Genomic DNA, 50256 nt, shown 5'->3' with positions numbered 1-50256 from the left:
GGGAATTTAAAAACAAAAACGGCACTGGATAAAATCTCAGTGCCGTTTCCTAACTACTTGATGCTGCTTGGAATTCTTTGGGGTGGCTGATGGGACTCGAACCCACGACGACAGGAATCACAATCCTGGACTCTACCAACTGAGCTACAGCCACCACTGTTACTGCTTTTTGTTCTTCGCTGCTTTTGTGTTTCAGCAGCGAAGAACAAGATTATACGAACACTTTTGAATCTTGCAAAGCTTTTTTTTCAAAAACTTCTTCGGCCTCGTTCAGATACGCGCGCGCCTCGTCGAACACGGCCAGATCGGCACGCGCAAGCTTCTTGTTGTCGGACAGCACGCGACGCCAGCCGCGTGCGCCGGGCATGCCGCGATACAGGCCGAGCACGTGCCGCACGATCGCGCCGAGATAGGTTCCGCGCTTCAGTTCGGCCGCACAGTATTCGATCAGCTTCGCCTCGGCCTCTTCGCGCGTCGGCGCCGCTGCGGTCGATCCGTAGAAGCGCGCATCGACCTCCGCAAGCACGTACGGGTTGTGATACGCCTCGCGGCCGAGCATCACGCCGTCGACATGTTCGAGATGCTGCGCGACCTCGTCGAGCGTCGTGATACCGCCGTTGATGACGATCTCGAGCGACGGAAAATCGCGCTTCAACTGATACGCATAGTCGTACTTGAGCGGCGGGATCTCGCGATTCTCCTTCGGCGACAGCCCCTTCAGAATCGCATTGCGCGCATGCACGACGAACGTTTCGCAACCCGCCTCGGCCACCGTGCCGACGAAGTCGCGCACGAACGCGTAGTCCTCGACCGCGTCGACCCCGATCCGGTGCTTGACCGTGACCGGCACCGACACCGCATCGCGCATCGCCTTCACGCAGTCGGCGACGAGCTGCGGCTCGTTCATCAGGCACGCGCCGAACGCGCCGCGCTGCACGCGCTCGGACGGGCATCCGCAATTCAGGTTGATTTCGTCGTAGCCCCACTGCTCGCCGAGCTTCGCGGCGCGCGCGAGATCGTCGCGCTCGCTGCCACCCAGCTGCAGCGCGACCGGCGATTCGTTCGGCGTGAACGCGAGATGCCGCTGGGCATCGCCGAACAGCAGCGCGCCCGTCGTAATCATCTCCGTATACAGCCAAGTGTCGCGCGTCAGCGTACGGTGGAACGACCGGCAATGGCGGTCGGTCCAGTCGAGCATGGGCGCGACGGATACGCGGCGGGGAGGAAGCGAGGACGGTACGGACATGGATTTCGGGCAACAGGCCGGACGGCACGGAAACAACCTGACATTTTACCGCAAGACGGGCCGTACCTGCCCGGCAGGCAGGCTACCCCTCCCCCAGCTCCGCATCGACCGCCCTGCGCGCCTCGTCGAGCACGCGCTCGATCACGCGTCGTTCGGTCAGCAGGATCCCGTCGACCTTGACGAGCCGCCAGTCGATCCGCACGGCATCGCCCTGCAGCACGCGGTAGTGCGCACGTTCGCCGTCCCAGACCTGCTCGGTCTTCACCTCGATCTCGAAGCCGCGGTACGGCTCGCTGAAATCGCCGAGGTCGCTGCCTCTCGGTTCCATCGCTCGCTCCGTGGCGACGCAGCGCCAGGCCGCCCGTGCGGCCGGCGCCGTGCGCTCAATCGTATTCGTCGGATAAAAAGGATTTGCCATCGGCCGTCAGGTCGACCCGGTCGGCCGCCGCCTGATAGATCAGCCCCTCGTTCAGCAACGCGTAGACGACGTCGTCGAACGCGGCGGGAACCGGCCGGCTTTCACCGAACTGGTCGATCCACTTCAGCGCCTCAATGGCTTCGGGAGAAAGGATGGGGGTCATGCGTTGGCCTCCGGCATCGGTGTCGCTCCATCCTAGCACTTCGTCCGGACGTCGAATACCAAGGCAAACGCGCTGCACAAATGCCGGCCGGCGCCAACGGGCAGGTTGCCCGCGGCGCCGGACCGGCGCAGGACACACGGGCTCAGAGGCGTGCGATCGATACTTCAGTCGATTTCACGAGCGCGACGACTTCCGCGCCGACCTTCAGTTCGAGTTCGTCGACCGAACGGGTCGTGATCACCGACGTGACGATGCCGAACGGCGTCTCGACGTCGACCTCGGAGACCACGGATCCGCGAATGATCTCCTTGACCTTGCCCTTGAACTGGTTACGTACGTTGATTGCAGTGATGCTCATCAGGTTGATCGCTCCGAAGAAAAAGATCTCAGAACGGGCGGCAGCTGCCGCCCGGATTTAAACGGCCCAGCGGATCTGCCCGACCGGTCGAACGTTGTCTGCGTCATGCGCCGTGCCCTGGTCGGCCGCACCGGGCCCGCCGGCGAGCACGCGTTTCAGTACGCGATCCTCCAGCGCCGCAAACGCGGCCGACGCGCGGGCGCGCGGCCGGTCGAGCGGCACCGGCTGATCCAGCGCCACACGCCCCTGCTCGATGAGCAGGATGCGGTCGCCGAGCGCGACGGCCTCCTGCACGTCGTGCGTAACGAGCAGCGCGGTGAACCGATGTTCGCGCCACAACCGCTCGATCAGCGCATGCATCTCGATGCGGGTCAGCGCGTCGAGCGCGCCGAGCGGCTCGTCGAGCAACAGCAGTTGCGGCCGGTGCACGAGCGCACGTGCCAATGCGACACGCTGCCGCTGGCCGCCAGACAGTTGCGCGGGCCAGTCGTTCGCACGCTCCAGCAGGCCGACTTCATCGAGCACCGCGCGTGCCTGGTCGCGCGCGCCACGCCCGAGGCCCAGCATCACATTCTGCAGCACGGTCTTCCACGGCAGCAGGCGCGCATCCTGGTACATGATCCGCGTATCGAGCACGCCGCCGCCCTCGCCGCGCGTCTCGAGCGCGCCGCTGCTCGGCTGCTCGAGTCCTGCGACGAGACGCAGCAGCGTCGATTTCCCGCAGCCGCTGCGGCCGACGATCGCGACGAAGCTGCCGCGCGCGATGCCGAGCTCGACGTTGTCGAGCACCGTGCGTGCGCCGAAGCGCTTGCTGACATCCGACAGCGTCACCGCATCGTCGGGTGCCGGGCTTCCTGCCCGCCGCCGCGCGAGCGGAACGACGGATGCGCTGCCGTCACGTTCGAGGACCGCCGCGTCCCGCGCATCGCCGTCCGTGACGCGCGCCTGCGCCAGTTCGGCCTCGAGGTCTGCGCCGGCAAGCGGGCCGTAGGCGGCCGCCGAAGTCGTCGCATTCATGCCTTTGCTCCTGATTGATAAGCGGGGTGCCAGCGCAGCGTCACGCGCTCGAGCCATTTCGCCAGCACGTCGGCCAGCTTGCCGAGCACTGCGTACAGCAGGATGCCGACCACCACCACGTCGGTTTGCAGGAATTCACGTGCGTTCATCGTCATGTAGCCGATGCCCGACTGTGCGGAGATCGTTTCCGCGACGATCAGCATCACCCACATCAGCCCGAGCGCGAAGCGCACGCCGACGAGAATCGACGGCAGCGCACCGGGCAGGATCACGTCGCGGTATAGCGCAAAGCCGCGTACGCCGTAGCTCTTCGCCATCTCGATCAGGTTCGCGTCGACCGAGCGGATCCCGTGGTACGTGTTGATGTAGACCGGAAAGAACACCCCGAGCGCGACGAGAAACAGCTTCGCCTTCTCGTCGATGCCGAACCACAGGATCACGAGCGGAATCATCGCGAGCGCCGGGATGTTGCGGATCATCTGGATCGTCGAATCGAGCGCGACCTCGGCCGCCTTCGACAAGCCGGTCGCGAGCCCCAGCGCGAGGCCGACGCCGCCGCCGATCGCGAAACCGAACAGCGCGCGCCATGTGCTGACCTTCACGTTCGCCCACATTTCACCCGACGTCACGAGCGACCAGGCCGCACGCACGACCGCCACGGGTTCGGGCAGCACGCGGGTCGACAGCCAGCCGATGCGCGCGCCGACTTCCCATGCCGCCAGCAGCGCGAGCGGCACGAGCCACGGTGCGACGCCTCGCCATGCGCGGGCGGCCACGGCCGCGCCCGTCGTCGACGTTTTCGTTGTCATCGCAGGCCTCCTGTCACTCAGCTCTGGGCCGCTTTCGGCAGATAGCTGTTGCCGACGATCTCGCCGAACGGGCCCGACAGCGGGCCGGTCGCCTTCGCCGCGCCGCTGCCCTTGATCAGCGGGAACACGAGTTCCGCGAAACGGTACGACTCTTCCAGGTGCGGATAGCCGGACAGGATGAAGGTCTCGATGCCGAGATCCGCGTATTCGCGCATGCGCTCCGCGACCTGCTCCGGATTGCCGACGAGCGCGGTGCCCGCGCCGCCGCGCACGAGGCCGACGCCGGCCCACAGGTTCGGATACACCTCGAGCGCCTCGCGGCCGCCGCGCTTGCCGCCGTGCAGCGCGGCCATCCGGCGCTGGCCTTCGGAATCCATGTTCGCGAACGCCTTCTGCGCGCGTGCAATGGTTTCGTCGTCGAGGCGGCTGATCAGGCGCTCGGCATCGCGCCATGCTTCGTCCTCCGTCTCGCGCACGATCACGTGCAGACGAATGCCGAACTTGATCTTGCGACCGCGGGCCTCCGCGCGGGCGCGAATATCGGCGATCTTCTTCGCGACGGCCGCGGGCGGCTCGCCCCAGGTCAGGTAGGTGTCGATGTGATCGGCCGCGATCTCGTGCGCAGCCGGCGACGAACCGCCGAACCACAGCGGCGGATGCGGACGCTGCACGGGCGGATACAGCGCCTTGCCGCCCTTCGACTGCAGATGCTTGCCGATGTAGTCGAACCCGCCGTTGTCGTGCGACGCGGACAGCAGCCCGCGCCAGATGTTCAGGAAATCGTCGGTGATTGCGTAGCGCGTGTCGTGATCCGCGAACAGGCCGTCGCCTTCGAGTTCGGCGGCATCGCCCCCCGTCACGACGTTGATCAGCAAGCGGCCGCCCGACAGGCGGTCGAACGTCGCGGCCATCCGCGCCGACAACCCCGGCGACGCGATGCCGGGACGGATCGCGACCAGGAACTTCAGGCGCTGCGTCGCCGGGATGAGGCTCGATGCAACGACCCACGCATCCTCGCAGGAACGGCCGGTCGGCAGCAGCACGCCCTCGTAGCCGAGCGTATCGGCCGCAATCGCAACCTGCTTGAAGTAATCGTAATCCGCTGCGCGCGCACCTTCGGCCGTGCCGAGATAGCGGCTGTCGCCGTGCGTGGGAATAAACCAGAACACATTCATCTGCTGCTCCTGCTTGACTGTCCTTGCCGGAATTTGAAAAAGACACCGCCCTGCTCGCGTCGCGGACGCGCGGCGCATGCATGGTGTGCGTTCGAATCGGGATGGCTCGCCGGTCAGGCCGTGCAGCGGGCGAGGACGCGATTACACGGCTGTTTCTGGGAAATCAGTCTAGGGATCGGCGCAGGGCTTTGGAACGATTTTTTTGAGCTTAGGTTTTCCGCTTTCGTGATTAGCACGACGCTGGAGCGAATATCGCGGCGGGCGGGCCCTATAATGGCGCACCTATCCGAATAACTCCGCGCGGACGGCCCCGGCCGTGCGCGCCTGCGGTGCACTCATCGATGCAGAAAGTCATCCTGCCATTCCTGTCCGGCTTCCTGGCCGCCCTGTTCTTCCGCGAAGCCACGCTCGCCCTCCTTCATACGGCCGACCTGATCGCCGCAACCGGCTTCTCCACGCAGCCGTTCGCGCCGCTCGGCATTCCTGAATTTGTCGCGAATGCGCTGATCAGCGCGTGCTGCGCGATCCCGATGGCGTGGCTGCTGCGCGTCTCGCCGGAACGCGAGGCGTCGTGGATCGGCGCGCTGGTGTTCGGCGGCATCGTGCTGACGGCCGCCCGCGTGTTCGCGATCGATCCGCTGCGCGGCATCTGGCCGTCGGGCAACATGATGCCCGTGCTCGCGGCCGGCTTCGCGGCGAACGCGGTATGGGGCTTCGGCGCACTCGTGTTCATGCGCGCGTTCATGTCGGACGACGCAGGCGACGAGTAACGCGGGGCGCAAGCGCTATGCCCTTCGACCGCTGACCGGTCGACACCCATGAAAAAGGCCGCCTGCATGTGCAGGCGGCCTTTTCGTTTCCAGCTCGCGCTTCAATCAGTCCGACCGACGTCAGTCCTGCAGATTCCGCAGCGGATGCGTGTCGGGCGTCCACGGACTGTCGAACATCGCGAGCACGTCTGCACGATCGATGTCGGCGGCCGACTTGAAACGCCAGACCGGCTGGTGATCCTTGTCGACGATCAGCGCGCGCACGCCTTCGATCACGTCGCCGCGCGCGAACGTCGAGCGCGTGAGATCGAGATCGCGCCGCAGGCAATCGGCCATCGTCGCGCCGCGTGCGCGTTCGACGACTTCCAGCGACACGGCCATCGACAGCGGCGACAACTGTTCGCGCATCGCATGGGTCGCCTTCTCGCCCCATCCGTCGACGGCCCCGCAATCCTGCTCCGCGTCGAGCGACGCGAGGATCGCACCGATGTCCGGCTGCGCGAAATGCCGGTCGATCCCGGCGCGCGCGTCAGCCAGCGCCGACGTGTCGGGTGTCGGCACGACCTTGTGCGCGGCGGCCGCCTCGGCCACGCACGCGACGGCCTGTGCACCGCTGTCGATGCGCGCGTGACGCAGCGTGTCGAGCAGCGCAGGCAGCGCGGCATCGGGCAGGTAGACGTCGGCGAGCTGCGCGTACAGCGCGCCAGCCGCGTCGAGCGTCGCGCCGGTCACGGCGAGATAGCGGCCAAGCGCGCCGGGCGTGCGCGCGAGGAACCAGCTCATCCCGACGTCCGGGAACAGGCCGATACGCGTTTCCGGCATCGCCATCTTCGTCGAGTCGGTCACGACGCGCAGACCGCCCGTATGCCGCGCCGCCTGCGAAATACCCATGCCGCCGCCCATCACGACGCCGTGCATCAGCGCGATATAAGGCTTCGGATAGGTGAAGATCGTGTGGTTCAGCGTGTATTCCTCGATGAAGAACGTGTCGACCGCATCGCGGTCGCCGCGCTGCCACGCATCGTGGAAGAAGCGCACGTCGCCGCCCGCACAGAATGCACGCGGATGCGGACTGTGCACCACGACCGCGACGACCTCGGGATCGTCGCGCCACGCGTCGAGCGCCTGCTGCATCAGCCGGATCATGCCGACCGACAGCGCGTTCAGCGCCTTCGGCCGGTTCAGTTCGAGATAGCCGATGCGGTTCGCGACAGTCGCGCGTACGTCGGGCTGGGCGGATTCGGCGGCAACGGCAGCGGAAGTGGAATCGGTCATGAGGGCCATCCGGCAAATGGCAGTCGCACGCTCAGTGCGCCTGCATCTTCGAAAACAGGTTCAGCACCACGACGCCGGCGATGATCAGCCCGAGGCCGATCACGGCCGGCAGGTCCGGCACCTGGCGATAGAGCAGCATCGCGACGAGCGTGATCAGCACGATGCCGGCGCCCGACCAGACTGCATAGATGATGCCGACGGGCATCGTGCGCAACGTGAGCGACAGGCAATAGAACGCAATGCCGTAGCCGGCGACGACGAGCAACGACGGCCAGAGCCGCGTGAAGCCGTCCGCCGCGCGCAACGCGGACGTGCCGATCACTTCCGCGACGATCGCGATCGCGAGCCATGCGTAACCGGGAAGCTGCATCGCTCAGCTCCTTGCGAGGGCCAGCACGGCGTAGTCGTGACCGAGTTCGGCACACAGCGCTTCGACGACGAATTCGTGGTCCGCGCGCTGCGGCAGCCCGGACGCGGTGATCGAGCCGATCACGCCGGCGCCGGCGACAGTCAGCGGAAACGCGCCGCCGTGCGGCGCATACTCGGCGATCGGCAACCCGTGCTTGTCCGCCAGCGTCGCGCCCGCCTGCTGCATGCGCAGGCCGATGGCATACGAGCTGCGGCGGAAATGCGCGACGACGTTGCGCTTGCGGCGCACCCAGTCGGCATTGTCGGGCGTGGCGCCAGCGAGCGCCGCGTAGAACAGCGGCTGGCCGAACGTGACGATGTCGATCGCGACCGCATGGCCGCGCGACGTCGCGAGCGCATGCATCCGGTTGCCGAGCGCCCATGCGCGGGCCGGGTCGAAATGGGGAAACACAAGCGCCTGTTCCTGCGCGCCGATCGATTGAAGATCGTGAGCGATGTCCATGAATCCGTCGATACAGTAATGAGAGGCGCATCGGCGCCGATGCGATCGCGCACGGCCCCGCTGCCGCAGAGATGAAACAAACCGCTCGATTCTAGCGCACGCACCCACGCTACCGGCCCCACAAGCGGCGACAAGAAATTGTCAGAAAACGCTTGCACGCATTCGGGATAACCCATATAATTTATTTCTTCGACGGACGCGGGGTGGAGCAGTCTGGCAGCTCGTCGGGCTCATAACCCGAAGGTCGTAGGTTCAAATCCTACCCCCGCAACCAACGTCCAGATTCATGCAAAAAGCCCGGCCCAGTGCCGGGCTTTTTGTTTTTCCGTCGTGCCCCGCCCCTCTTCGCGCGCCCGCACCTTCCGCTGTCGGCGACACGCGGCCTGCACGCGCAGGCGTTCAAGAATGCCGTGCCCCGGTGATACACTCGCATCACCTCGTCCCTTCCACTCGACATGAAATTCTGCTCCGTCTGCGGTCACGAAGTCATCGCGCGCATTCCTCCGGGCGACAACCGCGAGCGCTTCGTCTGCGATCACTGCGGCACGATCCATTATCAGAATCCACGCAACGTCGTCGGTACGGTGCCGGTCTGGGGCGACCAGATCCTGCTGTGCCGCCGCGCGATCGAACCGCGCTACGGATTCTGGACGCTGCCGGCAGGCTTCATGGAAATGGGCGAGACGACAGCCGAGGCCGCCGCACGCGAAACGCTCGAGGAAGCCGGCGCGCGCGTCGAGGTGCAGAACCTGTTCACGCTGCTCAACGTGCCGCACGTGCACCAGGTCCACCTGTTCTACCTGGCGCGGCTCACCGATCCGGCGTTCGAGGCCGGCGAGGAAAGCCTCGAAGTGAAGCTGTTCGACGAAGCCGACATCCCGTGGGACGAGATCGCGTTCCCGACCGTCAGCCAGACCCTGCGATTCTTCTTCGCCGATCGCGCCGCGGGCGACTACGGCGTGCACACCGGCGATATCTTCCGCTCGCTGCGCAACGGCTGAGCCCCCGCCCCATGGTCCCCTGGCTCGGCCCGGACGATCCGTTTCCGCCCATCGAACGCGCGCTCGGCCCCGCGACCGGCGCGCCGGGGCTGCTCGCCGCGAGCGCCGACCTGCTGCCGTCGCGCCTCATCGACGCGTACCTGCGCGGCATCTTCCCCTGGTATTCGGACGGCCAGCCCGTGCTGTGGTGGAGCCCCGACCCGCGCATGATCCTCGTGCCGGCGGAATTCAAGGTGTCGCCTTCGCTGCGCAAGACGCTGAAGCGCGTGCTGCGCGAGCCGGAATGGGAAGTGCGCGTCGACTACGACTTTCCGGGCGTGATGCGCGCGTGCGCGCAGGCGCCGCGCCGCGGACAGCGCGGCACGTGGATCACGGCCGAAATCATCGACGCGTACACGTCGCTCTACCGCTCCGGCAATGCGCACAGCATCGAGACGTGGCACGACGGGCGACGCGTCGGCGGCCTGTACGGCGTGTCGTTCGGGCGGATGTTTTTCGGCGAGTCGATGTATGCGGACGCGACCGACGCATCGAAAATCGCGCTGGCCACGCTCGTCGCGCACCTTCGCGAGCAGGGGCTGGAGATGATAGACTGCCAGCAGAATACGTCGCATCTAGCGTCGCTCGGCGGCCGCGAGATCGCACGCAAGGCCTTTGTCGCTCACGTGCGCAGCGCGGTAGCCGAACCGCCAATTCCGTGGCAGTTCGACAAGCGCGTGCTCGCCGCGCTGACGGGCCGCACCGAAACGGCGGCCCCTTCCGGGATCGAGCGCTAGCGCGGCACTCCCTCCCTGCAACGAGAGCTGCCCATGACTCACCCGACTGAGCTGCCGCTTTCACCGCTTTCGGCGCTGCAATTCTATGCAACGGCGCCCTATCCGTGCAGCTATCTGGACGGCCGCGTCGCGCGCTCGCAAGTCGCGACGCCGAGCCACCTGATCAACTCCGACATCTACACCGAGCTCGTCAAGGCCGGCTTCCGGCGCTCGGGCGTCTTCACGTATCGGCCGTACTGCGACGGCTGCCGTGCCTGCGTGCCGGTGCGCGTCCCCGTCGACGCGTTCGCGCCGACGCGCACGCAGCGCCGGATGTGGAAACGGCACCGCACGCTCGTCGCGACGGTTTCGCCGCTGCACTACGACGAAGAGCACTACGCGCTCTACATGCGCTACCAGTCCGCGCGCCACGCGGGCGGCGGCATGGATCGCGACAGCCGCGACCAGTACGAGCAATTCCTGCTGCAGAGCCGGATCAACTCGCGTCTCGTCGAATTCCGCGACCTCGACGCACCGGGGGGCGAGCCCGGCAAGCTGCGCATGGTCAGCATGATCGACATCCTCGGCGACGGGCTGTCGTCCGTTTACACGTTCTTCGAGCCCGACGACCGGCACACGAGCTACGGCACCTACAACATCCTGTGGCAGATCGAACAGGCGAAGAGCCTCGGCCTGCCCTACGTGTACCTCGGCTACTGGATCCGCGAGAGCCCGAAGATGGCCTACAAGGCGAACTTCCACCCGCTCGAAGGGTTGGTCGACGGCCGCTGGAAGATACTCGATCCGGAACGGATCGACCTGCCGCCCATCGACGCGGCGCTGGCCCGCGCGCCGTTGCCGGGCGGGCACTCCGGCTCGGGCTGACGCGCGCCGCAGGGGCAACGAAGCAAAGCGCGCCCCTGCCGCGCAACTACCGGTAAAATAGCGGGTTGTCATTCATTCCGGCTGTCCGCCCTATTCCCGTGTTCAGTTCCCTCTATCCGCTGGCCCGCGCATCCCTGTTCAAGATGGATGCGGAAGACGCTCACCACCTCACGCTGCGCGCGCTCGGCGCAGCCGGCCGTACGGGCCTTGCCTGCGCGCTATCGGCCCGCGTGCCCGACGCGCCGCGCACCGTGATGGGGCTCACGTTCCGCAATCCGGTGGGCCTCGCGGCCGGCCTCGACAAGGACGGCGCGGCCATCGACGGCCTCGCGGCGCTCGGCTTCGGCTTCATCGAGGTCGGCACGGTCACGCCGCGCCCGCAGCCCGGCAACCCGCGCCCGCGGATGTTCCGCCTGCCGGAGGCCGAAGCGCTGATCAATCGGATGGGCTTCAACAACCACGGCGTCGACCAGTTCGTGAAGAACGTCCAGGCCGCCCGCTATCGCGGCATCCTCGGCCTGAACATCGGCAAGAACGCCGATACGCCGATCGAGCGCGCCGCCGAGGACTACCTGTACTGCCTCGAGCGCGTGTACCCGTTCGCGAGCTACGTGACGATCAACATTTCGTCGCCGAACACCAAGAACCTGCGCCAGCTGCAGGGCGCGGGCGAGCTCGACGCGCTGCTCGCGGCGCTGAAGGACAAGCAGCAGCGCCTCGCCGACCTGCACGGCAAGCTCGTGCCGCTCGCGCTGAAGATCGCCCCCGATCTCGACGACGAGCAGGTCAAGGAAATCGGCGACACGCTGCTGCGCCACAAGATCGAGGCGGTCATCGCCACCAACACGACACTGTCGCGCGCGGCCGTCCAGGGCCTGCCGCATGCGGACGAAGCCGGCGGCCTGTCGGGCCGCCCCGTGTTCGACGCGTCGAACGCAGTGATCCGCAAGCTGCACGCCGAAGTCGGCAGCGAAGTGCCGATCATCGGCGTCGGCGGCATTTTCTCGGGCGAGGACGCCCGCGCGAAGCTCGCGGCCGGCGCGGCGCTCGTCCAGCTTTACACCGGCTTCATCTACCGCGGCCCGGCGCTCGTGTCGGAATGCGTGAAGGCGATCGCTCGCGAGCGCACCGCGTAATATAGACATAAACAAACTATATTTAATAATTGATAGCGTTTTTGCTATCATCGGCCGACTATCAGAATCATTGACCCGGACAGGGCAAGGACACACACGATGAAATTTTCGCTGCTGAAGAAGCTGCTGGTTGCCGGCCTGATCGGCACGTCGTTCGCCGCCGCCACCGCGCATGCAGCCGACCTCCTCGACCAGGTGAAACAACGCGGCACGCTGCGGGTCGGCCTCGAAGGCACGTTCCCGCCGTTCAACTCGAAGAACCCGCAGGGCGAACTCGTCGGCTTCGACGTCGACATCGCGAAGGCCGTGGCCGCGAAGCTCGGCGTGAAGCCGGAATTCGTGACGACCGAATGGAGCGGCATCATCGCGGGCCTGCAGGCCGGCAAGTTCGACGTGATCGCCAACCAGGTCGGCATCACCGACAAGCGCAAGGAAACGCTCGACTTCTCGCCGGCGTACACGTACTCGTCCGCGCAGCTGATCCAGCGCAAGGACGACACGCGTGACTTCAAGTCGCTGGAGGACCTGAAGGGCAAGAAGCTCGGCGTCGCGCTCGGCACGAACTACATGGACATGGCGAAGTCGGTGCCCGGCATCGACGTGAAGACGTACCCGGGCGCGCCCGAGTACCTGCGCGATCTCGCGGCCGGCCGTCTCGACGCGGCGCTCAACGACCGCCTGATGCTCGCATACCTGACGAAGAATTCGCAGCTGCCGCTGCGCCCGGGCGCGAACGTCGGTTCGGCGAACCCGTCGGGCATCCCGTTCAAGAAGGGCAGCCCGAAGTTCCAGAAGGCGATCGACGACGCGATGGCGCAACTCGAAGCCGACGGCACCTTCACGAAGATCTCGGACAAGTGGTTCGGCATCGACGTGACGAAGCCGATCAAGTAAGCACGCCTGCATTTCCCGCCTGACGGCGGGCCGGAAAGGGCGGCATCCGTAATGATGCCGCCCTTTGTTTTATGCGTCCGGTTTATGATTGCGCTTTCGCGCACGCATTCGATTCGTATTCCATGTCGACAACGTCCCTGCTCGTCCAATCGCTGCCGGTGCTCGCCCAGGGCGCCGTACTGACCGTCAAGTTCGCCGTGCTGTCGATGGTGTTCGGCCTGCTTGGCGCCGTCGTACTCGCGATGATGGGCATCCGGCAAAGCGAAGCGCTCGACGGCTTCGAACGCATCTGGGTCAACGCGCTCGCGTGGCTGGCACGCGCGTACGTGAGCCTGATGCGCGGCACGCCGCTGCTCGTGCAGATCTTCGTCATCTATTACGGGCTGCCGAGCCTCGGCATCTCGCTCGACCCGACGCCCGCCGGCGTCATCGCGCTGTCCGCGAACGTCGCGGCCTACATGTCGGAAAGCATGCGCGGCGCGATCAACGGGATCGCGCGCGGCCAGTGGCTCGCCGCATACAGCCTCGGGCTGTCGTGGGGGCAGACGCTGCGCTACGTGATCGGCCCGCAGGCGCTGCGCATCGCGGTGCCGAGCCTGTCGAACAGCCTGATCAGCCTGATCAAGGACACGTCGCTCGTGTCCGTGATCACCGTGACCGAACTGCTGCGCAGCGCGCAGGAAGTGATCGCGGCCACCTACCAGCCGCTGCCGCTCTATCTCGCCGCCGCGGCCGTGTACTGGATCCTGTGCCAGATCCTCGAATGGGTGCAGCGCTGGTACGAAAAGCGCCTGTCGCTGCCGTCGCGGCACTGAGCGCACGCCATCCGCCGGGCCGCACCCGCGTGCCCGGCTCCCTCACTCCCGCTTACTCGCCCGAATAGCGCACGCCGAGCGCCGCTCGCGCGGCATCGGTCATCGCGATCATCTGCCGCGAATGGTCGTGCGTCATGATCGGGCTTTCGGTCTTGCCCGCGCGCAGCAGGTCGCAGAAATGCGCGGTCTCGTAGTTCAGCCCGCCGCCGTCGACCGGCGCGTCGAGTTCGACGGTGCGCCCGTCCGCATAGCGGATCGTCGCGCGCGACGGATTCCACCACTTCTCGTGAATCGTCACGTGACCGCCGGCCGCGGCGATCAGCGCGTCGCCGCGCCCCATCACGTCGAGCCCGCAAAAGAGCTGCGCGATCCCGCCGTTCGCATGCACGCTGTTCAGGCTCGCGAACAGGTCGACACCCGTCGCGCCGACGCGGCCGAGCGTCTGTACGTCGAGCGCCGCGCCGAGCCAGTCGACCGCGAGAAATGCCTCGTAGATCCCGATATCGAGCAGCGCACCGCCCGCGCGGTCGAGGCGATAGACGGAATGGCCGTCCGGCACCGACGACGATGCGCACCCTGCCCGCACGAGCCGGATCTCGCCGATCGGATCGTCATGCAGGTGCGCGCGCAATTGACGGTACAGCGGAAAGAACGGCGGCTTCATCGCCTCCATGAAAAGCCGCCCGGCGTCGCGCGCCGCACGCAGCACGGTGTCGAGCTGCGCCGCATTCAACGTCGCGGGCTTTTCGCACAGCACGGCCTTGCCGGCGGCAAGCGCGGCCAGCGTGTACTGCGCGTGACTGTCATGAAGCGTCGCGATGTAGACCGCGTCGATATCGCTCGCGAGGAGTGCTTCGAGGCTTGCGGCAGGCGTGCCGCCGCACGCTCCGCAAAAGGCTGCCGCTGCATCGGCGCGGCGGGCCCAGGCACCGGCGAGCGTGGCGCCCGGCACGTGTGCGAGGCTTTGCGCGAAGCGGCGCGCGATGCTGCCTGCGCCGACGATGCCGAAGCGCACCGTGCGATGGTCGTTGTCGTTCATCCTGATCGTCCGTATCGGTCGTATGACGGTGGCCGGCACGCTGCCGGCCGGCCGTCATGATAAACGGCCCGGCGGCACACGGATGAGCGACACGCGCAGCGTCAGGCACGCATGGGCACGTCGACGGAGAAATCGCGCGAGATCTCGTCGGCGCTGAAATCGATCAGCGCGAGCGAAGCGGCTTCGGCTTCGCGCGGATCGCGACGCTCGATCGCGTCGACCACACGTGCATGCGCCTTCACCACGACGTCGTGCGCACCTTCCTTCTGCACGACACGCGGATTCACGAGACGCACCGCACCCCGCACGATCGCCGCCATCTGCTGGAAGAACTGGTTGCCGCTCGCCTGGACGATCCGTGTGTGCAGCAACTCGTCCGCCGTGTCGTAGCCGGAGTCTCCCGGCTGCAGCACCTTGAACGCATCGAACGCTTCGCGGATACCCGCGATGTCGGCCGCCGTCGCACGCACCGCCGCCTGTGCGGTTGCGCGCGGTTCGATCAGCATCCGGAATTCGATGACGTCGCGCATGAACTGCGGATCGGGTTTCGCCCTGAACCGCCAACTCACCACGTCTTCGTCGATCATGCGCCAGTCGCGCATCGGCCGCACGCGCGTGCCGACTTTCGGACGCACGTCGAGCATGTCGCGCGCAAGCAACATCGACAACGCTTCCCGCATCACGGTGCGACTCACATCGAACTCTTTCGACAGCACATCCTGCGGCGGCAAGATGCCGCCGTACTTGTCCTCGACGATTCCCGAGACAAGCCCATCCATCACTTTGGCGACCAGTGACCGGTCTTTGCCCTGCTCCATGACACCTCCCCGTGCGTCGATTTGCGAACACCTGCTCCGCAGTTCCGCCGGCCCTGGTTACGACTGTTCTTATGATCTATAAGTTGATGAGTTCGAGGACATTTCGCTATCTGGTAAACACCTGACAGGGTTATCCCTCTTTTTAACGTGGTGATTTATACGGCTAAAAATAAGGCCCGGGAAGCGCATTCGCCTACCGGGCCCCTATTTCCACAAGATTTAAATATTTAGTCCATTACGACGCACGGCGCGCCATTACGGACTGCTTTCCATTTCTTTCAATTAGCCGAATAAACGATCGTTTCGACGCCGCTTTCCGTGCCGAGCAAGCACAGATTCGCGCCGCGCTCGGCGAACAGGCCGACCGTCACGACGCCCGGCCATGCGTTCACCTGCGCTTCGAAGCCCCGCGGATCGGCGATCTGCAGCCCCTTTACGTCGATGATCTCGTTGCCGTTGTCGGTGATGGTCGGCGCACCGTCCTTCGTCACGCGCAGCACGGGCACGCCGCCGAGCGCGGTCACGCGCCGGCCGATCGCCGTGCGCGCCATCGGCACGACTTCGATCGGCAGCGGGAACGCGCCGAGCACCGGCACGCGCTTGCTGGCGTCCGCGATGCAGACGAACGTGTCGGCCACCGACGCGACGATCTTCTCGCGCGTCAGCGCGCCGCCGCCGCCCTTGATCATCGCGCCGCTCGCGTCGATCTCGTCGGCGCCGTCGACGTACACCTGCAGCGAATCGACCTCGTTCAGGTCGAACACCTTGATGCCGTGCGATTTCAGGCGTTCGGTCGTGGCGACGGAGCTCGACACGGCGCCGCGATAGCGCGCCTTGACGACGGCGAGCGCGTCGATGAAGCAGTTGGCGGTCGAGCCGGTGCCGACGCCGATCACGGCGCCTTCCGGCACGTTCTGGATCACGTAGTCAGCGGCGGCCTGGCCGACGAGGCGTTTGAGTTCGTCTTGAGTCATGGAGTGGTCATGCTGCGGGATTGCGGAAAACCGCCAGTTTACCGGACTCGGATGACGGCCCGCGTTTTTCGGCATGCGGTGCGCGGCGGGTTCAGGGCGCGCCTGCCTCGGGCGCGTTGTCCACGGGTTGCGTGCCGGGAACGAACTTGTCGAGCAACGCCTGCGCGATCGCGTCGGTTTCGGCGTCCGGGTTGCCCGCATAGTCGGACGGCCGGAAATGCATCTGGAACGCTGCAAACACGCGTCGCGTGCGTGCGTCGAGCACGCCATCGGTGGCCACGTCGTAGCCGTAGCGCACGAGCTTGAGCTGCAGTTCGCGCACGTCGACCGGTGCATGCGGATCGCGACCGCCGAGCCGCGCGGCAACGGTCGCATCGTCCGGCCACGCGCCGACGCCGGCCAGGGCCAACGCATGCCACGGAAACAGCGGCCCCGGATCGATCTTGCGTTGCGGCGCGATGTCGCTGTGCCCGACCACGCGCGTCGGCGGAATCCCGTAGCGCGCGACGATGTCCTTCGACAGCCGGGTCAGTGCCGCGACCTGCTCGGGCGGATACGGCTGCCAGGTGCGGTTCTGCGGATCGAGCGGGCCGCGGTTCACGTTCTCGATGCCGATCGACACCGCGTTCAGCTCGGTCGTGCCCTGCCACGCGCTGACGCCTGCATGCCATGCTCGCTCCGATTCCGGAACGAGCTGGTAGACGACAGGCATCCCGCGCTCGATGCGAGGCCGCGGTGGTATGACGTAATGCACGCTGACCGAATCGCCCGTCAGCGTACGCAGCGATTTCGCCTCGTCGCTTTCGGTGTAATGCATCACGAGAAAGCGGATCCGCGAATCGGCACCGCGCGCGTGCAGGCTCGTGTCGGCGTAGTAGGTGCCGCGTTCGACGAGCGACGGCGACGTGCAGGCAGCCAGCAGGCACAGCACGGCGCAGGATGCACCAACGCGAAACAGGGTCATCGGTCGCGCGCTCCGGAGCGCCGCGTGCCGCATCGGATCGCGGCACGCGTCGTTCGGGGCCCGCGCAGGCCGCGCGGGACGGGCTGCATCAGCCCTTCACGCGACGCTGGCGCACGGCTTCGTACAGGCACACGCCGCTTGCGACCGACACGTTCAGGCTTTCCACGCTGCCGGCCATCGGGATGCTCATCACTTCGTCGCAGGTGTCGCGCGTGAGCCGGCGCATGCCTTCGCCTTCCGCGCCCATCACGAGCGCGACGGGGCCGTCGAGCTTCGTTTCGTAGAGCGTTGCCGACGCCTCGTCCGACGTGCCGATGACCCACACGCCGGCGTCCTTCAGCTCGCGCAGCGCGCGGGCGAGGTTCGTCACCGTGATGTACGGCACCGTATCGGCCGCGCCGCTCGCCACCTTGGCCGCGGTTGCGTTCAGGCCGACTGCACGGTCGCGCGGCGCGATCACCGCGTGCGCGCCGGCCGAATCGGCGACACGCAGGCACGCGCCGAGGTTATGCGGATCGGTGACGCCGTCGAGCACCAGCAGCAGCGCGGGGCCCTGGATGCCGTCGAGCAGCTCGGACAGGTTCTGTGCGAGCGGGATGTCCTCGACACGCGCGACGACGCCCTGGTGACGCTCGGTATGCGCGAGGCCCCACAGGCGCGTTTCGTCGGCCGCGATCAGCCGCACGCCCGCTTCTTTCGCGGCGTGCAGGAAGTCCTGCATGCGGCGGTCGCGGCGCGTCTGGTCGTACAGCACCTCCGCAACCGTCGATGCATCGTGCCGCAAACGTGCGGTCACCGCATGAAAACCGTAAAGAACCTTCAGACGTGACATGACTGGAACAACCTTCGATCAAACGTGCGGCCGCGCGACGCGCGCAGCCGCGATCCATGGAAAAGGAAAGCGCCGCGTAGCCGGCCGATGACCGGTGACGCGGCGTCTCTCGATACTGCGGGGCGGGCGCTTGCGCCGCCCCGAATGCTCAATACTTCTTGCGGGCGCGTGCCTTCTTCGCGGTCGGCTTCGCCGCCGCACCGCCGCCACTGCCTCCACTGCCGCCCTTCTTCTTCACGGCGGCACGCGCGGCGCGCGCTTCCTTCACCGCGACGCTCGGCGCGCTCGCGGCCTTCTTGCGGTGCGGCGCGGAGTCTTCCGCCTGCGGCAGCGCGCGGACGCGCGGGCCATTACGATCGACACCGCCGCCAGCGGAAGCCGGCGCGGGCGACGGACGCGGCGCCTTCACCGGCGTATCGCGCACGAGGCGGAAGTCGATCTTGCGCGCATCGAGATCGACGCGGCTCACCTGCACGCGCACGCGATCCGACAGCCGATAGCGGATGCCCGTCCGTTCACCGCGCAGCTCGTTCTTGATCTCGTCGTACTGGAAGTAGTCCGAGCCGAGTTCCGTGACGTGCACGAGCCCTTCGATGAAGAGCGTGTCGAGCTGCACGAAGATGCCGAACGACGTGACGCCGTTCACCATCCCGCCGTACTCCTCGCCGAGCTTGTCGCGCATGAAGTAGCACTTGAGCCAGGCTTCGACATCGCGCGACGCTTCGTCCGCACGGCGCTCGTTCGCCGAGCAGTGCAGGCCGAGCTCTTCCCAGATCGCCGTGTTCGGGCGCGAGCGGCCGCGCGTTTCGTCGTCGGCCTGCTGCATCGCGCGGGCGCGTGGCGACAGCGCGGTATTCAGCTCGAAACCGTCCGGCGCCTTCGGCACGTATTTCTTGCCGGACAGGATCGCGTAGATCGCGCGGTGCGTGAGCAGGTCCGGATAACGGCGGATCGGGCTCGTGAAGTGCGCGTACGCCTCGTAGGCAAGGCCGAAGTGACCGATGTTGTCCGGGCTGTAGACGGCCTGCTGCATCGAGCGCAGCAGCATCGGCTGCAGCATCTGCGCATCGGGCCGGTCGCGGATCTGCGCCATCAGCGCCGCGTAGTCGCTCGCATGCGGCTTGTCGCCGCCGCCGAGCGACAGGCCCATGCCGCGCAGGAACGCGCGCAGGTTCTCGAGCTTCTCCGGCGTCGGCCCCGCGTGTACGCGATACAGGCCCGGATGCTTGTTGCGCTTCAGGAAATCGGCCGCGCAGACGTTCGCAGCCAGCATGCATTCCTCGATCAGCTTGTGCGCATCGTTACGCTGGCGCGGCACGATCTGCTCGATCTTGCCCTGCGAGTTGCAGACGATGTAGGTCTCGGTCGTGTCGAAGTCGATCGCGCCGCGCTTCTGCCGTGCGGCGAACAGCGACTTGTAGACGCCGTACAGGTCCTGCAGGTGCGGCAGCAGGTCCGCGCGGCGCGCAGCCTCCGGCCCCTTCGTGTTCGACAGCACGGCGGCGACTTCGGTGTACGTCAGGCGCGCAGCCGAATGGATGACGGCCGGGTAGAACTGGTACGCCTTGATCTCGCCGCGCGCGGTGATCACCATGTCGCACGCGAGCACGCAGCGGTCGACCTGCGGATTCAGCGAGCACAGGCCGTTCGACAGCTTCTCCGGCAGCATCGGAATCACGCGGCGCGGGAAGTAGACCGACGTGCTGCGCTCGAGCGCGTCGGCATCGAGCCCGTTGCCCGGCTGTACGTAGTGCGACACGTCGGCGATCGCGACGATCAGCCGGTAGCCGTCACCGCGGCCGACCTTGGTCGGCTCGCAGTAGACCGCGTCGTCGAAGTCGCGCGCGTCCTCGCCGTCGATCGTCACGAGCGGCACGTCGCGCAGGTCGACGCGGAAACGCAGGTCGGTAGGCCGCACCTTGTCGGGCAGCGCGGCGGCTTCGTCGAGCGCCGGCTGGCTGAATTCGTGCGGCACGCCGTACTTGCGCACCGCGATTTCGATTTCCATGCCCGGATCGTCGATGTCGCCGAGCACCTCGACGACCCGGCCGAGCGGCTGCGAATGACGGCTCGGGAAATCGGTCAGCTCGACGACGACGACCTGCCCGACCTTCGCCTTCTTCACGTTCTGCGTGATCAGGATGTCGTGGCCGATGCGCTTGTCTTCCGGTGCGACGATCAGCGCGCCGTTCTCGTTGAGCAGGCGGCCGATCACGCGCTTGTTCGCGCGCTCGGTGACTTCGACCACATGCCCTTCCGGGCGGCCGCGGCGATCGTAGCCGACGATCCGCGCGAGCACGCGATCGTTATGCATCACCTTCTGCATTTCGCCGTTCGGCAAAAACAGGTCGTCCTGGCCGTCGTCGCGGATCACGAACCCGTAGCCGTCGCGATGCCCCTGCACGCGCCCGGCGACGAAGTTCGACGGATGGGTCAACTGATAGTGGCCGCGCTTGTCGAGGCGGATCTGGCCGTCGCGTTCCATCGCGGCGACACGCCGGAAGAACCCTTCACGCTCCTGACGCTTGATCGACAGTGCTTCGGCGATGTCGTTGGCGGCCAGCGGCGCGTCGCTCGTACGCAGCACGCCGAGAATTTCTTCACGGCTCGGAATGGGGTACGGATATTTGCTCAAGGGCTTGTCGATGGTTGTTCTCGTTGCGTTGATTGATGGTGCACGGCATCAACATAGAGGTGTCCTTCAGACAGTTCTATATTGACGGCGGCGGGTCATTCTATCACCCGCCTGTGTCACCAAATTACGGGAATGCCGCCCGCAGGCGCGGTGGAGCCCGGTTTGCGATGCATCGCAAAAAAGTGTTGACACGAAAAATTGGGGCGCTATAATTTCGCTTCTTTGCAGCAAGCAGCTACTGCAAAACGTGCCCAGGTGGCGGAATTGGTAGACGCACTAGGTTCAGGTCCTAGCGGTGGCAACATCGTGGAGGTTCGAGTCCTCTCCTGGGCACCATCTGTTTTTAAAAGGTCGGCTTCTAGCCGGCCTTTTTTCATTTCCAGCGCCAAGAAAAACGGCGCTCGGCTCACTCGCCGATGAACTTGCGCAGCAGCCTCGTCAGTTCGCCAAACTCGGCTTTCGAAAATTTCCGCAAGCGCGCGTTGAGCACCTTCAGCGCAATCTCCGGGGTCTGCACGGCAACCGCCTGCCCCGCCTCGGTCAGCGCGAGGTTCACCCCCCGCCGATCGCTCACGCTGTGCGAACGTTCGACGAACCCCTTGTCCTCCATATGCAATCAAATGCAAGCGGGGGACATCGATCGGGCGCCCTCGCCTTCTCTTATGCCCGCCAGCCGGATCGATAGCAGAATTTATCGGTTATCGTCCGCCCGCCCTGTTGGTACGTTAGCCGGCTCGCTTCAACGCAACGAACCAGACACAAGGAGCACAACCCATGACGTCGATGAACCGCCGCGCGTTCGCACGCGTGATGCTGGCCGCAGGCCTCACTGCCGCCGGCGTCCGAGCGCACGCCGAGAACACACCTGACGTGCTGCGCATCGGCTACCAGAAGTCGTCGACGCTCATCACGCTGCTCAAGACGCGCGGCGCAATCGAGCAGGCACTGGCGCCGCTCGGCTTGCGCGTGTCGTGGCATGAATTCGCGAGCGGATTGCCGCTGACCGAAGCGCTCAACGTTGGCGCCGTTGATTTCAGCGCCGACGTGGCCGATACGGTCCCGGTCTTCGCGCAAGCCGCGCATGCGCGTTTCGTGTACGTTGCGCAGGAAGCGCCTTCGCCGAAGGCGCAGGCGATCGTCGTCAAGCAGGACGGCACACTGCGCACGCTCGCCGATCTCAAGGGCAAGCGCATTGCGGTCACGAAAGCGGCCGGCAGCCATTACCTGCTGCTTGCCGCGCTCGCACGGGCAAAGCTCGGGCCTGCCGATGCGACGATCCACTACCTGACGCCCGCGGACGGCCGCGCAGCGTTCGAGCGCGGCAGCGTGGACGCGTGGATCACGTGGGATCCCTATGTCGCGTCGGTCGACCGGAATCCCGACGTGCGGATTCTCGCCGACGGCAACGGACTCGCGTCGTACCAGCGCTACTACCTCGCATCGAGCAGTTACGCCGCCGCGCGGCCCGACGTCGTCCAGATCCTGTTCGACCAGCTGTCGCAGGCCGGCACATGGCTGCGCGACCACCCGCAGGAGGCCGCAAATACGCTCGCGCCGATCTGGGGGCTCGACGCAGCGACGATCGCACGCGCGAACGCGCGGCGCAGTTACCTCGTCCGCGCGGTGGTCGCACAAAACTTCGGCGAACAGCAGAAGATCGCCGACACGTTCCTCGCAGCCGGGCTGCTGCCGGCCCGGGTCGACACGAGCCAGGCACAGCGCTGGAATTTCGCCGCGAAACGCGCGGAGCCGGTCGGCGCGTGAGAATCCATCGCGCGAGGGGCAATATTTTTATCGCCTCGAATGAAATTGTGTTGACAGACTCCGCCGACACGCTAGAATAGCGGTCTTCGCATCGCAGCAAGCGAAACGTGCCCAGGTGGCGGAATTGGTAGACGCACTAGGTTCAGGTCCTAGCGGTGGCAACATCGTGGAGGTTCGAGTCCTCTCCTGGGCACCATCTGTTTTTAAAAAGGTCGGCTTCTAGCCGGCCTTTTTCATTTCCGGCTCCCGAATTGAGGCGCCCGCGCGCGCAGCCAGAATCACATGTTCGACGATAGGCATCGACCGCTGCGATGTTTGCGCACCCTGCCCGATGCTCCAAACAAGTCTGCCCAATTATTTTCGTACGCGATCTCAAATTCTGTTGACAGCCACTCAAGACGCGCTATAATTTCTCTTCTTTGCAGCAAGCAGCTACTGCAAAACGTGCCCAGGTGGCGGAATTGGTAGACGCACTAGGTTCAGGTCCTAGCGGTGGCAACATCGTGGAGGTTCGAGTCCTCTCCTGGGCACCATCTGTTTTTAAAAAGGTCGGCTTCTAGCCGGCCTTTTTCATTTCCGGCTCCGGAAACACATCCCCCATCTTCATCTCTTCATCGGCGAAAACAGTGCCGCTCTCTCGTTCGATCCGGCGAACCCGCCTGCCGGTGCACTCGACGCGGCACGGGATCGTGCATGCCGGCTCGCTCGGCGTCGTGCGCGAGCCGCTCGCGGCCCGCCTGATCGACGTGGCACAGGCCGCGCGGGCGGCCGGCAAGCGGATCTCGTTCGCCCCGTACTTCCGTGCGACGATGCGAGCATCGGCGGCTGGCTCGCGAGCCAGCTTCCGCGTCCCGATGCGTCAGCCGCCGAGCATCTGCGCTACGCAGCCGCATGCGCGGCGGTCGCCTTGTGCGCATGCGGGCGCCTACGCGCCGACTGCGACCGAAGTGCCCGACATGATCGATCGCGCTGCCGACACCGGGGTTTCGCCATCAAGCGCGACCGTGCGCCGCCCCGTCACGCGGCGGCTGTGCCGCCGCTGCCGTTTGGCGGCATCCCGGCCTGCAGCAGTTGCAGGCTCTCGTCGACGCTCAGTTCGGACATCGCGTCGTCGCGCAGCGTATCGTCCGCCGCGCGGCGCAACGCATGCAGCGCGTGCACCTTGAGCCGCACGATCGCGAGCCGCAACCCGCGCGCCGTGCATTCGGCCGCGAACGTGCGCAACGATTCGATCGTCGTGCCGTCGACATCCGGTGTTTCCTCGAGGCTCAGCATCACGGTATGCGTGCCCGGCGAGGCCTTCATCAGCGCACGCACGCGGTTCAGCATCCGGTCCGCATTCGCGAAGAACAGCTGCGCCTCGGGTCGCACGATCAGCACGCCCGGCACCGGCTTCGCTTCGGCATGGCTCGCTACGTCGACGAAATCGTGACTGTCACGCAGCCGGCCGAGCACGCTGACGTTCGGCTCGGACAGCTTGCGCAGCGTCAGCAGCAGGCTCACGCCGATGGCCGCGAGCAGCCCGTGCAGCGCGCCGAGCACGAGCACTGCGAGCAGCGCGGCGATCACGACGAGCCGGTCGCGATGCCAGGCCCAGTACGGCCGGAATACCGACGGATGCAGCGAGTGGCTGACCGCGAAGATCACGATCGCCGCAAGCACGGGCTCCGGTGTGCGCGCGAGCTGCGGCAGCAGCAGCCAGACGATCAGCGCGACCACGCCCGCCGCCCACAGGCCCGCAAAGCGCGACCGTGCGCCGGCCGCCTCGTTCGCCGAGGTTGCCGAATAGCCGGCACCGACCGGCATCCCGTGCAGCAGGCCCGACACGAGATTCGCGCAGCCGAGCGCGACGAGATCGCGGTTCGGCGACACGCTGTCGCCGTGCTTCAACGCGAAGTTGCGGATCGATCCGTACGATTCCGCGTACAGGATCAGCATCAGCGCGAACGCAAGCTCGATGGTCTGCATCCACGCATTGCGGTCGAGGGTCGGCAGGCCGAACTCGATATGCCTGAAATCGATATGGCCGACGATCGCGATCCCGTATCGCTGCCAGTCGATCGCATAGCCGGCCGCGATCGACAGCACGATCACGACGAGCGTCGCGGGCACGCGCGCGCTCCGCCCGAGCGCGAACAGCAACGCCAGTGCGGTCGCACCGAGCACGACGCTGGCGAGATTCGCATGCGGCGCGCCGGCGATCAGGTCGAGCGCGACATGCGGCGCATCGCTGTGCTGCACGGAAATCGCGAGAATCTTCGGCAACTGCTTGATGACGATCGTCAGCGCAAGGCCGAACGTGAAGCCGCGCAGCACGGGCCGCGCGACGAAATCCGACATGCCGCCGAGCCGTGCGGCGCCCGCCAGGACGAACAGCACGCCCGTCATCGCGACGAGGGCCGCCGCCAGCGCGAGCTGCTCGGCGAGCGCCATCCCCGATTCCGCGAGCACGGTCGCCGCGAGCACGGCGGCCGACGACGACGTCGACGACACGATCGCGAAGCGGCTGCTGCCGGTAAGCGCATAGACGACGAGCCCCGACAGCAACGCGATGAGACCGGCCTGCGGCGGCAGGTTGGCCAGCCCCGCGTACGCGACCGCCTCGGGTATCAGCAGGCCCGCGATCGACAGGCCGGCCAGTGCATCGAGACCGATGCGCCGCGTGGGCGGCGGCGAGGCCGCGTCGCGCACGGAAAAATGGTCGGCATGCTGCGGGCCGGCATCGGGCCGGATCGGGGCGGTCGTCATGAGGGAGTCAGGGCTTGACGGCGATGACGCCCGACCAGCCGGGCAGATAGCGTGCATCCTGCTCATGCGCGCGATGCAGTGCGATGTCGAGCGCCTTCGCGAAGTTCTTGCGGATCTGGTCGAGCGACACGTGCAGACGCAGGTAGTCGGCCCACAGGAATTCACTGAACGGCGTTGCGTCCTTCGCATAGCCGCCCGCCGTGCGCAGCTCGCCGGCGAGGCTGCGGTACGGATCGTCCACGAGCCCCGTCAGCGCCTTCGGCAGATTCGCGTAGTCGCGCCGCGAACCGTCCGCGCCGAACGGATGCACCCACTGGTTGTGCTCCATCATCCGCCAGAAGATCGTGTCGTCGAGCCACGACAGATCCTTCAGCAGCATCGCGTTCACGCGCGTCTCCCCTTCCTCGATCAGCGCGAGACCGAGATGGTGGTGATCGGTGATGTAGTGCAGCCCGTTCGGGCCGAGCACGGCCGGGAACCAGTGCGATTCGATCGCGGCCTTGCGTGCACGCTTGTCGAGCCCCTTCCAGTGCTTGCGTTTCGCCTTGACTTCACGATAGCCGACCGTCATCTGCGTGGGACGCAGTTCTTCCAGCTTGACGGGAATCAGATGAACGTCGTTGCCGAGTGCCATGGTCATACCCCATGTTGCGAAATTCCGGCAACGATACTCCTGAACATGCGAGCCGTTAATACGTCACGACCTCGATACGTTTCCGGTTGACGATTTCCGACGACCGCCCAACCGCCCGCACCCGCATGGCACCGCGCTACGCGCGCAGGTCGTTGCGTTCGAGACGATATCGAATGTAAGGAATGCCGTCGTGCACGACGCTCACGCGATGCATCCCGAGCTTGCGTGCGACATTCAGCGAGCCGCTGTTGGCCTCCGCGATATCGGCGATCACGCGCGGCAGGCGCACGGTGTCGAACGCGTGACGCACGACGGCTGCCGCGGCCTCGCTCGCGATGCCGCGCCCCCATGTCGCCCGCACCAGCCGCCAGCCGATCTCGACGTCGCGTGCGCCGTCCGCATAGTCGGGAATCAGCAGGATCCAGCCGATGAATGCCTCGGGCGCGGCCTTCTCGAAGATCGACCAGTAGCCGAGGCCCGGCGGATAGTCGCGCGTGATCCGGTGCGTGACGAAGCGCCGATGTTCGACGGGATCGTGCCACGGGCCCGCAATGTGCCGCGTGACCTCGGGATCGCGATCCATCGCGAGACACGCATCGAGATCGGCCAGCACGCGCGGACGCAGCCACAGCCGGGGGGATTCGAGCACGGGCAGCGTGGCGGCGGAACGTTCGGTCATCGGGACTCCTGATTCGGTGGCGATGCGCAACGGGTGCATTACAAAACAGATACAAACAGCCGTCCGGAATGATACAGATACCTGTCGCCGGTTTCGCGCGACGCCATTTCCATTTCCGAAACAGTTCATTTCCTAGGGATTATTCCCGATTCGACGGTATCGCGCCCCACATCGCTCGGCGCCGCGGCCTACACTCGACCCATGCCCGCGCGCCGCGCACAAGCCGGGCCGGCATCCGCATGCACATCACGAGCGCGCAAGCCAACGAGGAGACCTCGGACATGAGCTGGACCCGCGAACAACGCAACGTCACGATCGCCGCCTACCTGGGCTGGACACTCGATGCGTTCGATTTTTTCCTGATGGTCTTCGTGCTGAAGGACATCGCCGCCGAATTCGGATCGACGATCCCCGCCGTCGCGTTCGCGCTCACACTGACGCTCGCGATGCGCCCGCTCGGCGCGCTGATCTTCGGCCGGCTCGCCGATCGCTTCGGCCGCCGCCCGACGCTGATGGTCAACATCGCGTGCTACTCGCTGCTCGAACTCGCGTCGGGTTTCGCGCCGAGCCTGACCGCGCTGCTGGTGCTACGCGCGTTGTTCGGCGTCGCGATGGGCGGCGAATGGGGTGTCGGCTCCGCGCTGACGATGGAAACCGTGCCGACCCATGCGCGCGGCTTCGTGTCGGGGCTGCTGCAGGCCGGCTATCCGAGCGGCTACCTGCTTGCGTCCGTCGTGTTCGGCCTGTTCTACCAGTACATCGGCTGGCGCGGAATGTTCATGGTCGGCGTGCTGCCGGCGCTGCTCGTGCTGTACGTGCGCACACACGTGCCCGAATCGCCGGCGTGGAAACAGATGGAGAAGCGCCCGCGCCCGAGCCTTGGCACCACGCTGCAGCAGAACTGGAAGCTCACAATCTACGCGATCGTGCTGATGACCGCGTTCAACTTCTTCTCGCACGGCACGCAGGATCTCTATCCGACGTTCCTGCGCGAACAGCATCACTTCGATCCTCATACCGTGTCGTGGATCACGATCGTGCTGAACATCGGTGCGATCGTCGGCGGCCTGTCGTTCGGCGCGATCTCGGAGCGGATCGGCCGGCGTCGGGCCATCTTCATCGCTGCGTTGATCGCCCTGCCCGTGCTGCCGCTGTGGGCGTTCTCGAGCGGCCCGGTTGCGCTCGCCGCGGGCGCGTTCCTGATGCAGATCTCGGTGCAGGGTGCATGGGGCGTGATCCCGGTTCACCTGAACGAGATCTCGCCCGACGAGATCCGCGCGACCTTCCCCGGCGTGGTCTACCAGCTCGGCAACCTGCTCGCGTCGGGCAACGCGACGATGCAGGCCTCGCTTGCCGTTTCGCACGACAACAATTACAGCTTCGCGCTCGCGCTCGTGGCCGGCATCGTCGCCGTCGTGATCGCGGTACTGATCCAGTTCAGTCGCGAACGGCGCGGCATCGACATGACGCAATCGGTCAATACGCGTAGCACGGTCGGCTGAACCCGCGCATTGCCGCATCGCACCATCGCGCGCGCCCCACCCTGTCGAGGGCGCGCGCGATACTTTCCGCACTCGCACATCGAACTAGAGGAATTTGTCCAGATTCCCCGCTTGCCCGCTCCGTCCGCGTTTTTTTATCTTAATAAAAACGACTGTTTGAATCAGACAAACAAATCACCAGTTCGCGGCCGGGCAACCGGCATGGGAGGCGGGACATGGCAGTAAGTCAGGAGGGGCGGCCATCCGCGGGACGGCCGTCCGGGGCGCGGTCATCCGGCACTCGGCAGACCGGCGGGACGAAGGCGCGCATCCTCGATGCGGCCGAGGACCTGTTCATCGAGCATGGCTTCGAGGCGATGTCGATGCGTCAGATCACCTCGCGCGCGGCGGTCAATCTGGCCGCGGTCAACTATCACTTCGGCAGCAAGGAAGCGCTGATCCACGCGATGCTGTCGCGCCGGCTCGACCAGCTCAACCAGGAACGCCTCGGCATCCTCGACCGCTTCGATGCGCAACTCGGCACGCACATCACCTGCGAGCACGTGCTCGGCGCGATGTTCATTCCCGCGCTGAAGGCATCCCGCAATCCCGAACGCGGCGGGCCCGGGTTCCTGCGGCTGATCGGCCGTGCATACACCGATCCGTCGCCGTTCGTGCGCAACTTCCTGACCGCGCACTACGCGAGCGTCGCGGGCCGCTTCTTCGACGCGTTCCAGCGTGCATTGCCGCACCTGCCGCGCACGGAGCTCGGCTGGCGCCTGCACTTCGCGATCGGCGCGCTGTCCGGCGCGCTCGCGGGCGCCGAAACGGAAAGCCTGATCGACGAGTTCTCGCAAGGCCGCACGATGAACGACGTGCAGATGATCGCGCGGCTGTCGTCGCTGATCGTCGCCGCGCTGAAAGCGCCGATGCCCGACAGCGCGCAACTGTCGATCTTCGCGGCCGTGCTCGACGACGCAGGGGCAAGCGATGCGTTCGGGCTGCCGCAGTCGGGTGCAGCCACCGCCGAGACGGTGACGCTGCATTCCACGAACTGAGCGCGCGAGGCCACGCGCGGCGTCCTGTTCACGATTTGATTGAAACGCGCGGTCATGCGGGGTGTCGAGGCGCCCACGTCGATCGACCGTGCGGCACGGGGCACGGGCCGGCGCCGAAGCGCCCGCCCTCGCCGAGAGCAAAGACCGGAGACATGTCATGTCATCTTCCGCAGCACCCGCAGCGGCCCAGGTTCCGCCGAACACCGACGGCATCTGGTACGCGTCCTACCCGCCCGGCGTCCCGCACGACATCGACGTCACGCAATACGCATCGCTCGTGCAGTTCTTCGACGAATGCACGACCCGCTTCGCCGAGCGCGTCGCCTACGTGAGCGCAGGCGCATCGATGACCTACCGCACGCTCGCGCAGAAAGTCGACGCGTTCGCGTCCTACCTGCAAAGCCTCGGCGTCAAGCCCGGCGATCGCGTCGCGATCATGCTGCCGAACACGTTCCAGTACCCGGTTGTGCTGTTCGGGACGCTGAAGGCCGGCGCGATCGTCGTCAACGTCAATCCGCTCTACACCGTGCGTGAACTCGCGCACCAGTTGAAGGACAGCGGCGCGCAGACGATCGTCGTGTTCGAAAATTTCGCGCGCACGCTGCAGGACGCGCTGCCGGAAACGCAGGTGAAGAACATCGTCGTCACCGCGCTCGGCGACCTGCTCGCCGACGGCTTCAATGCGAAAGGACGCCTGATCAATTTCGTGCTGAAGCACGTGAAGAAGCTCGTGCCGGCCTACCACCTGCCGCAGGCCATCCGGTTGCGCTCGGCGCTCGCGCTCGGTGCGCGCGGCAAGCCGCAGCCCGTGCAGATCACGCGCGACGACCTCGCGTTCCTGCAGTACACGGGCGGCACGACCGGCGTCGCGAAAGGCGCGATGCTCACGCACGGCAACCTGATCGCGAACCTGCTGCAGGCGAAGGCCTGGATCGCCGACCAGGTTTCAGGCGACGTCGAAACCGTGCTCACGCCGCTGCCGCTGTATCACATCTATTCGCTGACGGTGAACGCCTTCATCTTCATGGGGCTCGGCGGGCGCAACATCCTGATCGCGAACCCGCGCGACATGACGATGGTGATGAAGATCATCCGCAACGAGACGTTCACCGGGATCACCGGCATCAACACGCTGTACAACGCTTTCCTCGACAACGAGGAATTCCGCAAGCGCGATTTCTCGAAGCTGAAGCTCGCGATGGCCGGCGGGATGGCGATGCAGCGCGCGGTTGCCGAACGCTTCCAGCAGGTGACGGGCCGGCCGGTCGTCGAAGGCTACGGCCTGACCGAATGCTCGCCGATCGTCACGATGAACCCCGTGGACCTGAACGACATGGCCGCGTTCAGCGGTTCGATCGGCCTGCCCGCGCCGTCCACCGTCGTGCGCTTTCGCCGCGAAGACGGCACCTGGGCGCCCGTCGGCGAACCGGGCGAGCTGTGCGTGCACGGTCCGCAGGTGATGCGCGGCTACTGGCAGCGCCCCGACGAGACGGCCAAGGTGATCGACGCCGACGGCTGGCTCGGCACCGGCGACATCGGCGTGATGGACGAGCGCGGCTTCATCCGCCTGATCGACCGCAAGAAGGACATGATCCTCGTGTCGGGTTTCAACGTGTATCCGAACGAAATCGAGGAAGTGCTGGTGATGCATCCGGGCATCAGCGAAGCCGCGGCGATCGGCATTCCCGACGAGGTACAGGGCGAACGGATCAAGGTCTTCGTCGTGCGCCGCGACCCGTCGCTGACGGCCGACGACGTGCTCGCGCACTGCCGCAAGAACCTGACCGGCTACAAGATGCCGAAATTCGTCGAGTTCCGCGACGCGCTGCCGCAGACGAACGTCGGCAAGATCCTGCGGCGCGCACTGCGCGACGAGGAGCTCGCCAAAATCAAGGCCGCGAAACAAGGCTGAACAATCCATCGCCCCGGGAGACGCCGTCGATGAACGAAGGAAAGAAGCGCCACGCGCGGCATGCCGCCGCCGTGGCAGTCGCCGGCCTGTTGTCGCTCGTACAGGCAGGCTTGCATGCACAGGAAACGGCCGACGCCGCGAGCGCGGCAGCGGGCGTCGCGCTGCCGGCGGATCTCGCGAAAGTCACGCGCGAGCCGGTCGCGCAGCAGGCGCGCTGGCTGCGCACGGCCGCGCAGCGCGGCACGCTCGCGCAATTCGATGACGCGACGCTCACGGCGCTTTTCAAGGCACTCGATCCGCTCGCCGTACCGCTTTATATCCGTAACGGTCCCAACGGCTATCCGTCGTACCAGTTCACGATGGTGCGCCAGGAGCGCATCAGCGGAAAATGGTCCGATACGCCTGACCGCATGCTCGTGAAAACCACCCGCGAGCCGCTGCGCGTCTATGCGAAATGGCTGCCGGGCGGTGCGCATGCCGGACAGGAGACCATCTACGACACGACCCAGCGCAAGGACGAGATGTATGGCCACCTCGGCGGCCTGCTCGGCAAGATTCCGCTGTGGACGGCACTCGACGGCGCACTCGCGCGCGCGCAGTCGAATCACCAAGTGAAGGATCTCGGCACCGAGTTCATCACGAACCTGTACCTGACCGAAGGGAAGAAATACGTGGAAGCCGGCGTTCAGCGGCCAACCGACGTGGAAACCAGGACGATCGGCGGCGTGCGCGTCGTTGCGCTCACCTACGAAACGCCGACCGGGCGGCCGCAGTTCTACGCAAAGAAGGAAGTCCTCGGGCTCGACCTGCACGCCCCCTATTTCCGGACCGTCGAGTCCTATGACAACGACGGCAGGATCTTCGAGCGGATCGTCATCGAGAAAATCGCGCCGGCGACGCTCGACGACACCGCATTCGACCCGAAAAACCCCGACTACGCGTTCTGATGCGCACCGGCGGGGCCAGCCGCGGGTTCAATCGTCATCGTCGTGGTGCTTGCGCCAATGCTTGTAATAGTGCCTGCGCCACTTGCGGTAGCGATCGTCGTCGTCATCGCCGTAGTAGCCGTATCCGTAGCCCGGATAGGCGACCACGGCGGGCTGCGGCGCCACATAGACCGGTGCCGGCTCGACATAGACCGGCGCGACCGGTACGCCGATGCCGACCGACAGGTCGACATGCCCCGCCATCGCACTGCCGGAAGCCAGCAACGCCATGCCCCCGATCCATGCTGCCCATTGTCTCTTGTTCATGTTCTGAATCCCTGATATACCGGCCCGCCCGGCTCGCGCTGCCAATGTAAGCGCCGCGCCCGAACCAAGGTGATACGGCACTGCGAGAGTCGTAACGCGGCGTAACGAAATGGCATTGGCCGTTCGGCCGAATCGCGAAAATGCGCTGGAACGTCTATAGTGGGTTACGGTTCGACACAATCACGACTGCGCGCTTCCCGATCGAACAGGGTAGAATCCCGCCAAACGCCTTGTGGACGAACACGCCACACACGCACAACATATTCTCTGACGCAGGCTCCTGCCGCACCTCAATGGCCAATCCCGCAGAATCCCATCCGCAAAACGACTTCATCAATTCGGCGCGCAAGGAACGTAAGCGCGTTGAAATCTATCTCGTCAACGGCATTCGTCTGACGGGATGTATCGAGTCGTTCGACCAGTACCTGGTGATGCTGCGCACCCCCGTGGGTCTGCAAGGCATCTACAAGCGCGCGATTTCGACGATCCAGCTCGACACGGGCGGCTCGCGCCCGGGCGGCAGCGGCCCCCGCGGGCCGCGCACCGGCGGGCGCCCCGGCGGCCGTGAAGGCGGCGGTCACAGCCCGTACGGCTCGCACGGCGGCCCGCGCGAATCCCGCGGCGACGGCGGTTACGGCTCCCGCGAACCGCGTGAAGGCTATGGCTCGCGCGAACCGCGCGAGGGTTACGGCTCGCGTGAGCCGCGCGAAGGCTACAGCGCCCCGCGTGAACCGCGCGAAAGCTACAGCGCACCGCGCGACGCCGGCGACGCATCCGGCAACGCAGCGCCGTCGGATTCCCGCGGCGGCAACGGGCCGGTGATCGTGACGCGCCGCCGGCGAATCGTGCCGGACGGCCAGTAAAGCAAAAGGGCAAGCCAACCGGCTTGCCCTTTTTACTTGTGCGGCCGGCGCGGCATGTCGCCGCACCGGCGCCGGGTTCAGCGTGCCGCCGTCGGCAGGCCTGCATCGGCCTCGCGCTGCAACGAACGCACCTGCTGCTGCAACGCACGCAGTTGCGACTGAAGCTCGGCCTGTTGCGCTTGCAATGCGGCCGTCTCGCTGCGTACGCTCTTCTGGCGATCCGCGACTGCCGCCTGCTGCTGGCGTGCGATCGAGATATCGGCCTGCAGACGCCGCGCGCGATCCTGCGTGACCTCGATCTGCTTGTCCATTTGCGCCTTCTGCGATTCCAGCTTCGCCGCCCGCAGTTCGTTCACGGCCAGCCGCTCCGCCTGGTGCGAGAAATCGCGATAGATCGCTTCCGCACGCGTTTCATCGTAAGTCTTGATCACGCGCCAGAACGCCTTCTGCTGGAACAGCGCGACGAAGTACGCGCCATCCTTTACGTTGAACAGCAGGCTCGCGCCGTAGCTGCCGTTGTAGCTCGTGCGCATTTCCGTCAGCGTGTGCGCCTGGATCTGGCGCTGCAGGTCGTCGACCGTGCTCGGCCCCGTCGACTCGCCTGCCTGCGGCTGCAGCGACGTCTGTATCTGCGAATCGATCACCGGAATCGCGGCCACCGGCGCCGCCGCCTGCTGTACTGCCGGCGAACCGCTGTCCGCCAGACTCTGCGCATAAGCGCCCTGCATGCCCCCCACCATGGCGAGCAACACGCACGCCCTTCCCAACCCCGTCATATGGCTCATGAAGTTCTATTCCCGCCCGAGTCGTTATAATTCAGCGCGATTTTATCTCATTAATTAATCACTTTCGCGAGTCTCGGGCTCCTCGTCGAAGATCTGATATTTGCGCATTTTTTCCCACAATACCTTGCGGCTGATGCCGAGCTGCTGCGCCGTATCCTGACGCCGCCAGCCGTTTGCGTCGAGCGCCGCAATGACGCGGTTGCGCTCGTTCATGTCCCACTTGCTGCGATCGACGAAGACTTCGGCCGCGCTCTCCACCAGTACCGGCTGCGCCGAATTGCGCGCGTGCGCGATCAGTCGCTGCAACCGCGCGGCATCCCACCCGCCCGTCTGCCGCACCGTCACGCCGACACGCTCGGCGAGGTTGCGCAGTTCGCGCACGTTGCCGGGGAAATAGCTGTCCGCGACCGAATCCGTCAGCCAGTACGGCAGATCGGACAACTGAGCGAGCCGGTCCTCGCCGACGACCTGCGCGACGAACGACTTGAACAGCGCGATCTTGTCGACGGCGCCGCGCTCTTCGAGCGACGGGATGCTCAGCTCGATCACCGCGAGCCGGTAGTAGAGATCGGCACGGAACAGGCCATCCTTCACGAGCTGCGGCAGCTTCTTGTTACTCGCCGCGACCAGGCGGAAATCGACCTTGACCGGCGTCGCCGCGCCGACGCGCAGCACCGCGCCATCCTCGAGCACGCGCAGCAGCTTGACCTGCTGGTACAGCGGCAGATCGCCGACCTCATCGAGGAACAGCGTGCCGCCGCCCGCCTGCTCGAAATAGCCTTTATGCGCAACAACCGCGCCCGTGAACGATCCCTTCGCATGACCGAAGAACAGCGATTCGAACAGGCCGTCGGGAATCGCGCCGCAGTTCACCGGCACGAAATCGCCGTGCCGGTAGCGCGAATGCTTTTCGTGCAGCAGTTGCGCGATGCGCTCCTTGCCGACGCCGGTTTCTCCATGCAGCAGCACGTTGGTGTCGCAGTCCGCGAACGTATCGACTTCGTGCAAGAGCGCCTGCATCGATTCCGAGTGCGCGACGAGTTCGGACGGTTGCGACGTTTCAGCCGTATGCGCACGCAGCTGCGTGACGAGCTTGCCGATCATGCCGCGCAGTTCGGCACACGTGAAGTCGAGCGGCAGGATATGCGAATACTCGGGCGGATACTGCGACGCGTCGTGATCGCGCGCCGCGCCGACCCAGACGACCGGCATGCCGATGTTGGCTTGCCAGTCGCGCAGGAACGCCGCGCCGGTTTCGATCATCGTCACGCTGATGATCGCCAGCGACGGCCGCAATGCGGCGCGCTCGGGCGAGACCTCCGCATTGTCGGCGCGGATCACTTCGACGTCGAAGCTCGCCATGCACCGGGCGACGCGGTCGACAATGTCCGCCTTGCCTTCCCAGACATAGAGGTCGAGCTCTTCGATTGCGGGCGTGGTTCTCATGATTCGGGTGCGGCTTCAGTAATTGACGAGTTGCTCGACATTGCAGCGCAGTGAGCGGTTGCAGGCGGCAGTGACGCTGCCTGCTTCGATGACAGAACGTTCAGGCATTTATTGAACCAGCATGGGGTTGCCGCATTTGATCGAGTCCGGTGTGTTCGTGACATAGGCATTCCCCAGGCCCAACCCAAGCAATCCCGCAACCGACGTCAGAACGGAATCGATCGGCTGCAGAAGCAGCGGCACAAGCACATTGGCCAACGCGGGCAGAAGCAGCGAGGTCACGCCTGATAACAACTGATTCAATATTAAATTCAAATCTATGCCCAACAACTTCAGTGCCTGAGCTAACAGCCCCTGGTTGTCAATCAGAGAAACCGACAAAATCAGGCCGTTCTTCGCGATTCCCTGCACCGCAGGTGCTAGAAACTGCGTAGTAGGAACCGGACCTTGCATGTACGGCGAAGCATCCGACGACGTAAACGTAAGCGTCGTCGGATTTTGATTTGCGATAGGAACTGTCAGTTGGCCAGGTTTCAAACTGATGGTGATCTTGATCTGATTTAAGTTGATGGTTCCCAACGTCAGGGTACTGATCAGCGCCGTCAACGAGTTCGTCACGGGGCCGATGATGGTTGGTTGACTACCGCTCAGCAGGTTGAGCAAACCCTGCAAGTTCACGGACACCAGTTGAGTCGGTGTTGCGCTGGGGCTGGGGTCCGGAACGTAGCCGCTATTGAGACTCTTCAAATCCGGTGAACCGGAACCCCCAATATAGGCAGCAAGCACCCCGGTTTGAACGTTCACTTTTGCGCTTTTCTGGCTCCCGTTACACACGACGGACATCAACCCAGCCGTCGCCGGCGCCACTGTGACGGTGACAGGCAGATTCACCGTCACAAATGAAACCGTGCTGCCCGTCGAACAACCGTTGCTCCCATAGGCCACTGAGTTGTCAGAGCATGCCGACAACAGCGCCATGGATGTACTGAGCGACACTGTCCCTTGCGAGGTCGACGTGTTGGTCGTGCAATCGGACGTCCCACAGTTCGCCGGTCCGGGTGGGCCGCTCGCCGTGGCAGGCTGAATCGCCCCGAGCTTCACTGATCCCTGCACGGACGCATTTAGCAATGGTCCGAGCGGAGCCGGTGTCTTGATATTTAGCGACGAAATACTGATCGAATTCTGGCCATTCGCGATCTGCAGCGCCGTCGACAGCAAGCCGAGCGCATTGACGCTAGCGTTGACGGCAGAGGTTCCCGTAGCGGTTGCAGCAGAAACTAGCTGACCTAGTGCGATCTGAGGCCCACCGCAGACACTACCGGAACAGAGCGCAGCGACAATCGCGTTGAGAACGTTCAGGTTCGCCCCGACCAGATTCTGCTGTGTCGCCGCCTGCACCGCCGCGTTCGCCAGTTGGCCAAGCGTCACTGTACCGTTCAATACGCCCGTGTTCGTACCGACCGGCAAATTGGCGAGGATGCCTGCCAGTTTCAAGTTGACCTGCGCAAGCCCCTGATAGTCGACGACCTGCAGGCTCAACGCATTGTGCGACCCCGTCAATACCTGAAGCAACTGATTGGCCAACCCGCCGTTCAACGCCGCCAGCGACGTGGTCAGCGTAAAGGTATCGGTCGGCACGCTCTTGGCGATGGCCGATCCACCGATCGTGACGCCACCGCGAAAAATCCCGTCGACCGGCTCGGCCACCGTGACACAAACGGCATTAGTCGAAAGGCCATTGACCGTCCCGGCCGACAGACCGGCACATTGGCCACCGCTAATCGGGTCCCCTGATATCCAGGTGAACTGCGCGCTACCACTGCCCTGAGGCGCGGTCCAGATGCCGCAAGACACGGAAACGCTAGAGCCTGTCGGCAACGGATTGGTCGACGGGTTAGCGATTTGACCGGCTGCAGTCTTCGCTGCCTGACAAGTCGAGTCGGTCGTGATTTGCGACACCGCTGACAGCGCCGCCAAATCGGCCGCCGCTTGCATGCGACGTCTTTCGGCATAGAAGTGGCCGACGTCGATCGCGCCCAGCACGATAATCGCGACCAGTGCCCAGATCGTCGCCATGACTGCGACGCTCCCCCGCTGGCGACTTCTCCGCGGGCCGCCAGCGCCGCGCCGCCGCGCCGCGTGCGATTGATCTGCGCGCATAGTCATCTCTTATTGCGCGCCCTGCCCGCCGCCCGACATGCCACCAGTCGCACCGAGTTGCGAACTTATCGAATCCGGGATCTTGTTCTTGAACGAGTCGAGATAGCGCTGGTAGGCAAGCGACGCGACATCGCCGAACACCGGTTGCGCCGGCGCCGCCGCGCGATTGTCACGCTGCATCGCGAGCCAGTCCTTGGTCGAACGGCCAACGTCTGAAGCGCCCGGTGCCACGGCCTGTTGACCGTACGCAGCGCCGGCGCTCGTTACGATGCAGGCGATCGCACCCAGCGTCGCGATCCAGCCGATGCGTACGCTTCGATTATGTTTGTTCTCGTTCATGTCGCTCCCCGGATATCCGTTCATTGTGCAAACCGTTGCAACAGCGGCACTGTCTGGTCGTAGCCAAAGTTGTTCGCCATCGGCGTGATCGGTATTGCCGCGCCGCGTCGCGACACCACCGGCGGTGTCGCGACTGCACGCTGCTGTGCGCGCACGGCAGCAGCAATCTTCGCCGCGTCGCTGTTGATGTCCTTGCGAATATCGGCCGACAGACGCTGCTGGTTCATCAACCGTTGCGCATCCTGCGCACGTCCTGCCGCAAACAGATACAGCGCGAGGTTGCTTACGATCTTCGGATTGCGCTGATCGAGTTCGGCAGCCTTCATCAGCGGCACCCGTGCACCGACGACGTCGCCGCTGCGCAACTTCGCGTAAGCAAGGTCGGAAAGCAACGATGGATCCGTCGGCGCAAGCTCCGACGCCTGCATCAATGCCTGCGTCGCACGGTCGAAATCTCCCGCGGCGCCAGCGAGCAAACCCAACCCGCGATAGCCGCGCGCAGCGAGCGGCGTCTTCAGCAACTGGTTATACGCAGCCGCGCTTGCGGCCGGCTGATCGGTCATCCGCAGCGCATCCGCGCGCAGCAGGACCGATTCCGGCATGACGCCGTATGTCTTGTCGTACGCATCGATGTGCGCGAGCGAAGCGTAATAGAGCCCTTGCGTTTGCATGCGCTGAATCAGGCCCAGGTACATCCCCGGCGTATCCGGCACGGACTGCTTCTGATCTGCTGCCTGCATCAGCGCGGCACGCTCGGTCTGCGCACCGACGCCATACCCGCTTTCCTTCGTGGCACATGCGCCGAGCAGCAGCACCGCCGCCAACGTGCCTGCCCGCGTCACTGTTTCGCCGATTCGCTTCATGGTCTGTCCTTCCGTCCTTCAATGCTGCGACGACAATGCGCGCATCACCGCCAGCATGCCCGGCCCGGCCGTCACGATCAGCAATGCAGGCAACAGCGTCAGCACCATGACGCCCGTCATCTTCACGGTCAATCTGCCGATCCGTTCGCGCAGCATCGCGCGACGTGTCTCGCGCAAACGATCGCCGAACTGCTTGAGCGGTTCCTGCACCGCACCGCCATGCTTGTCGACCTGAATCATCAATCGCACGATCGCACGCAAATCCTCGTTGTCGAATCCACCGGACAGCCGTTGCAGCGACTGCTCGCGCGTCCGTCCCGCAGCGAACTGACGCTGCGCGATACCCACCTCCGACGACAGCACCGGCAGCATCCCGCGAAAATCGTTCGTCACGACCTGCAGGCTCTGATCGAGCGACAGCCCGACACCTTGCAGCAAGCGCAACATGTCGACGAGCAGCGGCAGTTCGTCGACGACGCTCTGCCTCCGCGATGCCGCGCGGCGCTGCACGTAGAGTTTCGGCAGCATGAAGCCGAGCCCGAAGGCGACGAACATGCCGACCATCCAGATACTGCCTTTCATGCGCCCGCTCGCGAAGATCGCAAACAGCAGCGGCAGCACGATCCCGCACGCGACCCGCGCGCTCAGAAACAGCCCGCGCGTGCGTGCGTCGACATATCCGGCTTGCTCGAGCAGGCGGCGATCCTCTTCCGCGACAGCGTACTTGCCGAATCCCGTATCCAGCCAGCGCATGCCCGCCGCCGACAATCGGTCCAGCAAACGCTCGACACGTTGCCCGCCGCGCACATCGGGTTTCGCGGGCGCATCGCCGTTCGGCGCGGTCCGTGCTTTCGCTGCCTCGAGTGCCGCCATGCGCCGATTCAGCGCGTCGACCAGCGCGCGTTCGGCACGCCCCGCTGCATGCGCACGCAACACGGCAACCATGCCGAACAGCAGCACCCCAAGGGCGCCCACTGCCAGCGCGATCGCTCCGATTTGAGTTGCTGTCATAACCTCACCTGAGCCGAGCCATTCGATACAGCCATATGCTGCCGGCCACTTGCGCCAGGAATGCGATCGTGAGCAACGACCGGCCGCTCGGATCGCCCCACATCCCATACAGATACCTCGGATTGGTCATCACGACAAAGCTGCCGATCGCGATCGGCAGCATGACGAGGACGAACGCCGACAACCGCGTCTCCGACGACATCGCGGCCAATTCACGTTCGGCCTGCTCAAGATCGCGCATGAACACCGACATCCGCTCGAGCATCACGTCCGCCCGACCGCCGTATTTGACCGACAAGCGCAGCACCGAGCCGACGAGTTCAAACTCTTCTGTCCGGTAGATCTTCGCGATATGCATCATGGCGCGATCGATCTCGATACCGCCGCGCAGCATCCGCGACACGACGTCCAGGCAGCCGCGAAGCGGCTCCTCGGTCGTCAGGAGTGCGGCCTGGAAGGCAGCCGGCACGCTGTTGCCCAGCGTCACGAGACGCACGATCCCGTCGAGGAACGACGGGATCTGCCGGACGATCTTCAACCGCCGCCGCTGAATCCGCGACGCGAGCCAGACGCCGAGTATCGCGCTTCCGCAAATGATCGCCGCGAAACACGCGAGCATGCCGCCGTGACTGCCAACGATAAACGCAACCGCGACGAGCACTCCAAGCGCGATGAGCGCCTTGCCGCGCGCATCGTCTATCCCTGCTCGACTCGCGAGGTTCGACAGATATTCGGACGCCGTCGCATACCAATGTGCCCAGAATGCGTCGGACGATGCCTTTCTTGCTACGCCCGGCTGCGGCACGGCACGTGCGACGCCAGCCGCCGATGCGCGTGCCGGCGGCGCGGTGGCACCGGCACGTGCGCCGGGCTCGAGCCGGCTGTCAATGAAACGCTTCGCGTCGGTCCGTACGCGCCGGCTCTCCGCGTGACGCCACAGCATCATCGCCGCAGCGATGCACAGCATCGCGATCGCCAGCACCCACACCATCTCGCTATACATTGAAGCCTCCGCCGCCGCGACCGAACCCACCACCACCGAAGCCGCCGCCAAACCCGCCATCGCCGAACCCGCCACTCGTCAGCGTCTGACGGAAGCGCGCGAGCTTTGGTGAATGCGGATGAATGCCCAGCGTTTCCCAATGGTCGATTTCCTCACCCTCCGGCGTCACGCGCGCTTCATAGCGGTAAAGCTCCTGCGTCGCGATGATGTTGTCGGACAGGCCGGTCACTTCGGTGATCGACAGGATCCGCCGCCGCCCGTTCGACAGACGCCCGATCTGCACGATGAAGTCGATCGCGTTCGCGATTTGCCGGCGCAGGCTCGACTCGGTGCCCTGGAAGCCAGCAAAGCCCGCCAGCATTTCAAGACGGTACAGGCACTCGCGCGGCGAACTCGCATGCACGGTGCCCATCGAACCGTCGTGGCCCGTGTTCATCGCCTGCAGCATTTCCAGCACTTCGCCGCCGCGCACTTCGCCGACGATGATCCGGTCCGGGCGCATCCGCAACGTATTACGCAGCAGGTCGCGAATCGACACGACACCGGTGCCGTCGAAACCACCTGGACGGCTCTCGAGACGCACGACGTGCGGGTGGTTCAGCGACAGTTCCGCCGTATCCTCGATCGTCACGACACGCTCGATCTCCGGGATGTGGAACGCGAGCGCGTTGAGCAGCGACGTCTTGCCTGAACTCGTACCACCCGACACGAGAATGTTGCAACGTGCCTCGACCGCCGCCTGGAGCAGCGTGTTGATCTCTTCGTTGAATGTCCCGTTGCCGAGCAGATCGGACGGCTTCAGCGGATCCTTGCGGAATTTCCGGATCGATACGACCGGGCCGTCAATCGACAGCGGCTCGATCACGACGTTCACGCGGCCACCGTCGGGCAGCCGCGCATCGACCATCGGGTTCGACTCGTCGAGACGACGACCAATCGGTGCGAGGATCCGGCGCACGATCCGCAGCAGGTGCGCGTTGTCGGTAAAGCGCACTGGCAGCCTCGCGAGGATCCCGTGACGCGACACGTACACGTCGTTGTAGCCGTTGATCAGGATGTCCTCGACCGCCGGGTCCGCCAGCAAGTCCTCGATCGGCCCGAAACCCGCCAGCTCCTTCGTCAGGGCCTCGGCGATCGCACGCACCTCGTTCTCGTTGAGCGGGATGCGGCGCAGGCGCACGAAGCTGTCGATCTCGAGATCGACGAACTGATTGATCGCCTGTCGGGACCAACGGCCGAACTCGGCGCCCAGTTCTTCGATACGCGTCAGCAAATGTTCATGCGCGGCATTCTTGATGTCGTGGAATTGCTGCGTCTGGGAGAACGGCGCTGCGCCGTCGGCGAATTGAATGTCGTGTGCCATCGCTTACGACCGCTTGGACGAGGGTTGAATGAAGCGCTTCAGCGCAGACAGGCCGGATGCCGGTCGCGTCGCGGCCGATCTGGCCGACACGCCTGGCAGCCGCGCAGCGAGCGACTCGAGCGCGCGCACGTACGGGTCGCGCTCCGTCATGTCGACGATGAGCCGGCCCTGGTTTGCCGCATGGCCGATCGCGACGCGGCGCGACGGCAACGTACCCGCCAGCGCCAGGCCGAGACGCTCGGCGATCTGTACAGGCGTCAGGCCGAGCGCGGGGTCGTACTGGTTGACGACGAGCCGGACACGATCGGTATCGACACCTGCGTCGCGCAGCCCGGTAAGCAGATCGGCCGCGGACACGATCGACGCGACGCCCTGATCGCAGACGAGCCACGCTTCATCGGCCGAGGTCGCAATCTGGGCAACGAACTCGCGGTTCGAAAAACCACCGAGATCGACGATCTGCTGATCGAAGAATGCGCGAAACCGGTTCAGCAATCCGGCACACGACGCATACGAGACGTCGCGCAGCCCGCCGAGATCGGCCGGCAGCGTCGTCAATGCAACACCGCTCTCATGCCGGGTCAGCGCAGTATTGACGAAGGTCCGGTCGATTCGGCGCAGGTTGTGAACTGCATCGATGAAATGGAATTCACAGCGGGTATTCAGGAACAGCGCACCATCGCCGGCCGGCAACCCCAGGTCGACGAGCGCGGTCTGGCGACCGGCCGGTGTGCCGCCATTCGTCTCGCCGACCGCCCCCGGGCTCACCACGTGCTTCTGCAGCCACACGGCGAGATTCGCCGCGAGCGTGCTCACGCCCATGCCGGCGCGCGCCCCAAGCAACGCGACGAGCTTGCCGTGACGGCTTGCCGGCTCGCCGACGTTCGCCAGCAGTCCTCGCGTCGTGCGCAATGCCTCCTCTGCCGGCGCCGACACGTCGATGAAATCGCGCACGCCCGCACGCAATGCAGCCAGCGTGCTCTCTGGCTGTGCGAGCGAGCCAAGTGCGATGATCGGCAGCCCCGGATGCGATGCACGTACCGCCGCCGCAGCCACGCTCGCTGCCGTACTGCCGTCAGAAAAATCGATGAATACGAGCGCCGGATTGAGCCCCGTGATGCGCTGCGCGAGCACACCCGGCTCGAGCGGCGCAGCCTCAACCGCACCGGCCGACAGAAGCGTATCGGCCAGCCAACGGACATGCGTCTCGTGCTGTGACGCGCAAACGAAATAGTCGGTCACGGCGGGTTCACACAATGACTGGATTCGCGCATTCATGTCGAACACCCCCGACTACGCAAAGCGTGGTAACGCGTCGCAATCCGCGAGACATCCCACTCATTTCGAAAACCCCGGAGCGGCGTCCGGCGACGCCGCTCCACCCAGATACGACTTCCAGACCGGTCCATCGTGCTGCTCGGACTGCTCGCCGGGCGTCGCGGGCAACACGGCCCCCTTGGCGATCGGCGCGACAAGATGAGGTGTCACGATAATCAGCAGCTCCTTGTCGTTCTGCTGATAGTTCAGATTCTTGAAGAACGTACCGATAATCGGCAGATCGCCCAGCAACGGCACCTTGCTCACGTTCGACATCGTCTGGCGATCGATCAGGCCGCCGATCACGAAGCTTTCGCCATCGCCGAGCTCGACGGTCGTGTCCGCGCGGCGTGTCGTGATGCCGGGCACCGCAACGCCGCTGATCGTCACGCTGTTCACGAAGTCGAGCTGACTCGACTCGGGTGCGACCTTCAGCGCGATCCGGTTCGGGCTCAGGACCGTCGGCATCAGCGAGAGCCCGACGCCATATTGCTTCCACTGGATCGCTGTCGAGCCGAGCCCTTGCGGTGACGGCACCGGAATCTCGCCGCCCGCGAGAAAGCTCGCGCTCTGCCCGGACAGCGCGACTAGTGTCGGCTCCGCCAGCACACGTGCGAGATTGTTCGCCTCGAGCAGCGACAGATCAGCAAAAATGCCGCGCCCGGCAGCGTTCACGACCAGGTTGAACGCGGACGCGACGGGCGACCCGAGCGTCGGCACGTAACCCGCGGTACCGGGGCCGGCGCCCCCGCTATAAGACTGCACGCCCCCCGGCGAAAACGATCCGAACGAAAAGCCGTTGCTTTGCTTGAAGAAATTGAACCCGACCTGCTTGAGCACCGAACGGCTGAATTCGACAACCCGCACGTCGACCTGCACGACGCTCTTGCCGGGAACCGTCGAGCGGTCGATCACGGCACCCTTCCCGCTCGTGCTCTTGCCGACCGCGGCCGCACGCGCATGCGCCTCGAGCGACGCCGACGAGCCTTGCAATACCGCCGTCCCACCATATGCATTCACGCGCGGCGTAGAGCCGTCGAGCACCGCCTGCGCGGCCGCGTCGACGACCTCGACGTTCCAGACCGTCGGCTCGTCGTGGCCGCGCTCCCACAGCATGACGTTCGTCGCACCGGGTGCCTTCGCGGTGAGCAGCACCGATCCCGAACGGCTCCCCTTCATGATCAGCACGTCGGCTATCGCAGGATCGCCGACCGCGACACGCTGCAGTGTGCGGCCCGCCGAAATCTGTCGTTGCGCGCCGACCGCAAGCTCGATCGTGCTGCTCGCGGTAGCGAACGATGCGAAAGTCATGGTGCAGATGGCAATCGCGAATGCAATCAGTGTTTTTTTCATCGTTTGGTAGACCGTCGCGCGGCCCTTTACTTGTCGTCGCTGATATCGATGGCCGTCGATGTCCTTCAATAGGCAACCGTTTCCGACCGGCCGCCACGGATCACTTCGATGTTGCCGCTTCCCCCGCTCGGCCGTGCCACCGGCGGCAAACGCGACGGTAACGGCGGCACGTTCACATTGGCCACCGGCGTTCTCGGTGTACCGGACAACTGTTGTAACGATACGCCCGCCGCGGCAAGTGCCGACGGCGACAGCTTGTTGTCCGTACGTACCGCAACCGTCTGTATCGCAAGCTCGTCGTCACGCGGGTTGCGCAAGGCGAACGTAAGCCGGCCGCTCGCCTCGCCAAGCGTCAGTGCATCGACCTGCGCGGTCGGTACCGCGAGCACCGCGATGCGGACGCCGGACGGTTGCCCGTTGCCACCGTTGTTGTTCCCACTGTCGCGATCCGATGTCGCATCACCGAACGACAGCACACGGACCTTCGACAACAGAAGACGCGCCTGCGTCTGCGAGACCTCGCCGTCAAGCATCGTGCCGCCGACTTCACGCTTCAGATTCACGAACACATCGACGAAGTTGCCTGGGCGCAGCCGGTTGCCGACCGCATTCGTTTCATCGACGCGAACTGCAACCGCGCGCTCGCCGGGCTGTACGTCCTCGGCGAGCCCCGATACCAGCGCATCCGCAACGACCGGTGCAGAGGCCGGGATCTCCCGAACAGGCACGCGGCCGACCAGCGGGACGGGATCACTGAACGTGCCCACCGGTGCTGGTGCAGTCGGCTGGATCTTCAGTGCGTCAGCCGGGATCGGCTGACCACCGGGCAAGGTGCGCGTCGCAATCACGACCGGTACTGCTGTTACCGCCGTCACTTGCTGTACCGGCGCGGGACGCGAAGCGCTGCGTCCAAGCACCCATGCATAGATTCCAAGCAGAACGGCGATCGCAATCAGCAGCCCCGCAATGATCTTCGTTACGTTGTTGGCCATGTTGTCGAATGGATGCAGGAATAAAAATCCAATTAATTTTTTGCCGGGCGATGCGCGGATGACGTGCTCACAGCATGGTTTGCGGGATTTGCACCACTGCCGTGCCCGTCAACGGCGCCGTCATGAATGTCCCCAGGAACGGCATGATCGTCATCCAGCTGTCCGGCGTATAGCTCACCGTGACAGTCAGGCAGTACAACAACGGCGTCGGTGTTCCGTTGTAGTTGCACTGTTGCGCCACGACGTTGGGCGGACCACTGTTCAGCCAACCGAGGACATTCTGGGTAGTCGCCTTCGCATTCGCGACGCGTGTCGTGAGATCAGGCGCGTAGCTCAGTCCGGCACGTGCCCCCTCGCTGGCCGCCAACGTTAAGCTCTGCTGAATGACAAAAATCATCCCGAAACTCAGAATCGCGTAGAAAATCACGAAGAACAGCGGAAACACGATCGCAAACTCGACTGCTGTCGCCCCGCGTTGCCGCCGACGTCCTCGCCACGCATTCTGTCGTTTCATTGCACGCCCCCCGTTGCGGCAAGATAGATCAGCCATACGGCAGCCGGTGCCGCAAGGCATGCGGCATAGGGTGTTGCCCGATATCTACCGAGCCTCAGCACCGGCTCCCGCGGTCGCCACAAGCTCCCGAGCGAGGTCCGCGACAGCAGCATCAGCGCGAGCGCGTGCAGACCCGCAGCCAGGCTTGCAGACACCCACAGCCAAAGCAGCGCATGCGCACCACACCAGATGCCGAGGACGGCGAAAATCTTTACGTCTGCTGCGCCCATAACACGCAGAAGGAAGAACGGCATAAGCCCGATCAAGCCGACCAGCATGCCGGCTACTGCCTGAAGCACGGAAATGCCAAATGGATTCGCGGCCACGCATGCGCCGCCGAACCCGCTGGCCAGTCCGGCCAGAACAAGCGCGTTCGAAATACGGCGGAAACGAATATCGCTGACCACGACAAAACCTGCCCAGGTCAGAAATACCCCGCTAAAAATAAGATGTCCCATTGCGCCACGATCCGCAGCAAATACGAGGGCGAGCGGATTACCGAGGCAATCCGCCCGCTACTGCGCCAAGACGACTTCCGAGAAAGAAGCGGTCAGCTTAGGACGTCGGAGCCGCTGCCCGGATCGCGTTAGCAGAACAGTTGGCAGCTGAAGGGGAGGACACGCAGGTGCCAAGATTGGTGAACATGTTACCGAGACTGCTGCCGATGTTCGTCACCCCGGCGACAATCGCGACAGCGATCAGACCCGCGATCAGCCCATACTCGATCGCGGTAACCCCGTCGTTTTCCTTAAGGAAACGCTTGATGATTGCTTTCATTTTATTCCTCGTGCCTGTATTTACGTTCTTTGGCCTTTTATACGTATACGTTCCCGCATATCTGGCCGTTGCCCCGCGCTGTTCGCCTCATCTGCTGCAACGACAACCGGGTGCACTTTCTTTATAGATTGCCCCGAGGGGCATGGCTCACCATTTGATGCAAGTTAACATTCGCGATAGCGACCCTCCTCGAACGTTGTGTACCGAACCGTACATTTGCTTACATCTGCTCCGGATTCTATATCCGATCCCATTTACTTTCCAACCTCTTTTAACGACCCGGGTGGAAAAAAATGACCAGGAGCACGACGTATTTGTACGGCGTTTCGGTACGACTTACACATAGGATTTACGATAGGTTAGATGTGCACACCTATTCCACCAGTAAAACAATTGCCTCGTCCACCATGCCTGCGCGGCCCCACGTTACGCCGCACGCGTAACGCCAATGTTGTGACGTTACGTTACGAAACGCTCGAAACCGTTCTCATTCATCCCCCCTTAAACAGATTCAACAATCTTTCAATTTTCGTAACTTCCTTTTCCAACAAGGAATTGCCCCGTTTAAAACCTGTTGTCGAACCGTCGGCCATAGAAATGGCACGACAGTTGCAGAGTAGTCCCCGCACCACTCAACACAACGCAGTTCACAACACATTTTTAATGCGAGGACAAAATGGACATTAAGGTTATCCCTCATGGCGTGTTCCGGACGACTCTGATCGCGGCCACCGTTGCAGCCATGCTTTCCCTCTCCGCGTGCGGCGGCTCCGGTTCCATCAGCCAGGGGCTCGGCAGCGGCTCGAGTTCGGGCGGCGGCGATTCGATCTCCACGTCGGGCGGCGGTACGTCCGGCTCGAGCGGTACCTCGGGCACGAGCGGCACCTCCGGCACCAGCGGAAGCTCTGGCACAAGCGGTACGTCCGGCACCAGCGGAACCTCGGGCACGAGCGGCACCTCCGGCACCAGTGGTACGTCGGGCACGAGCGGTACGTCGGGTGTGTCGTCGAACCCAGTGGGAACTGTCCTCGCAAGCAGCAGCAACATCATCACGGGTGTCGGCGGAACCGTTTCGGGTCTCGGCTCCGTCATCGGCAATCAGTCGCTGCCGGGCGTCAACCCGGCCACCACGCAAGCCGCAGGCGGCATCGTGCAAAGCGTCGGTGGCGCAGTGACCGCACTCGGCAACGGCCTCGGTAACGGTCTCGGCCAGCTCGGTGCGACGAAGGATCCGCTCGGCACCACGCTCGCCAGCTCGGGCAACGTGGTCAATCAACTCGGCGGTGCGGTCACGCAGACGGGCACCCTGGTCACGAGCCTCGGCAGCGGCCCGCTGTCGCCGCTCGCACCGGTCACGGGCGCCGTCGGCGGCCTCGTGTCGACGCTCGGCGGTGCCGTATCGAACGGCGGTACCACCCTCACCAACGCACTGTCGACCGGCCCGATCCAGCAAGTCACGCAAACGGTCAGCTCGGCCATCACGCCGATCACGACGATGGTCGGCCAGACGACCCAGACGATCGGCACGGCGACCGGCCTCGGCGCGCCCGTCAACACGCTGCTCGGCACGGTCGGCAACGGCCTGAACCAGGCCGGCGCCCTGCTCGCGTCGACGGGCGGCAACCCCGTCACGACCGGCCTTGGCAACACGGTCTCGTCGACGGGCAACACCGTGAAGGCCGTCGGCGGCCTGCTCACGGGCGGCACCGGCGGCGTAACCAACCCGCTCGCACCGCTCACCGGCCTCGTCTCCACGGTCACCGGCGCACTCGGTGGTGCAACGGGTGGCGGCAGCGGCCCGCTCGCCCCGGTCACCGGCCTCGTCTCCACTGTGACGGGCGCACTCGGCGGCGCAACGGGTGGCGGCAGCGGCCCGCTCGCGCCGGTCACTGGCCTCGTCTCCACTGTGACGGGCGCACTCGGCGGCGCAACGGGCGGCGGCAGCGGCCCGCTCGCCCCGGTCACCGGCCTCGTCTCGACGGTTACCGGTGCACTCGGTGGCGCAACTGGCGGCAGCGGTGGCCCGCTCGCCCCGGTCACCGGCCTCGTCTCGACGGTTACCGGCGCACTCGGCGGCGCGACGGGTGGTACGAGCAGCAGCCCGCTCGCGCCGGTCACGGGTCTCCTCGGCGCGGTGACGGGCGCACTCGGTAGCGCGACGGGCAGCGCAGGCGGTAGCAGCCCGCTCGCCCCAGTGACGAACGTCGTGTCCACGGTGACCAGCACGGTCGGCGCGCCGGCATTGACCGGCGGCACGGGCGCCGTCACGAACTCGGGCTCGTCGTCGAATCCGCTCGCGCCTGTCACGTCGCTGATCGGTGGCCTGCTCGGCGGCACGCACGGCAAGTAAATCAAGCTCCATCAATCGACAAGACAGCGAGGAGTCAATCATGTCCCAGCAACGTTCTCTCACGACAACCGCCCTGCGCCAGTGGCGCGTGCCCCTCACGGCCTTCGCCGCAGCCTGCCTGCTCGCCGCCTGCGGCGGCGGCGGCGTCAGCTCGCCGCCGACCAGCAGCAGCAACAACCCCAGCAGCACGAGCGGTACGCCGAGCACAAGCGGCACCAGCGGCACGTCCACCGGCACCAAGGGTGTCGTCAGCACGGTTGGCCAGACGGCCAGCGACCTCGGCAGCACGGTCGGCAACATCAGCGTGCCGGGCCTCGGCGACGGCGTGACGAAGGGCGTCGGCAGCACGCTCTCCAGCACCGGCACGATCGTCGGCGCAGCGGCCGATGCCGTGAGCAACGGGCTGGGACAGATCGGTACGACTAAGGATCCGGTCGGCACGACCGTCGCGGGCCTCGGCAACGTGGTCGGCGCGACGAGCAATACGGTGTCCGGCCTGAGCTCGACGGTCAAGGCGCTCGGCACGGGCCAGCTCGCGCCGCTCGCGCCTGTCACGACCCCGATCGGCACAGTGCTCGACACGGTGGCCAATGGCTTGACGGCCGCCGGCACGACGATCGGCTCGACGCTGTCGTCGGGCGCCGTGCAGCAGGTGACGCAACCGCTCAGCTCAGCGATCACGCCGCTCGTGATCACCGCCGG

At 65.2% G+C, this 50256-nt stretch carries 49 protein-coding genes, 5 tRNA genes and 2 pseudogenes (1 of these 56 cut by a window edge); 20 read left to right on the top strand and 36 right to left on the bottom strand.

The features are described from left to right. Positions 1–78: 78 nt before the first annotated feature. The 8 genes from G3N64_RS05605 to ssuD form a co-directional block, all read right to left on the bottom strand. Positions 79–154: transfer RNA gene (locus G3N64_RS05605), tRNA-His, on the bottom strand. A gap of 57 nt (positions 155–211) precedes the next feature. Beyond that, on the bottom strand, positions 212–1198 hold the full coding sequence (gene dusA, locus G3N64_RS05600) for a tRNA dihydrouridine(20/20a) synthase DusA (protein ID WP_241020786.1): 987 nt from the start codon (positions 1196–1198) through the stop codon (positions 212–214). 130 nt (positions 1199–1328) lie between these two features. Then, positions 1329–1574: a hypothetical protein gene (locus G3N64_RS05595; RefSeq protein ID WP_205782740.1), complete on the bottom strand. Its 246-nt coding sequence runs from the start codon at positions 1572–1574 to the stop codon at positions 1329–1331. A gap of 55 nt (positions 1575–1629) precedes the next feature. Next, positions 1630–1827 carry a hypothetical protein gene (locus G3N64_RS05590; protein ID WP_027787628.1) on the bottom strand — a complete coding sequence of 66 codons (198 nt, stop codon included), beginning with the start codon at positions 1825–1827 and terminating at the stop codon, positions 1630–1632. Positions 1828–1969: 142 nt separating this feature from the next. Then, entirely contained in the window at positions 1970–2185 is a 216-nt protein-coding gene (locus tag G3N64_RS05585; RefSeq protein WP_006476104.1) for a TOBE domain-containing protein, read from the bottom strand. A 57-nt stretch (positions 2186–2242) separates the two neighbouring features. Next, positions 2243–3202: an ATP-binding cassette domain-containing protein gene (locus G3N64_RS05580; RefSeq protein WP_205782739.1), complete on the bottom strand. Its 960-nt coding sequence runs from the start codon at positions 3200–3202 to the stop codon at positions 2243–2245. Next, positions 3199–4011 carry an aliphatic sulfonate ABC transporter permease SsuC gene (ssuC, locus tag G3N64_RS05575; RefSeq protein WP_069247868.1) on the bottom strand — a complete coding sequence of 271 codons (813 nt, stop codon included), beginning with the start codon at positions 4009–4011 and terminating at the stop codon, positions 3199–3201. Before ssuC ends, G3N64_RS05580 begins: the two co-directional genes overlap by 4 nt. Positions 4012–4028: 17 nt before the next feature. Further along, complete coding sequence (gene ssuD, locus G3N64_RS05570) at positions 4029–5186, bottom strand: FMNH2-dependent alkanesulfonate monooxygenase (protein WP_205782738.1); 1158 nt, start codon at positions 5184–5186, stop codon at positions 4029–4031. 341 nt (positions 5187–5527) lie between these two features. Here ssuD and G3N64_RS05565 point away from each other — a divergent pair, with 341 nt between their 5' ends. Further along, the gene (locus G3N64_RS05565) at positions 5528–5956 is read left to right on the top strand and encodes a hypothetical protein (protein ID WP_006484223.1); all 429 of its coding nucleotides are present in this window, start codon (positions 5528–5530) and stop codon (positions 5954–5956) included. A gap of 120 nt (positions 5957–6076) precedes the next feature. Here the strand turns inward: G3N64_RS05565 and G3N64_RS05560 are convergent, their stop codons facing one another. From G3N64_RS05560 to G3N64_RS05550, 3 genes are read right to left on the bottom strand one after another with little or no spacing between them, the layout of a single operon-like run. Further along, positions 6077–7231, bottom strand: a complete 1155-nt coding sequence (locus G3N64_RS05560; protein ID WP_205782737.1) for an enoyl-CoA hydratase/isomerase family protein — start codon at positions 7229–7231, stop codon at positions 6077–6079. A 31-nt stretch (positions 7232–7262) separates the two neighbouring features. Continuing rightward, positions 7263–7601, bottom strand: coding sequence for a multidrug efflux SMR transporter (locus tag G3N64_RS05555; protein ID WP_175007018.1), 339 nt, complete (start codon positions 7599–7601; stop codon positions 7263–7265). Positions 7602–7604: 3 nt separating this feature from the next. Continuing rightward, positions 7605–8102 (bottom strand): heme-degrading domain-containing protein, encoded by a 498-nt coding sequence (locus G3N64_RS05550; RefSeq protein WP_205782736.1) that lies wholly within the window; start codon positions 8100–8102, stop codon positions 7605–7607. A gap of 197 nt (positions 8103–8299) precedes the next feature. Here G3N64_RS05550 and G3N64_RS05545 point away from each other — a divergent pair. The 7 genes from G3N64_RS05545 (at position 8300) to G3N64_RS05515 (ending at position 13588) form a co-directional block, all read left to right on the top strand. Continuing rightward, positions 8300–8376 (top strand) — tRNA-Met (locus tag G3N64_RS05545). 181 nt (positions 8377–8557) lie between these two features. Continuing rightward, positions 8558–9103: an NUDIX hydrolase gene (locus G3N64_RS05540; protein WP_011351855.1), complete on the top strand. Its 546-nt coding sequence runs from the start codon at positions 8558–8560 to the stop codon at positions 9101–9103. Between the two features lie 11 nt (positions 9104–9114). Beyond that, positions 9115–9879, top strand: a complete 765-nt coding sequence (gene aat / locus G3N64_RS05535; protein WP_205782735.1) for a leucyl/phenylalanyl-tRNA--protein transferase — start codon at positions 9115–9117, stop codon at positions 9877–9879. Between the two features lie 33 nt (positions 9880–9912). Further along, complete coding sequence (locus tag G3N64_RS05530; protein ID WP_205782734.1) at positions 9913–10743, top strand: arginyltransferase; 831 nt, start codon at positions 9913–9915, stop codon at positions 10741–10743. A 98-nt stretch (positions 10744–10841) separates the two neighbouring features. Further along, positions 10842–11879, top strand: coding sequence for a quinone-dependent dihydroorotate dehydrogenase (locus tag G3N64_RS05525; RefSeq protein ID WP_205782733.1), 1038 nt, complete (start codon positions 10842–10844; stop codon positions 11877–11879). 99 nt (positions 11880–11978) lie between these two features. After that, on the top strand, positions 11979–12773 hold the full coding sequence (locus G3N64_RS05520) for a cystine ABC transporter substrate-binding protein (protein WP_205782732.1): 795 nt from the start codon (positions 11979–11981) through the stop codon (positions 12771–12773). A gap of 122 nt (positions 12774–12895) precedes the next feature. Beyond that, positions 12896–13588 (top strand): amino acid ABC transporter permease, encoded by a 693-nt coding sequence (locus G3N64_RS05515; protein ID WP_006484207.1) that lies wholly within the window; start codon positions 12896–12898, stop codon positions 13586–13588. A 52-nt stretch (positions 13589–13640) separates the two neighbouring features. On the opposite strand, the gene G3N64_RS05510 is transcribed toward G3N64_RS05515, so the two are convergent. The 6 genes from G3N64_RS05510 to rnr form a co-directional block, all read right to left on the bottom strand. Then, positions 13641–14627, bottom strand: a complete 987-nt coding sequence (locus G3N64_RS05510; protein ID WP_205782731.1) for a Gfo/Idh/MocA family oxidoreductase — start codon at positions 14625–14627, stop codon at positions 13641–13643. A 101-nt stretch (positions 14628–14728) separates the two neighbouring features. After that, positions 14729–15445: an FCD domain-containing protein gene (locus tag G3N64_RS05505; protein ID WP_027787640.1), complete on the bottom strand. Its 717-nt coding sequence runs from the start codon at positions 15443–15445 to the stop codon at positions 14729–14731. Positions 15446–15723: 278 nt separating this feature from the next. Then, entirely contained in the window at positions 15724–16419 is a 696-nt protein-coding gene (gene rpiA / locus G3N64_RS05500) for a ribose-5-phosphate isomerase RpiA (protein WP_205782730.1), read from the bottom strand. A 91-nt stretch (positions 16420–16510) separates the two neighbouring features. Further along, positions 16511–17383 (bottom strand): N-acetylmuramoyl-L-alanine amidase, encoded by an 873-nt coding sequence (locus G3N64_RS05495; RefSeq protein ID WP_205782729.1) that lies wholly within the window; start codon positions 17381–17383, stop codon positions 16511–16513. Between the two features lie 88 nt (positions 17384–17471). After that, positions 17472–18215, bottom strand: coding sequence for a 23S rRNA (guanosine(2251)-2'-O)-methyltransferase RlmB (gene rlmB, locus G3N64_RS05490; protein ID WP_021161555.1), 744 nt, complete (start codon positions 18213–18215; stop codon positions 17472–17474). A 148-nt stretch (positions 18216–18363) separates the two neighbouring features. Beyond that, complete coding sequence (gene rnr, locus G3N64_RS05485) at positions 18364–20850, bottom strand: ribonuclease R (RefSeq protein WP_205782728.1); 2487 nt, start codon at positions 20848–20850, stop codon at positions 18364–18366. Positions 20851–21099: 249 nt separating this feature from the next. Between rnr and G3N64_RS05480 the strand changes: the two genes are divergently transcribed. Next, a tRNA-Leu gene (locus tag G3N64_RS05480) sits at positions 21100–21186 on the top strand. Positions 21187–21256: 70 nt separating this feature from the next. Here the strand turns inward: G3N64_RS05480 and G3N64_RS05475 are convergent. Then, positions 21257–21460: pseudogene (locus G3N64_RS05475) on the bottom strand (MarR family transcriptional regulator); the annotation flags it as partial. Positions 21461–21624: 164 nt separating this feature from the next. Here G3N64_RS05475 and G3N64_RS05470 point away from each other — a divergent pair. The 4 genes and pseudogenes from G3N64_RS05470 to G3N64_RS39610 all read left to right on the top strand — a co-directional run. Further along, positions 21625–22614, top strand: coding sequence for an aliphatic sulfonate ABC transporter substrate-binding protein (locus G3N64_RS05470; protein WP_205782727.1), 990 nt, complete (start codon positions 21625–21627; stop codon positions 22612–22614). 109 nt (positions 22615–22723) lie between these two features. Beyond that, positions 22724–22810 (top strand) — tRNA-Leu (locus tag G3N64_RS05465). Between the two features lie 250 nt (positions 22811–23060). After that, a tRNA-Leu gene (locus tag G3N64_RS05460) sits at positions 23061–23147 on the top strand. Positions 23148–23218: 71 nt separating this feature from the next. Beyond that, positions 23219–23582, top strand: a pseudogene (locus G3N64_RS39610) (carbohydrate kinase); the annotation flags it as partial. A gap of 49 nt (positions 23583–23631) precedes the next feature. Here G3N64_RS39610 and G3N64_RS05450 read toward each other — a convergent pair. From G3N64_RS05450 to G3N64_RS05440, 3 genes are all read right to left on the bottom strand, one after another. Further along, positions 23632–25362 (bottom strand): SulP family inorganic anion transporter, encoded by a 1731-nt coding sequence (locus G3N64_RS05450; RefSeq protein ID WP_205782725.1) that lies wholly within the window; start codon positions 25360–25362, stop codon positions 23632–23634. A 7-nt stretch (positions 25363–25369) separates the two neighbouring features. Next, a complete protein-coding gene (locus G3N64_RS05445; protein WP_205782743.1) occupies positions 25370–25996 on the bottom strand; it encodes a ParB-like protein in 627 nt (208 codons plus the stop codon). 136 nt (positions 25997–26132) lie between these two features. Then, entirely contained in the window at positions 26133–26675 is a 543-nt protein-coding gene (locus G3N64_RS05440) for a GNAT family N-acetyltransferase (RefSeq protein WP_205782724.1), read from the bottom strand. Between the two features lie 281 nt (positions 26676–26956). On the opposite strand from G3N64_RS05440, the gene G3N64_RS05435 reads away from it, so the two are divergent. The 4 genes from G3N64_RS05435 to G3N64_RS05420 all read left to right on the top strand — a co-directional run bounded on the left by G3N64_RS05435 (position 26957) and on the right by G3N64_RS05420 (position 32073). Beyond that, a complete protein-coding gene (locus G3N64_RS05435) occupies positions 26957–28177 on the top strand; it encodes an MFS transporter (RefSeq protein ID WP_205782723.1) in 1221 nt (406 codons plus the stop codon). Positions 28178–28392: 215 nt separating this feature from the next. Continuing rightward, on the top strand, positions 28393–29214 hold the full coding sequence (locus tag G3N64_RS05430) for a TetR/AcrR family transcriptional regulator (protein ID WP_205782722.1): 822 nt from the start codon (positions 28393–28395) through the stop codon (positions 29212–29214). A 157-nt stretch (positions 29215–29371) separates the two neighbouring features. Continuing rightward, entirely contained in the window at positions 29372–31126 is a 1755-nt protein-coding gene (locus tag G3N64_RS05425) for an AMP-binding protein (protein WP_205782721.1), read from the top strand. 29 nt (positions 31127–31155) lie between these two features. Next, positions 31156–32073 (top strand): DUF1571 domain-containing protein, encoded by a 918-nt coding sequence (locus G3N64_RS05420; RefSeq protein ID WP_205782720.1) that lies wholly within the window; start codon positions 31156–31158, stop codon positions 32071–32073. A gap of 27 nt (positions 32074–32100) precedes the next feature. Here the strand turns inward: G3N64_RS05420 and G3N64_RS05415 are convergent, their stop codons facing one another. Next, positions 32101–32379, bottom strand: a complete 279-nt coding sequence (locus tag G3N64_RS05415; protein ID WP_205782719.1) for a PXPV repeat protein — start codon at positions 32377–32379, stop codon at positions 32101–32103. Positions 32380–32672: 293 nt separating this feature from the next. Here G3N64_RS05415 and hfq point away from each other — a divergent pair, with 293 nt between their 5' ends. Beyond that, on the top strand, positions 32673–33242 hold the full coding sequence (gene hfq / locus G3N64_RS05410) for an RNA chaperone Hfq (protein WP_205782742.1): 570 nt from the start codon (positions 32673–32675) through the stop codon (positions 33240–33242). A gap of 77 nt (positions 33243–33319) precedes the next feature. Here the strand turns inward: hfq and G3N64_RS05405 are convergent, their stop codons facing one another. The 14 genes from G3N64_RS05405 to G3N64_RS05340 all read right to left on the bottom strand — a co-directional run bounded on the left by G3N64_RS05405 (position 33320) and on the right by G3N64_RS05340 (position 47204). Then, a complete protein-coding gene (locus G3N64_RS05405) occupies positions 33320–34027 on the bottom strand; it encodes a DUF2968 domain-containing protein (protein ID WP_205782718.1) in 708 nt (235 codons plus the stop codon). 54 nt (positions 34028–34081) lie between these two features. After that, the gene (locus G3N64_RS05400) at positions 34082–35473 is read right to left on the bottom strand and encodes a sigma-54 dependent transcriptional regulator (RefSeq protein ID WP_205782717.1); all 1392 of its coding nucleotides are present in this window, start codon (positions 35471–35473) and stop codon (positions 34082–34084) included. A gap of 108 nt (positions 35474–35581) precedes the next feature. Continuing rightward, positions 35582–37633, bottom strand: a complete 2052-nt coding sequence (locus G3N64_RS05395) for a pilus assembly protein TadG-related protein (RefSeq protein WP_277399092.1) — start codon at positions 37631–37633, stop codon at positions 35582–35584. Between the two features lie 9 nt (positions 37634–37642). Continuing rightward, a complete protein-coding gene (locus G3N64_RS05390; RefSeq protein ID WP_205782715.1) occupies positions 37643–37972 on the bottom strand; it encodes a DUF3613 domain-containing protein in 330 nt (109 codons plus the stop codon). A gap of 20 nt (positions 37973–37992) precedes the next feature. After that, positions 37993–38835: a pilus assembly protein gene (locus G3N64_RS05385; protein WP_205782714.1), complete on the bottom strand. Its 843-nt coding sequence runs from the start codon at positions 38833–38835 to the stop codon at positions 37993–37995. An 18-nt stretch (positions 38836–38853) separates the two neighbouring features. Continuing rightward, complete coding sequence (locus tag G3N64_RS05380; protein WP_205782713.1) at positions 38854–39846, bottom strand: type II secretion system F family protein; 993 nt, start codon at positions 39844–39846, stop codon at positions 38854–38856. Between the two features lie 4 nt (positions 39847–39850). Beyond that, positions 39851–40849: a type II secretion system F family protein gene (locus G3N64_RS05375; RefSeq protein ID WP_205782712.1), complete on the bottom strand. Its 999-nt coding sequence runs from the start codon at positions 40847–40849 to the stop codon at positions 39851–39853. Then, entirely contained in the window at positions 40842–42212 is a 1371-nt protein-coding gene (locus G3N64_RS05370) for a CpaF family protein (RefSeq protein WP_205782711.1), read from the bottom strand. The genes G3N64_RS05375 and G3N64_RS05370 overlap by 8 nt, the downstream gene beginning before the upstream one ends. A 3-nt stretch (positions 42213–42215) precedes the next feature. Then, positions 42216–43490, bottom strand: a complete 1275-nt coding sequence (locus tag G3N64_RS05365; protein WP_205782710.1) for a fimbrial protein — start codon at positions 43488–43490, stop codon at positions 42216–42218. Positions 43491–43550: 60 nt separating this feature from the next. Next, positions 43551–44882, bottom strand: coding sequence for a type II and III secretion system protein family protein (locus G3N64_RS05360; RefSeq protein WP_205782709.1), 1332 nt, complete (start codon positions 44880–44882; stop codon positions 43551–43553). Between the two features lie 65 nt (positions 44883–44947). Beyond that, the gene (cpaB, locus tag G3N64_RS05355) at positions 44948–45874 is read right to left on the bottom strand and encodes a Flp pilus assembly protein CpaB (RefSeq protein WP_205782708.1); all 927 of its coding nucleotides are present in this window, start codon (positions 45872–45874) and stop codon (positions 44948–44950) included. A 67-nt stretch (positions 45875–45941) separates the two neighbouring features. Further along, complete coding sequence (locus G3N64_RS05350) at positions 45942–46388, bottom strand: TadE family protein (protein WP_205782707.1); 447 nt, start codon at positions 46386–46388, stop codon at positions 45942–45944. Then, the gene (locus G3N64_RS05345) at positions 46385–46885 is read right to left on the bottom strand and encodes a prepilin peptidase (protein WP_205782706.1); all 501 of its coding nucleotides are present in this window, start codon (positions 46883–46885) and stop codon (positions 46385–46387) included. The genes G3N64_RS05350 and G3N64_RS05345 overlap by 4 nt, the downstream gene beginning before the upstream one ends. 97 nt (positions 46886–46982) lie before the next feature. Next, positions 46983–47204 carry a Flp family type IVb pilin gene (locus tag G3N64_RS05340; RefSeq protein ID WP_205782705.1) on the bottom strand — a complete coding sequence of 74 codons (222 nt, stop codon included), beginning with the start codon at positions 47202–47204 and terminating at the stop codon, positions 46983–46985. A 676-nt stretch (positions 47205–47880) separates the two neighbouring features. On the opposite strand from G3N64_RS05340, the gene G3N64_RS05335 reads away from it, so the two are divergent. Both G3N64_RS05335 and G3N64_RS05330 read left to right on the top strand, forming a co-directional pair. Then, positions 47881–49554: a collagen-like triple helix repeat-containing protein gene (locus tag G3N64_RS05335; protein ID WP_205782704.1), complete on the top strand. Its 1674-nt coding sequence runs from the start codon at positions 47881–47883 to the stop codon at positions 49552–49554. Between the two features lie 40 nt (positions 49555–49594). Further along, positions 49595–50256: the 5' portion of a collagen-like triple helix repeat-containing protein gene (locus G3N64_RS05330; RefSeq protein ID WP_205782703.1), read on the top strand. The gene runs 751 nt beyond the window's last position; 662 of the gene's 1413 nt are visible here — the first part of the coding sequence; the start codon lies at positions 49595–49597; its stop codon lies off the right edge, out of view.

The sequence above is a fragment of the Burkholderia sp. Ac-20344 genome, assembly GCF_017104975.1.
Taxonomy (GTDB): domain Bacteria; phylum Pseudomonadota; class Gammaproteobacteria; order Burkholderiales; family Burkholderiaceae; genus Burkholderia.
This window is presented reverse-complemented; position numbering and strand designations above follow the sequence as displayed.

Excerpts from the sequence above, each read along its gene's own strand:
- G3N64_RS05445 (WP_205782743.1), bottom strand. The coding sequence starts at position 25,996 with ATGGCACTCGGCAACGACGTTCATCTGATTCCCGTCAAGCTGGAAGAA.
- dusA (WP_241020786.1), bottom strand. The coding sequence starts at position 1,198 with ATGCTCGACTGGACCGACCGCCATTGCCGGTCGTTCCACCGTACGCTG.
- ssuD (WP_205782738.1), bottom strand. The coding sequence starts at position 5,186 with ATGAATGTGTTCTGGTTTATTCCCACGCACGGCGACAGCCGCTATCTC.
- G3N64_RS05450 (WP_205782725.1), bottom strand. The coding sequence starts at position 25,362 with ATGACGACCGCCCCGATCCGGCCCGATGCCGGCCCGCAGCATGCCGAC.
- G3N64_RS05495 (WP_205782729.1), bottom strand. The coding sequence starts at position 17,383 with ATGACCCTGTTTCGCGTTGGTGCATCCTGCGCCGTGCTGTGCCTGCTG.
- G3N64_RS05370 (WP_205782711.1), bottom strand. The coding sequence starts at position 42,212 with ATGGCACACGACATTCAATTCGCCGACGGCGCAGCGCCGTTCTCCCAG.
- G3N64_RS05565 (WP_006484223.1), top strand. The coding sequence starts at position 5,528 with ATGCAGAAAGTCATCCTGCCATTCCTGTCCGGCTTCCTGGCCGCCCTG.
- G3N64_RS05335 (WP_205782704.1), top strand. The coding sequence starts at position 47,881 with ATGGACATTAAGGTTATCCCTCATGGCGTGTTCCGGACGACTCTGATC.
- G3N64_RS05510 (WP_205782731.1), bottom strand. The coding sequence starts at position 14,627 with ATGAACGACAACGACCATCGCACGGTGCGCTTCGGCATCGTCGGCGCA.
- rlmB (WP_021161555.1), bottom strand. The coding sequence starts at position 18,215 with ATGTCACGTCTGAAGGTTCTTTACGGTTTTCATGCGGTGACCGCACGT.
- G3N64_RS05435 (WP_205782723.1), top strand. The coding sequence starts at position 26,957 with ATGAGCTGGACCCGCGAACAACGCAACGTCACGATCGCCGCCTACCTG.
- G3N64_RS05595 (WP_205782740.1), bottom strand. The coding sequence starts at position 1,574 with ATGGAACCGAGAGGCAGCGACCTCGGCGATTTCAGCGAGCCGTACCGC.
- G3N64_RS05550 (WP_205782736.1), bottom strand. The coding sequence starts at position 8,102 with ATGGACATCGCTCACGATCTTCAATCGATCGGCGCGCAGGAACAGGCG.
- G3N64_RS05530 (WP_205782734.1), top strand. The coding sequence starts at position 9,913 with ATGACTCACCCGACTGAGCTGCCGCTTTCACCGCTTTCGGCGCTGCAA.
- G3N64_RS05560 (WP_205782737.1), bottom strand. The coding sequence starts at position 7,231 with ATGACCGATTCCACTTCCGCTGCCGTTGCCGCCGAATCCGCCCAGCCC.
- G3N64_RS05400 (WP_205782717.1), bottom strand. The coding sequence starts at position 35,473 with ATGAGAACCACGCCCGCAATCGAAGAGCTCGACCTCTATGTCTGGGAA.
- G3N64_RS05375 (WP_205782712.1), bottom strand. The coding sequence starts at position 40,849 with ATGTATAGCGAGATGGTGTGGGTGCTGGCGATCGCGATGCTGTGCATC.
- G3N64_RS05505 (WP_027787640.1), bottom strand. The coding sequence starts at position 15,445 with ATGGAGCAGGGCAAAGACCGGTCACTGGTCGCCAAAGTGATGGATGGG.
- G3N64_RS05380 (WP_205782713.1), bottom strand. The coding sequence starts at position 39,846 with ATGACAGCAACTCAAATCGGAGCGATCGCGCTGGCAGTGGGCGCCCTT.
- G3N64_RS05345 (WP_205782706.1), bottom strand. The coding sequence starts at position 46,885 with ATGGGACATCTTATTTTTAGCGGGGTATTTCTGACCTGGGCAGGTTTT.
- aat (WP_205782735.1), top strand. The coding sequence starts at position 9,115 with ATGGTCCCCTGGCTCGGCCCGGACGATCCGTTTCCGCCCATCGAACGC.
- rpiA (WP_205782730.1), bottom strand. The coding sequence starts at position 16,419 with ATGACTCAAGACGAACTCAAACGCCTCGTCGGCCAGGCCGCCGCTGAC.
- G3N64_RS05515 (WP_006484207.1), top strand. The coding sequence starts at position 12,896 with ATGTCGACAACGTCCCTGCTCGTCCAATCGCTGCCGGTGCTCGCCCAG.
- G3N64_RS05390 (WP_205782715.1), bottom strand. The coding sequence starts at position 37,972 with ATGAACGAGAACAAACATAATCGAAGCGTACGCATCGGCTGGATCGCG.
- G3N64_RS05440 (WP_205782724.1), bottom strand. The coding sequence starts at position 26,675 with ATGACCGAACGTTCCGCCGCCACGCTGCCCGTGCTCGAATCCCCCCGG.
- G3N64_RS05340 (WP_205782705.1), bottom strand. The coding sequence starts at position 47,204 with ATGAAAGCAATCATCAAGCGTTTCCTTAAGGAAAACGACGGGGTTACC.
- G3N64_RS05585 (WP_006476104.1), bottom strand. The coding sequence starts at position 2,185 with ATGAGCATCACTGCAATCAACGTACGTAACCAGTTCAAGGGCAAGGTC.
- G3N64_RS05365 (WP_205782710.1), bottom strand. The coding sequence starts at position 43,490 with ATGAATGCGCGAATCCAGTCATTGTGTGAACCCGCCGTGACCGACTAT.
- G3N64_RS05430 (WP_205782722.1), top strand. The coding sequence starts at position 28,393 with ATGGCAGTAAGTCAGGAGGGGCGGCCATCCGCGGGACGGCCGTCCGGG.
- G3N64_RS05590 (WP_027787628.1), bottom strand. The coding sequence starts at position 1,827 with ATGACCCCCATCCTTTCTCCCGAAGCCATTGAGGCGCTGAAGTGGATC.
- G3N64_RS05350 (WP_205782707.1), bottom strand. The coding sequence starts at position 46,388 with ATGAAACGACAGAATGCGTGGCGAGGACGTCGGCGGCAACGCGGGGCG.
- ssuC (WP_069247868.1), bottom strand. The coding sequence starts at position 4,011 with ATGACAACGAAAACGTCGACGACGGGCGCGGCCGTGGCCGCCCGCGCA.
- cpaB (WP_205782708.1), bottom strand. The coding sequence starts at position 45,874 with ATGGCCAACAACGTAACGAAGATCATTGCGGGGCTGCTGATTGCGATC.
- hfq (WP_205782742.1), top strand. The coding sequence starts at position 32,673 with ATGGCCAATCCCGCAGAATCCCATCCGCAAAACGACTTCATCAATTCG.
- G3N64_RS05360 (WP_205782709.1), bottom strand. The coding sequence starts at position 44,882 with ATGAAAAAAACACTGATTGCATTCGCGATTGCCATCTGCACCATGACT.
- G3N64_RS05395 (WP_277399092.1), bottom strand. The coding sequence starts at position 37,633 with ATGCGCGCAGATCAATCGCACGCGGCGCGGCGGCGCGGCGCTGGCGGC.
- G3N64_RS05580 (WP_205782739.1), bottom strand. The coding sequence starts at position 3,202 with ATGAATGCGACGACTTCGGCGGCCGCCTACGGCCCGCTTGCCGGCGCA.
- G3N64_RS05420 (WP_205782720.1), top strand. The coding sequence starts at position 31,156 with ATGAACGAAGGAAAGAAGCGCCACGCGCGGCATGCCGCCGCCGTGGCA.
- G3N64_RS05425 (WP_205782721.1), top strand. The coding sequence starts at position 29,372 with ATGTCATCTTCCGCAGCACCCGCAGCGGCCCAGGTTCCGCCGAACACC.
- G3N64_RS05415 (WP_205782719.1), bottom strand. The coding sequence starts at position 32,379 with ATGAACAAGAGACAATGGGCAGCATGGATCGGGGGCATGGCGTTGCTG.
- G3N64_RS05385 (WP_205782714.1), bottom strand. The coding sequence starts at position 38,835 with ATGAAGCGAATCGGCGAAACAGTGACGCGGGCAGGCACGTTGGCGGCG.
- G3N64_RS05520 (WP_205782732.1), top strand. The coding sequence starts at position 11,979 with ATGAAATTTTCGCTGCTGAAGAAGCTGCTGGTTGCCGGCCTGATCGGC.
- G3N64_RS05555 (WP_175007018.1), bottom strand. The coding sequence starts at position 7,601 with ATGCAGCTTCCCGGTTACGCATGGCTCGCGATCGCGATCGTCGCGGAA.
- G3N64_RS05470 (WP_205782727.1), top strand. The coding sequence starts at position 21,625 with ATGACGTCGATGAACCGCCGCGCGTTCGCACGCGTGATGCTGGCCGCA.
- G3N64_RS05540 (WP_011351855.1), top strand. The coding sequence starts at position 8,558 with ATGAAATTCTGCTCCGTCTGCGGTCACGAAGTCATCGCGCGCATTCCT.
- G3N64_RS05405 (WP_205782718.1), bottom strand. The coding sequence starts at position 34,027 with ATGAGCCATATGACGGGGTTGGGAAGGGCGTGCGTGTTGCTCGCCATG.